The 57,671-nt window shown below is 41.2% G+C and carries 54 protein-coding genes (2 of these 54 cut by a window edge); 18 read left to right on the forward strand and 36 right to left on the reverse strand.

The window, feature by feature from the left end; genetic code table 11:
* The 12 genes from F907_RS00335 to F907_RS00285 all read right to left on the reverse strand — a co-directional run.
* A protein-coding gene (locus F907_RS00335) for a DMT family transporter (RefSeq protein ID WP_005240534.1) crosses the window boundary here: on the reverse strand, positions 1–607 show its 5' portion. It extends 281 nt beyond the left edge of the window; only the first 607 of its 888 coding nucleotides appear in the window; the start codon lies at positions 605–607; its stop codon lies beyond the left edge, outside the window.
* A 140-nt stretch (positions 608–747) separates the two neighbouring features.
* A complete protein-coding gene (locus F907_RS00330; protein ID WP_004656662.1) occupies positions 748–1,452 on the reverse strand; it encodes a DUF1003 domain-containing protein in 705 nt (234 codons plus the stop codon).
* Between the two features lie 119 nt (positions 1,453–1,571).
* On the reverse strand, positions 1,572–1,811 hold the full coding sequence (locus tag F907_RS00325) for a DUF6868 family protein (protein ID WP_016653311.1): 240 nt from the start codon (positions 1,809–1,811) through the stop codon (positions 1,572–1,574).
* Positions 1,812–1,959: 148 nt separating this feature from the next.
* A complete protein-coding gene (locus tag F907_RS00320) occupies positions 1,960–2,661 on the reverse strand; it encodes a hypothetical protein (protein WP_005240538.1) in 702 nt (233 codons plus the stop codon).
* 43 nt (positions 2,662–2,704) lie between these two features.
* A complete protein-coding gene (locus tag F907_RS00315) occupies positions 2,705–3,280 on the reverse strand; it encodes a DUF4126 domain-containing protein (RefSeq protein WP_010589821.1) in 576 nt (191 codons plus the stop codon).
* Between the two features lie 127 nt (positions 3,281–3,407).
* Positions 3,408–3,551, reverse strand: a complete 144-nt coding sequence (locus F907_RS18715; protein ID WP_004637424.1) for a zinc ribbon-containing protein — start codon at positions 3,549–3,551, stop codon at positions 3,408–3,410.
* A 130-nt stretch (positions 3,552–3,681) separates the two neighbouring features.
* Positions 3,682–4,101: a type II toxin-antitoxin system tRNA(fMet)-specific endonuclease VapC gene (gene vapC, locus F907_RS00310; RefSeq protein WP_016653312.1), complete on the reverse strand. Its 420-nt coding sequence runs from the start codon at positions 4,099–4,101 to the stop codon at positions 3,682–3,684.
* Complete coding sequence (locus F907_RS00305) at positions 4,101–4,331, reverse strand: antitoxin (RefSeq protein WP_016653313.1); 231 nt, start codon at positions 4,329–4,331, stop codon at positions 4,101–4,103. The genes vapC and F907_RS00305 overlap by 1 nt, the downstream gene beginning before the upstream one ends.
* 211 nt (positions 4,332–4,542) lie before the next feature.
* The gene (gene acnD / locus F907_RS00300; protein ID WP_016653314.1) at positions 4,543–7,161 is read right to left on the reverse strand and encodes a Fe/S-dependent 2-methylisocitrate dehydratase AcnD; all 2,619 of its coding nucleotides are present in this window, start codon (positions 7,159–7,161) and stop codon (positions 4,543–4,545) included.
* Positions 7,161–8,318: a bifunctional 2-methylcitrate synthase/citrate synthase gene (gene prpC, locus F907_RS00295; protein ID WP_016653315.1), complete on the reverse strand. Its 1,158-nt coding sequence runs from the start codon at positions 8,316–8,318 to the stop codon at positions 7,161–7,163. Before prpC ends, acnD begins: the two co-directional genes overlap by 1 nt.
* Before the next feature lie 136 nt (positions 8,319–8,454).
* The gene (gene prpB / locus F907_RS00290; RefSeq protein ID WP_004801838.1) at positions 8,455–9,339 is read right to left on the reverse strand and encodes a methylisocitrate lyase; all 885 of its coding nucleotides are present in this window, start codon (positions 9,337–9,339) and stop codon (positions 8,455–8,457) included.
* Positions 9,332–10,042 carry a GntR family transcriptional regulator gene (locus F907_RS00285; protein WP_005186499.1) on the reverse strand — a complete coding sequence of 237 codons (711 nt, stop codon included), beginning with the start codon at positions 10,040–10,042 and terminating at the stop codon, positions 9,332–9,334. Before F907_RS00285 ends, prpB begins: the two co-directional genes overlap by 8 nt.
* Before the next feature lie 453 nt (positions 10,043–10,495).
* Here F907_RS00285 and F907_RS00280 point away from each other — a divergent pair, with 453 nt between their 5' ends.
* Together F907_RS00280 and F907_RS00275 are read left to right on the forward strand one after the other, a co-directional pair.
* On the forward strand, positions 10,496–11,710 hold the full coding sequence (locus F907_RS00280) for an amino acid aminotransferase (protein ID WP_005200881.1): 1,215 nt from the start codon (positions 10,496–10,498) through the stop codon (positions 11,708–11,710).
* A 129-nt stretch (positions 11,711–11,839) separates the two neighbouring features.
* Positions 11,840–12,994, forward strand: a complete 1,155-nt coding sequence (locus tag F907_RS00275; RefSeq protein ID WP_005003123.1) for an IS4 family transposase — start codon at positions 11,840–11,842, stop codon at positions 12,992–12,994.
* A gap of 57 nt (positions 12,995–13,051) precedes the next feature.
* Here the strand turns inward: F907_RS00275 and dld are convergent, their stop codons facing one another.
* From dld to lldP, 4 genes are all read right to left on the reverse strand, one after another.
* Positions 13,052–14,758: a D-lactate dehydrogenase gene (gene dld, locus F907_RS00270; protein ID WP_016653317.1), complete on the reverse strand. Its 1,707-nt coding sequence runs from the start codon at positions 14,756–14,758 to the stop codon at positions 13,052–13,054.
* 315 nt (positions 14,759–15,073) lie between these two features.
* Positions 15,074–16,225, reverse strand: a complete 1,152-nt coding sequence (gene lldD / locus F907_RS00265) for an FMN-dependent L-lactate dehydrogenase LldD (RefSeq protein ID WP_016653318.1) — start codon at positions 16,223–16,225, stop codon at positions 15,074–15,076.
* On the reverse strand, positions 16,222–16,974 hold the full coding sequence (gene lldR / locus F907_RS00260) for a transcriptional regulator LldR (RefSeq protein WP_016653319.1): 753 nt from the start codon (positions 16,972–16,974) through the stop codon (positions 16,222–16,224). The genes lldD and lldR overlap by 4 nt, the downstream gene beginning before the upstream one ends.
* A 19-nt stretch (positions 16,975–16,993) precedes the next feature.
* A complete protein-coding gene (lldP, locus tag F907_RS00255) occupies positions 16,994–18,661 on the reverse strand; it encodes an L-lactate permease (protein ID WP_171068397.1) in 1,668 nt (555 codons plus the stop codon).
* A gap of 380 nt (positions 18,662–19,041) precedes the next feature.
* Between lldP and F907_RS00250 the strand changes: the two genes are divergently transcribed.
* Positions 19,042–20,412, forward strand: a complete 1,371-nt coding sequence (locus F907_RS00250) for a phosphohexomutase domain-containing protein (RefSeq protein ID WP_016653321.1) — start codon at positions 19,042–19,044, stop codon at positions 20,410–20,412.
* 51 nt (positions 20,413–20,463) lie between these two features.
* Here F907_RS00250 and galE read toward each other — a convergent pair whose 3' ends face one another.
* The 11 genes from galE to F907_RS00195 form a co-directional block, all read right to left on the reverse strand.
* On the reverse strand, positions 20,464–21,480 hold the full coding sequence (gene galE, locus F907_RS00245) for a UDP-glucose 4-epimerase GalE (RefSeq protein WP_016653322.1): 1,017 nt from the start codon (positions 21,478–21,480) through the stop codon (positions 20,464–20,466).
* Positions 21,473–23,146: a glucose-6-phosphate isomerase gene (pgi, locus tag F907_RS00240; protein WP_162616990.1), complete on the reverse strand. Its 1,674-nt coding sequence runs from the start codon at positions 23,144–23,146 to the stop codon at positions 21,473–21,475. The genes galE and pgi overlap by 8 nt, the downstream gene beginning before the upstream one ends.
* A gap of 2 nt (positions 23,147–23,148) precedes the next feature.
* On the reverse strand, positions 23,149–24,408 hold the full coding sequence (locus F907_RS00235; RefSeq protein ID WP_004798031.1) for a nucleotide sugar dehydrogenase: 1,260 nt from the start codon (positions 24,406–24,408) through the stop codon (positions 23,149–23,151).
* 18 nt (positions 24,409–24,426) lie between these two features.
* Positions 24,427–25,302: a UTP--glucose-1-phosphate uridylyltransferase GalU gene (galU, locus tag F907_RS00230; protein ID WP_016653324.1), complete on the reverse strand. Its 876-nt coding sequence runs from the start codon at positions 25,300–25,302 to the stop codon at positions 24,427–24,429.
* Positions 25,303–25,323: 21 nt separating this feature from the next.
* Positions 25,324–25,944, reverse strand: a complete 621-nt coding sequence (locus F907_RS00225) for a sugar transferase (protein ID WP_004798029.1) — start codon at positions 25,942–25,944, stop codon at positions 25,324–25,326.
* Positions 25,945–26,127: 183 nt separating this feature from the next.
* The gene (locus tag F907_RS00220) at positions 26,128–27,222 is read right to left on the reverse strand and encodes a glycosyltransferase family 4 protein (RefSeq protein WP_004798028.1); all 1,095 of its coding nucleotides are present in this window, start codon (positions 27,220–27,222) and stop codon (positions 26,128–26,130) included.
* Between the two features lie 46 nt (positions 27,223–27,268).
* The gene (locus tag F907_RS00215) at positions 27,269–28,324 is read right to left on the reverse strand and encodes a glycosyltransferase (RefSeq protein WP_004798027.1); all 1,056 of its coding nucleotides are present in this window, start codon (positions 28,322–28,324) and stop codon (positions 27,269–27,271) included.
* Between the two features lie 25 nt (positions 28,325–28,349).
* Positions 28,350–29,354 carry an EpsG family protein gene (locus tag F907_RS00210; RefSeq protein ID WP_016653325.1) on the reverse strand — a complete coding sequence of 335 codons (1,005 nt, stop codon included), beginning with the start codon at positions 29,352–29,354 and terminating at the stop codon, positions 28,350–28,352.
* Position 29,355: 1 nt separating this feature from the next.
* Entirely contained in the window at positions 29,356–30,342 is a 987-nt protein-coding gene (locus F907_RS00205) for a glycosyltransferase family protein (protein WP_228127266.1), read from the reverse strand.
* 13 nt (positions 30,343–30,355) lie between these two features.
* A complete protein-coding gene (gene wecB / locus F907_RS00200; RefSeq protein ID WP_004798020.1) occupies positions 30,356–31,489 on the reverse strand; it encodes a non-hydrolyzing UDP-N-acetylglucosamine 2-epimerase in 1,134 nt (377 codons plus the stop codon).
* Positions 31,486–32,766 (reverse strand): flippase, encoded by a 1,281-nt coding sequence (locus tag F907_RS00195; RefSeq protein WP_228127265.1) that lies wholly within the window; start codon positions 32,764–32,766, stop codon positions 31,486–31,488. The genes wecB and F907_RS00195 overlap by 4 nt, the downstream gene beginning before the upstream one ends.
* Before the next feature lie 518 nt (positions 32,767–33,284).
* Between F907_RS00195 and F907_RS00190 the strand changes: the two genes are divergently transcribed.
* The 5 genes from F907_RS00190 (at position 33,285) to F907_RS00170 (ending at position 38,659) form a co-directional block, all read left to right on the forward strand.
* The gene (locus F907_RS00190) at positions 33,285–34,397 is read left to right on the forward strand and encodes a polysaccharide biosynthesis/export family protein (RefSeq protein WP_016653326.1); all 1,113 of its coding nucleotides are present in this window, start codon (positions 33,285–33,287) and stop codon (positions 34,395–34,397) included.
* 1 nt (position 34,398) lies between these two features.
* The gene (locus tag F907_RS00185) at positions 34,399–34,827 is read left to right on the forward strand and encodes a low molecular weight protein-tyrosine-phosphatase (protein WP_016653327.1); all 429 of its coding nucleotides are present in this window, start codon (positions 34,399–34,401) and stop codon (positions 34,825–34,827) included.
* A gap of 21 nt (positions 34,828–34,848) precedes the next feature.
* The gene (locus F907_RS00180) at positions 34,849–37,041 is read left to right on the forward strand and encodes a polysaccharide biosynthesis tyrosine autokinase (protein ID WP_016653328.1); all 2,193 of its coding nucleotides are present in this window, start codon (positions 34,849–34,851) and stop codon (positions 37,039–37,041) included.
* Between the two features lie 179 nt (positions 37,042–37,220).
* Positions 37,221–37,928 (forward strand): BamJ family beta-barrel-assembly machinery protein, encoded by a 708-nt coding sequence (locus F907_RS00175; protein WP_016653329.1) that lies wholly within the window; start codon positions 37,221–37,223, stop codon positions 37,926–37,928.
* A 47-nt stretch (positions 37,929–37,975) separates the two neighbouring features.
* Positions 37,976–38,659, forward strand: a complete 684-nt coding sequence (locus F907_RS00170; protein ID WP_016653330.1) for a BamJ family beta-barrel-assembly machinery protein — start codon at positions 37,976–37,978, stop codon at positions 38,657–38,659.
* Here F907_RS00170 and F907_RS00165 read toward each other — a convergent pair.
* The 3 genes from F907_RS00165 to ampD all read right to left on the reverse strand — a co-directional run bounded on the left by F907_RS00165 (position 38,656) and on the right by ampD (position 41,825).
* Positions 38,656–39,591 carry an acyltransferase family protein gene (locus F907_RS00165; RefSeq protein ID WP_016653331.1) on the reverse strand — a complete coding sequence of 312 codons (936 nt, stop codon included), beginning with the start codon at positions 39,589–39,591 and terminating at the stop codon, positions 38,656–38,658. The two genes, F907_RS00170 and F907_RS00165, sit on opposite strands and share 4 nt — an antisense overlap.
* A 27-nt stretch (positions 39,592–39,618) precedes the next feature.
* The gene (gene murJ / locus F907_RS00160; RefSeq protein WP_171068398.1) at positions 39,619–41,169 is read right to left on the reverse strand and encodes a murein biosynthesis integral membrane protein MurJ; all 1,551 of its coding nucleotides are present in this window, start codon (positions 41,167–41,169) and stop codon (positions 39,619–39,621) included.
* Positions 41,170–41,231: 62 nt separating this feature from the next.
* The gene (ampD, locus tag F907_RS00155) at positions 41,232–41,825 is read right to left on the reverse strand and encodes a 1,6-anhydro-N-acetylmuramyl-L-alanine amidase AmpD (protein WP_005277805.1); all 594 of its coding nucleotides are present in this window, start codon (positions 41,823–41,825) and stop codon (positions 41,232–41,234) included.
* 145 nt (positions 41,826–41,970) lie between these two features.
* Here ampD and nadC point away from each other — a divergent pair, with 145 nt between their 5' ends.
* The gene (gene nadC / locus F907_RS00150) at positions 41,971–42,816 is read left to right on the forward strand and encodes a carboxylating nicotinate-nucleotide diphosphorylase (protein ID WP_016653333.1); all 846 of its coding nucleotides are present in this window, start codon (positions 41,971–41,973) and stop codon (positions 42,814–42,816) included.
* On the opposite strand, the gene F907_RS00145 is transcribed toward nadC, so the two are convergent.
* From F907_RS00145 to F907_RS00125, 5 genes are all read right to left on the reverse strand, one after another.
* On the reverse strand, positions 42,813–43,004 hold the full coding sequence (locus F907_RS00145; RefSeq protein ID WP_016653334.1) for an ABZJ_00068 family colistin stress protein: 192 nt from the start codon (positions 43,002–43,004) through the stop codon (positions 42,813–42,815). The genes nadC and F907_RS00145 overlap by 4 nt on opposite strands.
* Positions 43,005–43,248: 244 nt before the next feature.
* A complete protein-coding gene (locus tag F907_RS00140) occupies positions 43,249–45,429 on the reverse strand; it encodes a phosphocholine-specific phospholipase C (protein ID WP_016653335.1) in 2,181 nt (726 codons plus the stop codon).
* Between the two features lie 307 nt (positions 45,430–45,736).
* A complete protein-coding gene (gene rph / locus F907_RS00135) occupies positions 45,737–46,453 on the reverse strand; it encodes a ribonuclease PH (RefSeq protein WP_005277792.1) in 717 nt (238 codons plus the stop codon).
* Positions 46,454–46,550: 97 nt separating this feature from the next.
* On the reverse strand, positions 46,551–47,693 hold the full coding sequence (locus F907_RS00130) for a fatty acid desaturase family protein (RefSeq protein WP_171068399.1): 1,143 nt from the start codon (positions 47,691–47,693) through the stop codon (positions 46,551–46,553).
* A 33-nt stretch (positions 47,694–47,726) separates the two neighbouring features.
* Positions 47,727–48,752, reverse strand: coding sequence for a flavin reductase family protein (locus F907_RS00125; RefSeq protein ID WP_016653337.1), 1,026 nt, complete (start codon positions 48,750–48,752; stop codon positions 47,727–47,729).
* 313 nt (positions 48,753–49,065) lie between these two features.
* On the opposite strand from F907_RS00125, the gene F907_RS00120 reads away from it, so the two are divergent.
* Positions 49,066–49,716, forward strand: coding sequence for a TetR family transcriptional regulator (locus tag F907_RS00120; protein ID WP_016653338.1), 651 nt, complete (start codon positions 49,066–49,068; stop codon positions 49,714–49,716).
* 107 nt (positions 49,717–49,823) lie between these two features.
* Complete coding sequence (locus tag F907_RS00115) at positions 49,824–50,459, forward strand: TetR/AcrR family transcriptional regulator (protein ID WP_004801761.1); 636 nt, start codon at positions 49,824–49,826, stop codon at positions 50,457–50,459.
* 51 nt (positions 50,460–50,510) lie between these two features.
* Here F907_RS00115 and F907_RS00110 read toward each other — a convergent pair whose 3' ends face one another.
* A complete protein-coding gene (locus F907_RS00110) occupies positions 50,511–51,131 on the reverse strand; it encodes a thiol:disulfide interchange protein DsbA/DsbL (protein WP_005277783.1) in 621 nt (206 codons plus the stop codon).
* Between the two features lie 178 nt (positions 51,132–51,309).
* Here F907_RS00110 and ubiG point away from each other — a divergent pair, with 178 nt between their 5' ends.
* From ubiG to F907_RS00075, 7 genes are all read left to right on the forward strand, one after another.
* The gene (gene ubiG, locus F907_RS00105; RefSeq protein ID WP_016542486.1) at positions 51,310–52,026 is read left to right on the forward strand and encodes a bifunctional 2-polyprenyl-6-hydroxyphenol methylase/3-demethylubiquinol 3-O-methyltransferase UbiG; all 717 of its coding nucleotides are present in this window, start codon (positions 51,310–51,312) and stop codon (positions 52,024–52,026) included.
* A complete protein-coding gene (locus F907_RS00100; RefSeq protein WP_016653339.1) occupies positions 52,023–52,727 on the forward strand; it encodes an HAD family hydrolase in 705 nt (234 codons plus the stop codon). Before ubiG ends, F907_RS00100 begins: the two co-directional genes overlap by 4 nt.
* 31 nt (positions 52,728–52,758) lie before the next feature.
* Positions 52,759–53,505, forward strand: coding sequence for a YciK family oxidoreductase (locus F907_RS00095; RefSeq protein WP_005277775.1), 747 nt, complete (start codon positions 52,759–52,761; stop codon positions 53,503–53,505).
* 182 nt (positions 53,506–53,687) lie between these two features.
* A complete protein-coding gene (locus tag F907_RS00090) occupies positions 53,688–54,071 on the forward strand; it encodes an RcnB family protein (RefSeq protein ID WP_016653340.1) in 384 nt (127 codons plus the stop codon).
* A gap of 111 nt (positions 54,072–54,182) precedes the next feature.
* Positions 54,183–55,538, forward strand: coding sequence for an amino-acid N-acetyltransferase (gene argA, locus F907_RS00085; RefSeq protein WP_005277772.1), 1,356 nt, complete (start codon positions 54,183–54,185; stop codon positions 55,536–55,538).
* 313 nt (positions 55,539–55,851) lie between these two features.
* On the forward strand, positions 55,852–56,841 hold the full coding sequence (locus F907_RS00080; protein ID WP_016653341.1) for a sulfonate ABC transporter substrate-binding protein: 990 nt from the start codon (positions 55,852–55,854) through the stop codon (positions 56,839–56,841).
* Positions 56,842–56,935: 94 nt separating this feature from the next.
* Positions 56,936–57,671: the 5' portion of a sulfonate ABC transporter substrate-binding protein gene (locus F907_RS00075; protein WP_252151010.1), read on the forward strand. The gene runs 170 nt beyond the window's last position; only the first 736 of its 906 coding nucleotides appear in the window; its start codon is at positions 56,936–56,938; its stop codon lies off the right edge, out of view.

Here is a 57,671-nt window from a genome sequence, read left to right on the forward strand (position 1 = left end):
GTACAATACATTGAAAGCTGATCAAACTGCACAGTACCCAAGCAGCGCGGTGCAAGAATGGCAATACGCTCAGTTCTAGACTGGCTTCACGCACCAATAGAGAAGTAATGGCAAAACACAGCCCACTACCCAGTCCAATCATCAAGGTTTTCAAGGACAGATCAGACTGCTGTTTTCCTTTACTCAGTAAAAATACCGCAAATGCACCCATCACCACGCCGACCCAACCCCACGCACTGAGATGTTCTTGCAAGAACAAAACAGCGACCAAGGCTGCCAAGATCGCTTCACTTTTGGCAAGTCCGACACCGATGGCATAGTTCTTTTGCTGAAACAGTTTCACCATCAAGGCAGTGGCATAGATCTGGCTAATGCCTGCAATCACAATATACAGCCAGAATTTATCGGTAAAATGCACCGATGTTGTGACAGGCTGATGCCAATAGAGAAAGGCCAAATAGCTAAAGGCAAAGATCGGTGAAAAGATAAAGCGCGCCAGTGTGGTGCCATAGACATCCACCGTTGTACTGAGCTGTTTTTGAAAAGCATTGCGCCAAGCCTGCATAAATGCAGCCATGAGCGTGAACAGAATCCAAGTCATCATCATAAGCTTGAGCGCAATATTATAAGTGCCGCTAATTTACGCTGTTCTGCTTATTTTTTCGATGGTCATCTTCAAATCTTAAGTTCTAGTGCATCTTTTTCACAAGCAATGCAACACTAGCCTGTGTTGATTCAATCCATCATCTATTGTTTCTTCTTGCTCATTTCAGTCAGTAGGTCGAGCTGTATTTCCTGAATTTTTGCCAGTCTATCCCATTGATGCATCAGCAGATGATCCATTTTTTCATGTAAATTATGGATTTCCAGCTCTGCTTTGAGATTCACCTTATAGTCATTTTCTGAGCGTAAACGGTCTTTAGCTTCCTGACGGTTTTGGCTCATCATAATAATAGGGGCCTGTACTGCAGCCAAACAGGACAAAATCAGGTTCAACAGAATAAAGGGATAAGGGTCCGCAGGATGTTTCACCATGACCACGGTATTGACCAAGATCCAAATCGCCAGAAAAGCGGCAAAACAAATCAGAAATGTCCAACTCCCACCAAATGATGCGATTTTATCTGCCAGTCGCTCTCCCAAGGTCCAGTCTTGGTCAAATTTAGTTTCTATATTCTTATTAATTAAATCATGATGTTGCATGCTCTGTAATACATCATTTTCTAGATTTGAAACTTCACCTTGTTCTGAGTTTAATAGTGAATGTACATATTGCATTCGATACTTGGTCAAATCTGGCAGGCAAATATAATCCTGTGCCCCACATTCTGGAAAATCTTGTTCAATTTCTTCTGTAATGACCCGACGTAGCGTTCCAAGTGGAATCAAGCTTTTAATAGAAAAGCTTTTTTTACAAACAATACAGTTTTGACACTCTGTTTTCCCATTCATGCTCTATCCTCTCTTTGTGAGATTTATTCATTTATCTGGTTATTGTTATTCAATTTTATCCTGCGGCATCGAGTTGCCCGTGATGCTTTTGTAAGCTTAAACCGAAAAAAGATCGTCTGTTAGAGCAGCTTTAAAGCAAGATAAGGCACGAGACCGAATAATAAAATAGCAATTTTATAGATCGCCATCCCACCATAGTGAATTGCATCAAACTGCTGCTCAGATAAGCTGAACCAGTGTCTATGTAGGCGTTTAATCGAGTCTTTTGCAAAGACAAAGGCCAATAACCAAAGGATTAAAACGATATAATTCAAGATCGTCATGTAAAGAAAAAATTGTGTGAGTTGGAAAGCATTCATGACGGTTTCCCTCCATTGGCTATTGTTGTTATTTTAAGCGGTTTTTATGATCTGAAACTTAAAATACTTAGCGCAAATCAATCTCTTTCTCTTGGCAGTTTGAGCGGTGCCAGTGCATGGCAGCAATCATCAAAATAATCACCCGCTCTTAAAAATTTAAATCATCAAAGTCCTTTACTTTGGACAGATAGATCGGTGCCTGATTGATTTTGCTCCATGTTTCTTTAAAGCTTGGATCTTGTTCTGGGTCTTGGCTTAAATTTTCACGAAAAACTTTTTTGCCTGTTAAAAAATTAATACTGGTTTGGCTTTGAATGAGAGGCCCATGATTGCTTGAATCATCATAGCCAATCAGACGCAGATCATTACCGTCTAACCGAAACAGATAACGCCAATAGCCATAACGTCCATGTGAATAATAAATACTGAGTAGGTTATTTTTAATTTCCATCCATAGCTCAGGTGGAAAATAGACGCCGCCATCTTCATTTTCAGAGCTAAAACAGCTGAGGTTACTGACAATAGGTATGTATTTGCCTTTTTCATTGAGTAAAACAATGACGCCACGGCGGTTACGATCTAACTGTCCATAATATTCATGATCGACAAAGGCTTTGGGATCAGTGGCTTTGACGATCAGCACCACATCCTTTAAGCCGTCTTTATTCAGGTCGCCTTCAATGGCTTTAAAAAGTTGGTATTTTGCAGGGATATAGGCTTTATAGGTGACTTTGTCTTTGCTTAATTGAAGCTCTTCTGCTGTGGGTGGCTCTTGGGCAAAGCTGACTTGCGGCAGTGCAGATAGGCTTGAGAATGCTAATAATGTTGCAAGTATTTGAGTCTTTATCATCTTTTATATCGCTCCATTCAAGTTATTAACGGTGTTCTTGTTTTTATGAGGAATGGCTGAGTTTCTCTTGTTTTTTTGCACGAATCCAGCGTGCAGCAACGATAATAAAAACGATCACCAAGACCGCAATCAGCACAGGCATGATAAAGGCCAGAATCGATAACACAATTGAGCCTATCAACTCACCTGTCGAGATCACAAAATTACCCAACCCACCTGTAGTTGCCGTCGAAACCCCACGTGCCGCAACCGTGCTCATTTGTACTACGCCTGCTGTTCCACCACCAACGATTAGCGCGGCAGCCCAAGTGGCAAACTGGGACATTTCACCACTACTGACTGCCATTGTGGTCAGTGTACCTGCCACCACAGCCGCTGATGTGGCAATGCTATCTAACAGGTTATCCACCCACGGCACATAGTAAGCTGCAATTTCACAAATGGTCGCAAAACCCAATGCCATACAGACCGATGGAAGTGCCAGCCATTCAAAGCCTTGGGTAGGTTGATACCAACCCATTAAGGTGGCAATACTCATGGCCAAGAGCGGCACAAAGACACGAAAACCACAGGCTGCACTTAGGCCCACGCCAATACACAGTCCTAAAATTGTTTCCATCATGGATTTCCTTTCTATGCCTATGACAGGTCTTGTTATTTACATCTTATTTTTAAGGTAACAAAAAGCCCTATCAAGGGATAGGGCTTTTATTCAAACAGTGGGTAACTATTTGGTATTTTGCGGCTTAGGCATTCTTACTGTTGAATTGATTGCCAAGGCATTTGGTACACGGAGGTAAACGATCAGTACCAATTTCTAAATAGGTGCGGTGTCCGCATTGAACACAAAAATAGAAGCCTGTTCCAGGTTTTTCGCCAGCAGTGACCATCTTTGTTCTCCATAGATTTTAGAAATGGTATATATACTATAGCGTGATAGTTTTGATTATTTATTGACCTTTCCGACGAGTGGTGGTGTCGGAAAGGTGAAGAATGCTGGTTATTTAAAATTTAACCGAGTTACAAAGAATCCGATACCCAATTCTCCACACGCAATCCATCAACACGTAAAAACTCTTTTTCATTATTGGTGACCATTACCCAATTATTTGCTCTGGCATGCGCTGCCAACCATAAATCATTAGATCCAATGATCTGACCTCTAGAAGAAAGCGCTTGACGTATTTGTGCATAATGATCCGCAACATCTTCATCTAATTCGGCGACTTGAATCATTGAGGTAAACTCATCAATTACTTTTAACGCTTTTTCTCTGCTTTGACTTTTTTCAGCGCCAAAACGTAGCTCCCCCAAAGTAATCACCGAGATTAAAATATTTCGATTGGGAAGATGTTTTTCAAAATGCTGACGGACATTTTCAGGCTGATGTTTGCTGATATAGATACAAATATTGGTATCCAATAAATATTGTGTCTGCATTAGAATTCTTCTCGTTCTTGTGGTGGTTGATCCACTCTTTCTTCTGCATAAAAATCATCTGGCATTTGTGCCAATACATTGAATAAGTGTTCCGCGGTAATTGGCTTTTCACGTAGGATCACTTCATCACCACGGCGAAATATTTCAACTTCTGTACCTTCAAACCGAAATTCTTTAGGTAAACGAATCGCTTGGCTGCGCCCGGTCATAAAAACTTTTGCGGTAGACATTGTCGCTACTCCAACCGTTTTGATACATACCTTATGATAGATACTATTTGATCATTTTACCAACAAAATTTAATTAAAATAAAAGCACAATACTGACTAACACTATAATCCTTCACTTCAACCCCAAGTATTCTCCTCTTATAAAAAATAAAAGACCCTACACGAAGTAGAGTCTTTTCATCGCAGTATCAATCACTTTCAGATCAAAGTATTAAGCCACTTGCCCTTCTAAAAAGTCTTGTGCAAAACGCTGTAATACCCCACCCGCTTCATATACAGAAACTTCTTCTTCTGTATCTAAACGGCAAGTCACAGGTACTTCAACAATCTCTTCCTTACCATCCGCTGTGGCACGCTCAATCACTAACGTTAACATCGAACGAGGCGCAATATTACCAATCACACTATATAGCTCAGTACCATCCAGCTTTAAGGTCTTACGGTTCACACCAGCTTTAAACTCAAGCGGTAAAACGCCCATACCCACTAAGTTAGTACGGTGAATACGCTCAAAACCTTCGGCAACAATTGCTTCCACACCTGCAAGACGAACACCTTTCGCTGCCCAGTCACGACTTGAACCCTGACCATAATCCGCACCCGCCACAATGATCAACGGTTGCTTACGGTTCATGTAGGTTTCAATCGCTTCCCACATACGCATCACTTCACCTTCTGGCTCGACACGTGCTTTCGAACCTTGCTTAATGGTGCCGTCTGAACGAACCACCATTTCATTAAACAGTTTCGGGTTGGCAAATGTGGCACGTTGTGCTGTTAAATGGTCACCACGATGGGTTGCGTATGAGTTGAAGTCCTCCTCAGGCACACCCATTTTGTGCAGGTATTCACCCGCAGCCGAATCCATCAAGATTGCATTGGATGGTGACAAGTGGTCGGTGGTGATGTTATCACCCAAGATCGCCAATGGACGCATATTGGCTAAAGTACGTGGTGCGGCCAATGCCCCTTCCCAATATGGAGGACGGCGGATGTAAGTACTCTGCGGACGCCAGTCATATAGCGGGCTTTCAGCCTCTACTGTCACACCCAGATCAAACATTGGAATGTAGACTTTACGGAACTGTTCAGGCTTCACGGCTTCTTTCACCAGCGCATCAATTTCAGCATCCGAAGGCCAGATATCTTTCAGGTAAATTGGATTGCCGTCTTTGTCGTTTCCAAGCGAATCTGTTTCGATGTCAAAGCGAATGGTTCCTGCAATCGCATACGCCACCACAAGTGGCGGAGATGCCAAGAACGCTTGTTTTGCGTATGGATGGATACGACCATCGAAGTTACGGTTACCCGAAAGCACGGCCGTCGCATACAAATCACGATCGATGATTTCTTGTTGAATCACGGGATCAAGTGCGCCTGACATGCCATTACAAGTAGTACATGCATAGGCGACAATACCAAAACCAAGTTTCTCAAGATCACCCAACACGCCTGCTTCTTCAAGATACAGCGCAGCTGCTTTTGAACCCGGTGCAAATGATGATTTCACCCAAGGTTTACGTACCAAGCCCAGCTCATTGGCTTTACGTGCCAATAAACCAGCAGCAACCGTGTTACGTGGGTTAGAAGTATTAGTACATGAGGTAATTGCAGCAATAATCACGGCACCATCAGGAATTAAACCTTCTGCTTCTTGTGCCTTGGCAAGCTCTAAATTCCCTGCAATGCCTTTTTCTTTCAAATCAGCCGTAGAAACACGTGCATGCGGGTTTGATGGCCCTGCAATGTTGCGAGTCACCGCTGAAAGATCAAAACGAAGTACACGTGGGTATTGTGCTTGGGTCATATCCGATGCCCAAAGACCAATTTCTTTGGCATATTGCTCAACCAAAGCCACTTGTGCATCTTCACGACCGGTCAGACGTAAATAGTCGATGGTGTTCTGGTCGATATAGAACATTGCCGCAGTTGCGCCATATTCTGGGGTCATATTTGAAATGGTGGCACGGTCGCCCACAGACATGCTATCAGCACCTTCACCGAAGAACTCGAGGTAAGCACCGACGACACGCTCTTTACGTAAGAACTCGGTTAATGCCAACACGATATCGGTTGCAGTAATGCCTGCTTGACGCTGACCGACAAACTCAACCCCAATGATATCTGGCAGACGCATCCAAGACGCGCGACCGAGCATCACGTTTTCAGCTTCCAAACCACCGACACCGACTGAAATTACCCCAAGCGCATCGGTATGTGGGGTATGTGAATCGGTACCGACACAAGTATCCGGGAATGCCAAGCCATCACGGTTTTGAATCACTGGAGACATTTTCTCCAAGTTGATCTGATGCATAATGCCGTTACCCGCAGGGATCACATCGACATTTTTAAAAGCGGTTTTAGTCCACTCAATAAAGTGGAAACGGTCTTCATTACGACGGTCTTCGATTGCACGGTTTTTCTCAAACGCGTCTGGGTCAAAGCCACCGAATTCAACTGCCAAAGAGTGATCCACGATCAACTGAGTTGGCACCACAGGATTCACTTTAGAAGGATCACCGCCTTTATCGGCAATCGCATCACGCAAACCAGCAAGATCAACCAATGCGGTTTGGCCTAAAATGTCGTGACAGACCACACGTGCTGGATACCATGGAAAATCGAGATCCTGACGGCGTTCGATCAACTGGGTTAAATAGGCCTTTAAATTCTCGGCATCAGCTTTACGCACCAGCTGTTCAGCCAACACTTTCGAGGTGTACGGCAAAGTCGCATATGCGCCTGGCTGAATATCTTCAACGGCTTGACGCACGTCATAGTATTCGAGCTGGGTACCCGCCAGCGGTTTACGATATTTTGTGTTCATTAACCACGCTCCGCCAATGGTTTGAATTCAAGATTTTCAGGGCCAGTATAGTTGGCGCTTGGACGAATGATTTTGCCGTCTTGACGTTGTTCAATCACGTGTGCAGACCAGCCCGCAGTACGAGCAATCACAAATAATGGGGTAAACATTGCCGTTGGCACACCCATCAAGTGATAGCTCACTGCACTGAACCAGTCGAGGTTCGGGAACATGTTCTTCACTTCTTTCATCACCGCTTCTAAACGTTCAGCGATCAAATACATCTTGGTATTTTCTTGTGCTTCAGCAAGTTCACGCGCCACTTGCTTGATCACTTCGTTACGTGGATCAGAAACGGTATAAACTGGGTGACCAAAACCGATCACCACTTCTTTTTTCTCAACGCGGCTACGGATATCTGCTTCTGCTTCATCTGCATTGTCGTAACGCTGTTGAATCACGAACGCCACTTCATTGGCGCCACCGTGTTTAGGGCCACGTAATGCACTGATACCACCTGTGATTGCTGAGTACATGTCTGAACCTGTCCCTGCTACCACACGAGAGGTAAAGGTTGAGGCATTGAACTCATGCTCTGCATACAGAATCAATGAGGTGTGCATGGCTTGAATCCACTCTTCCGATGGTGCTTCACCATGCAATAGATGCAAGAAATGCGCAGCAATCGAGTCATCATTGGTTTCAACTTCAATACGACGACCATTGTTGCTGAAGTGGTACCAGTACAACAACATTGAGCCCAAACTTGCCATTAATTTATCAGCAATGTCTTTTGCGCCTGCTTCGTTGTGGTCTTCATGTTCTGGGGTTAAGCAACCGAGCACAGATACACCCGTACGCATCACATCCATTGGGTGTGCAGACGGCGGCAGTTGCTCAAGCGCAGTTTTCAATGCAGCAGGTAAGCCACGCAGTGCTTTTAATTTTGCTTTATAGGCTTTGAGTTCGGCTTTATTTGGTAATTTTCCGTGTACAAGAAGGTGTGCCACTTCTTCAAACTGGCTGCCGACTGCAAGGTCAAGAATGTCATAGCCACGATAGTGTAAGTCATTGCCGCTGCGGCCTACGGTACAGAGTGCGGTGTTGCCTGCCACTTGTCCGCTGAGGGCAACTGATTTTTTTGGTTTGAAGCCTGTTGTTGTTTCATTACTGCTCATAAGATTGTCCTTTTCTGTTCTTTCTATGTGAATTATGAGTTCTAAAATCCCACTTGCGGAGCTACAACCGCTCCTCACCTCCCTTTCCAAAGGGAGGGAAGTCCCCCTTTTTCAAAGGGGGACTTAGGGGGATTTCTTATTTTGCTTTTTCAAACGATGCATCAAGATATTGTTCAAACGCATGGTAGTTAATGCGTTCATACAGTTCTTGACGGGTTTGCATAGTGTCGACCACATTCTTTTGCGTGCCTTCTTTACGCAAGGTCTCATAAACATTTTCTGCGGCCTTGTTCATGGCACGGAATGCAGACAGTGGATAGAGCGCGATGCTGACATCGGCAGAAGCCAATTCTTCCGTAGTAAATAATGGAGTGGAACCAAATTCGGTGATATTGGCTAAAACAGGCACTTTGGTCAGATCAGCAAATTGCTTATACATAGCCAATTCAGTGATCGCTTCTGGGAACAGCATGTCTGCACCCGCTTCGATATACGCCCCTGCACGGTCAATCGCAGCTTGTAAGCCTTCAACTGCAAGCGCATCGGTACGTGCCATGATCACAAAGCTGTCATCGGTACGTGCATCGACCGCTGCCTTGATACGATCGACCATTTCTTGTTGAGTCACGATGGCCTTATTCGGACGGTGACCACAACGCTTGGCACCGACTTGGTCTTCGATATGCATCGCAGCAGCACCAAATTTGATCATCGACTTGGTAGTACGTGCAATATTAAACGCAGAAGCACCGAAACCTGTGTCGACATCGACCAATAATGGTAGATCACAGACATCGGTAATACGGCGTACATCGGTCAATACATCATCAAGGTTACTGATGCCTAAATCAGGTAAACCCAAAGAACCTGCGGCCACACCGCCACCAGACAAATAGATCGCCTTGTAACCTGCGCGTTTTGCCAATAATGCATGGTTGGCATTGATCGCACCCACCACTTGTAATGGTTTTTCATTTGCGACCGCGTCGCGGAATAGCTGACCAGCAGACTGTTTAGCCATGTTGTTGTTCTCCTTGATTTTGCAGCAATGTTTGCTCAACAATTTTGTAGGATGCATTGATGTGACGGTGCATCAGCATTTCGGCAAGCTCACCGTCACCTTCAGCAATCGCATCTAATATGCGGATATGTTCATCCCAAGCTTTGCTCGGGCGATCTGGGGTATTTGAAAACTGGATGCGATACATCCGGATGAGGTGATAGAGCTCATCGCATAACATTTTTTCTAAGGTTTTATTGCCACTGCTTTTGATAATGCAGTAATGGAAATCGTCTTGGCCTTCTTGCAGATAGTAGCCTTTGCCTGCTTTAAAGTTTTCATCCTCGGCATGCATCCGCAATACATCACGTAAGGCCAGAATCTGTTTTTTATCAATATGCTGTGCAGCGAGTTTACAAGCCAAACCTTCTAAAGAAGCACGAATTTGATACAGCTCTTGAAACTGTTGCAGTGAAAGCGAGACTACCCTCGCACCGACATGCGCAGTTCGCTCCACCAGTTTCTGCCCTTCCAGACGGTGAATCGCTTCACGTAAAGGCCCTCGACTGATGCCATATATCCGTGCCAATTCAGGTTCTGAAATCTTGCTGCCCGCAGGAATATGTCCTAATACAATTGCCGACTGAATTTGCTTAAATACGTGTTCCGTCAGGGTCATTCCCTGACTGGTGCTGAGGGCTTGAGGAACAAGGGTATCTTGCATATTGTCGACAATCTCTACAATTTTTATGATTTTATAACCAGATAAAAGAAAAAATGCAATAGGATTGTCGACAATAAGTCTGACTGGTGCTGCCAATTCGACTAGCGAGATATAACCAAATTGCTGATCAAAACACTTGCAAAAACCCAAAATAAAAGCAAATAAAACAAAATGTTAATAGTATTTATACTCATTATTCAACCCTGCGCTTTGATCGACTGGGCGGCCTGATACATTTAATACTACGACCATGGTATGACAGCTTGATTGTAGACAATCTTTATAATCACCGCATGGCGACAAATTTTGTAAGTAAATACTGCACCAAAATGTAAATAACAGCGTGCTTCATGCAGTCTTTATTGATACATTATTGGACATCAAAGGTTCCGCTCCTGAAGCGCCAACCTCTCCAGACATCTATGCACTTTGTTGAAGAAAAGGACATTGTTAATGTTTCAACATATCCCACCTTATGCAGGCGATCCGATCCTTTCATTGATGGAACAGTTCAATGCTGATCCACGTGCTGAAAAGGTCAACCTCAGTATTGGTTTGTACTATAACGAAGACAGTATTGTTCCTCAGCTTGATACCATTATCGAAGCACAAAAACGTATTGCACCTAAAAACACGCAAACCAAGCTTTATTTACCAATGGAAGGTTTCAAACCTTATCGTGATGCGATTCAAGCCTTATTGTTTGGTGCCAACAGCCCTGCAATTCAACAAGGTCGTGTTGCAACAATTCAAACGTTGGGTGGTTCTGGTGCATTAAAAGTCGGTGCAGACTTCTTAAAAACCTACTTCCCAAATTCAGAAGTTTGGGTCAGCCAACCAACTTGGGATAACCACGTTGCGATCTTCAATGGTGCTGGTATCAAGAGCAACTTCTACCCATACTTCGATGCTGAAACACGTGGCGTTGATTTTGATGGGATGTTGTCTACTTTAAAAACATTGCCAGAACAAAGCATTGTGTTATTGCATCCATGCTGCCATAACCCAACAGGCGCAGACTTGAACCCAGCACAATGGGATCAAGTGATTGTGGTATTAAAAGAGCGTAACCTGATTCCATTCCTCGACATCGCGTATCAAGGTTTTGGCGATGGTATGGAACAAGATGCTTATGCCATCCGTGCCCTAGACCAAGCAGGTCTGAACTTTATTGTCAGCAACTCGTTCTCAAAAATCTTCTCACTTTACGGTGAGCGTGTTGGCGGTCTGACTTTCGTATGTGACGATGCTGAAGCAGCAAAATGCACATTCGGTCAGTTGAAAGCAACAGTACGTCGTATCTACTCTAGCCCGCCAACAACAGGTGCATGGTTGGTTGATCAAGTGTTAAATGACGCTGATCTCAATCAACAATGGCAAGGCGAAGTGAAAGAGATGCGTGAACGTATTATCAAAATGCGTAGCATCTTAAAAGATGAGCTAACTAAAGCCCTTCCTGAACGTGACTTTAGCTACCTTGTGAATCAAAAAGGTATGTTCAGTTATACAGGTTTAACCGCTGAGCAAGTGGACATTCTTCGTGAAGAATATGCAATCTACTTGGTACGCAGTGGTCGTATCTGTGTTGCAGGCCTGAACATGAACAACGTATACAAAGTTGCCAAAGCAGTGGCTGAAGTTTTAGCAAAATCTGCTGCAACCGCTTAAGTTGTTACGATTAAAAAAGGCGCTTGAAGCCACTACTGTCCCATAGTTTGCTTTAAATAAAAAAAACCTGAGTCTAAATAGTTAAAATATGAGTGCAAACAAACACTTTAACTATAAAGGAGTCAGGTTTTGTCACATCAGAATACCGTATTTCATCAATTACTCAAACCCATTCTAAGACAAGATTTTGAACGTCTGGCTAAACTACACCACTCTGGGCAAAAATTAAGATCAGCCACCCGCTGGGATCAGTTTGTTGCTATATTGATGTCCCAACTTTCTTGTCGGCAAAGCTTAAGAGACATTCAATCCAATCTCGAATCCCAGCAGGAAAAGCTCTATCATCTTGGCGCGAAGAGAATTGCGCGAAGCACCTTAGCAAGACTCAACGAAGAACAGCCCGCCAGCCTGTATCAGCAATTGTTCACACAGCTGCTTCAGCGCTGTGAAAACTCTAAAACTGCACATAAATTTAGATTCAAAAATCCGCTGTATTCACTAGATGCCAGTCATATTGATCTTTCACTGTCATTGTGCGCATGGGCAAAAGTGCATGAATCCAAAGCCAGTATTAAACTCAGTGTTGGCTTAAATCACAGCAATACCATTCCTGAATTTGTAGCGCTTGGGGATGGTATTGAAAATGATATGGTGCAAGGCAGAGCATTTAAATTTCCTGCTGGCAGCATTATCGTCTTTGATAAAGGATATGTTGATTATCAATGGTTTGCTCAGTTGACACTTCAGAACGTCAGCTTTGTAACCCGGCTACGCCCAAAGACAGTTTATCAAGTTAAATCAAGCCGCAGCGTATTAGAGACTAAAGGGATTATTGCGGATGAATGTATTGAATTGAGCAGTGCGCATGCCAAGAAAAGAGGCGCACCTGAATTATTAAGACGTATAGAGTTTTATGATACAGATAAGAAAAGAACATTCGAATTTCTGAGCAACAACTTTCATCTGGCAGCATCCACCATTGCTGCAATTTATAAAGATCGCTGGAAGATTGAGTTATTCTTTAAAGCCATCAAGCAGAATTTAAAACTGAAGTCATTTCTAGGTCGAAGCCGCAATGCGATACAAACGCAAATATGGATTGCATTAATTGCCTATTTGCTGGTGAACTTCGCTAAACACATGGCACAAGAAGGATGGAGTGTTCAGCGTTTACTGAGAATTATTCAGGTCAATTTATTTGAAAGGAAACTTTTAAGGTCACTCTTTGTGCCTGATAAAAAATGGCGAAAACAAGAAGAACCTCAATTGAGGTTCTTCTTGTGATATTTGTGGGACAGCAGTGGCTTGAAGCGCCTTTTTTATTGCCTGTTTTATTTAAAGTCAGGACTTGGCCTTGCCCCAATACTTCAATTTAGAAGTGTGCCCAATCCCGACATTAAAACAATTATTCGGATCAAGTTTCTGGTAGAAATTGGCCAATGCAGGCTTGGCAATATATAAATGACCGACATTATGCTCGGCTGGATATTCAGCACGGCGTGCATCCAACAAATGCCACATCTGATGTTCCATCGCTAAAGGATCATTGCCTTTTTTAAGAATGTAATCCTGATGAAAGACATGACAGAAAAAGTGCCCATAATAGAGCTTATGTATGATCTGTTGTTCCATTTCCACAGGCAATTGCTCGACCCATTCACGATCATTGCGGCGTAAAGCGATGTCTAGTGCCACAATATCTTCAACCTCATCCCGATGGGTATCACGATAACGAATTGCGGCACCTGCCACGGCAAAACGATGCAAAAAGGCTTTACGCCCTTCATCCGCATCGCAAAGGAAGAAATTACCTGAGGTATGCACTGCAAAATAGTCTTGTAAAAATTGCTCGGTCTGGGCTTTGCAATTATTTTCAACGCGTAACATCAGATGATGTTCATAACGATCACGATATTCGGTCATCCGTTTGGGTAAATGACTCGGTAACAAGGCCGTGACCGCTTGTAAAAGATGATCGGTCAGCCCTTTGATTTTAAATTTTTCTAAAAAGCCATCGACCTTGTCTTTCAGTGCAAAAGCTTTCGGTACATTGGCTGTACCAAATTTCTCAATAAACAAGAAGGTATCTTTGCCATATTTTTCGCCAATATGATAAGCATCGCGGTGAATATATTCCCCTGCAATCGGCAAGCTTGGCAATGAAGTCAGTAAATAACGACGAATCGCGGTTAGATCATCGGCATCATTTGTACCAATATAAAATACACTGCTCTCTACCTTCTCGTAGGTATCCAGACGCACTGCAAATACGCAAACTTTTCCTGCCGAACCTGAGGCTTCAAACAAACGTGATGGATCGGCATTAAAACGTGCAGGGCTATCGGCATCGACTTGGGTGACATCTTGGGCATAACGCTGATCGGATGCCTGTTTTTCTGCATCATCCAAAATATCTGTGGCTTGATATTGCTGCTGCTCTAAACGGGTCAGGATTTCTTCTGGCGTTGCGCCCAAGTTCACACCCAGATGATTCACCAATTCCAGCTGACCTTGGGCATTGACCTGCGCATATAGTGCCAACTCCGTATAAGCAGGCCCACGGCGTACCAAGGCACCACCTGAATTGTTACACACCCCACCCAATACCGAAGCACCAATGCAGGAAGAACCAATCACCGAATGTGGTTCACGATCATAGCCTTTCAGGATTTGTTCCAGATTGTCCAAGGTCGCCCCTGGTAAACAAATTACCTGCTGACCCTCATGAATCACTTGAATGCCTTTTAAACGGCGCGTACTCATCACCAACACAGGGCGGTCATAATCATCACCATAGGGGGTTGAACCACCCGTCAGCCCCGTATTGGCCGCTTGCATAATGACGATACAATCCGCGTCAATTGCCGCTTGCAGCACCTGCCATTGTTCCAGCAAGGTGCCAGGGATCACCACTGCAAACACTTTACCCTCACCAAAACGACGACCTTGCCGATACTGGCGGGTACTTTGATCATCGCTCAGTACATGTTGCCGCCCAACAATCTGCTGTAAACGACCAATCACTGCTTTGGGAGAAAATATTTGCATGATGGCTCCTTTGGATCATCCATTTATAAAACTAGACCAACACGGCAGAATCTTAGTATTTGTCATTCGAGTAGCTCATTCTTCAATATGAATCAGCCCTGTATTTAATATCACGGTTGGCGGCAAGGATGCCGCCTATTCCGATGCGGTAGCAGGGAAGTACTGTCATCTGAATAGAGGATTTTTGGTTACTTTTAATCCTTCAAAAGTGACAAACACCTCTACACAAGAAACAGGCAAGTCAACCAATGATGAGGCCGTGCCTAAAGCGGAGATCATAGCTTTATCTCGCTTGAAATACGTCAGGCCTACCCGCTACACACCCAATTTACTTGCCTGTACCAAACAATCCGCATTAATCTCCTGAATCGACTTAGCCCCTGTTAAGGTCATCGCCACACGCATTTCCTTCTCAATCAAATCCAGCAAATTCGATACCCCTTGCCCACCTGCTGCCGCCAAGGCATAAACAAAGGCACGGCCCAATAACACCGTATCCGCCCCAAGTGCCAACATCCGCACCACATCCAGACCATTACGAATACCTGAATCTGCCAAAATTGCCAGATCACCCTTCACCGCATCAGCTATCGCAGGCAAAGCCCGTGCAGAAGACAGCACCCCATCCAGTTGCCGCCCACCATGATTGGAGACCACGATGCCATCGGCACCAAAACGCACTGCATCTTTGGCATCTTCAGGATCCAGAATGCCCTTAATCACCATCGGGCCATCCCAAAACTCACGAATCCACTCCAGATCTTTCCATGAAATCGACGGATCGAAATTAGAACCCAGCCAGCCGATATAATCTTCAAGCCCAGTCGGTTTACCTAAGTATTTCGAGATATTGCCCAAGTCATGCGGACGACCACACATCCCGACATTCCATGCCCAATGCGGATGAAACATAGACTGCATATAACGACGCATCGCCGCATTTGGACCACTCATACCTGAATGCGCATCGCGATAGCGCGCACCCGGCACTGGCATATCCACGGTAAACACTAGTGTTGAACAACCTGCCGCCTTGGCACGTTCCAAGGCATTACGCATAAAGCCACGATCACGCAACACATAGAGCTGGAACCACATTGGACGCTGAATTGCAGGTGCAACTTCCTCAATCGGACAGACTGAAACCGTCGATAAGGTAAATGGAATCCCTTTTTGATCTGCTGCCACTGCCGCCTGAACTTCACCGCGACGTGCGTACATACCGGTTAAACCCACAGGTGCCAATGCCACAGGCATCGACAAGGTTTCATTAAACAGTTTGGTTTCCAGACTCAATGCCGACATATCATTCAGCACCCGTTGACGCAGGGCGATATCAGAAAGATCCTGCACATTGCGCTTTAAGGTATGTTCTGAATAGGCACCACCGTCGATATAGTGAAATAAAAAGGGCGGTAGCCGACGCTGTGCCGCAGCACGATAATCATTGCCAGAAGAAATAATCATTTTGAGTCCACTCTCGTTAAACGTGTTGCACGTTTCTGGCGCGCTTCATCTTCGCCCAGAGCACGTACATGATTAATCACAAATTCAATATGCCCACACACCGCTTGGCGTGCAGCTTCGGGATCTTGACGATCAATCGCATCCATCACCTGAAAATGCTGCTCGCTGAGCAAGTCACCATTGACAGGGTGGTTATAAACTTTGTTACGCCCAAGCAAGACGTTGTATTGCAGCAAGTCAAACAGACTACGCATCATTTGGATCAGCACAATATTGTGTGAAGCCTCGGCAATCGCCAGATGAAATTCTGCATCCGCCACCGCCGCTCGAGCTGAATCGCCTGCATTTTGATAACGGCTGATCTCATCAAAACAATGATGAATTTTGGCACGGTCTTCAGCAGTTGAACGCAATGCGGCGTACCATGCCGTGCCGCCTTCAAGCAACAAACGCGCTTCCTGTACATCAAAGCGGTACAGTGGATCTTCTTCAATCAAATGACTGATCGGATTGACGATGAGCTGTTGCGGCCACTGCTCGGGTAATTGTTGGATATAGGTCCCATCACCACGGCGGCTACTGAGCACGCCCTGACTATTCAACTGTTGGATCGCTTCACGCAAGGATGGACGAGATACGCCCAAGCTGGTCGCCAGTTGACGCTCGGCAGGTAAGCGATCACCTTGTTTCATCTGGCGTTGCTCAATGAGTGCCTGTAATTTCATGACCACTTGATCGGAGATTCTCATCACATTTCCTTGATTAGCGTTATGGAATCATCCACGGCACCAGATAAGCCTGAACCGTGACGATGATGCCGACAAAGACAGTAAATATGATGCTATGTTTTACCGTGAAACGAAACAAGTCCGATTCTTTTCCAACCAAACCCACCGCGGCACAGGCGATCGCAATCGATTGCGGTGAAATCATCTTGCCGGTTACGCCTCCACTGGTATTGGCAGCCACCAGTAACACTTCTGGAATACCAATTTGCTGCGCTGTGGTGGCTTGCAATGCAGAGAACAAGGCATTGGATGAGGTATCGGAACCGGTCAGGAAGACACCCAGCCAACCCAAAAATGGTGAGAAAAAAGTAAAGGCATGCCCTGTATGCGATAACGCTAAAGCCAAGGTCGCAGACAGGCCTGAGTAATTGGCAATAAAGGCAAAGGCCAATACCATGCCAATCGAATAAATCGGGGTTTTTAGCTCATTTAAAGTTTCCGCAAAAGTACTGACCGCCTCACGGGTTTTCATTTTCAGAAAAATGATGGTGATAATGGCCGCAATAAAAATAGCTGTACCTGTCGCTGAGAACCAATCAAATTTATAGATCGCTTCATAAGCGGTGGTTTCGGGCACAATCGGCGCCATTTTTTCCACCAGTTTATGCAGGTACGGGACTTCGATTTTAAACATCCAGTCCGCCAAGGCACCGTTTTTGGCAAACAGCGCTTTAAATGGTTTCACACTCCAAATGGTCACCATCACGGTCAAAATCATAAACGGCGACCATGCTTTGGCAATCTGGGCAATGCTATAGCGCTGTTGTGATGAGGCCGCATGACTGGCGGCTTGTTCATCGGTCATATCAAAACGGAAAATATGTTTCGGTTTCCAAACACGGAATAGCAAGGTCAGGCTGGCCAATGAAGCAATCGCAGCGGTAATATCAGGCAGTTCGGGTCCCAGAAAATTCGAGGTCAGATATTGCGCAATGGCAAAAGCACTACCACCGACCAGTACAGCTGGCCACGTTTCTTTCACACCACGCCAACCGTCCATGATCGCCATAATCCAGAACAGCACAATGATGGTTAAAAAAGGCAATTGGCGACCGACCATCTGGCTGATTTCCATGGTATCAACACCCGAAACCTGCCCTGCCACAATAATTGGAATCCCCATCGCACCAAAGGCCACAGGTGCCGTATTCACAATCAGACAAAGACCCGCAGCATATAGCGGTTTAAAACCTAAACCGACCAACAGGGCTGCGGTAATCGCCACAGGTGCACCAAAACCTGCCGCACCTTCTAAAAAAGTACCAAAAGCAAAACCGACCAAGAGCATCTGTAGGCGCTGATCTTCGGTAATCGATAAAATACTGGAGCGAATCACATCAAACTGCCCAGTTTTGACTGAAATTTTATACAGAAATACCGCCCCGATAATGATCCACGAAATCGGCCACAAACCGTAAAAAAAACCGTAAACAACAGAAGCAAATGCCATTTCAGCTGGCATTTGATAAAAAAACAATGCAATCAGCAAGGCAATGATCACGGTACAGGTTCCCGCGACACTGCCTTTCATACGAAAGACCGCCAAAGCCAAAAAGAAGAAAATAATCGGGATCAGCGCAACGGCACTGGATAACCAAATATTATTCAAAGGATCATAAAGTTGTTGCCACACATTAAGCATTCTCATCTCCTTGAAATGCTGGGCGCTATTTTGTTTTCACTTCGAGACAAAACATCATCACGAATATTGGTATGACCAATATAAATTTTATTGGCAAAATTTATCCATTTCCACAAGTTGCTTATCTTAATTACATGAATTATCAGGCGCAACCACCAATCACTCATCAATATTGGTAAGACCAATAATAATTAAAATCAAATCAATCCTTTTCTGATGCTGTGGGCTTTCAGCATTCGACTAAAGTCTGATAAAAAATATCCCGAGCAGTATTCCATTGGTGTACTTCGGGTTACCAATCGCGAAAGACAAAACTATAAATATGACTTTTAGACGATATCTGTATAATCTGTTCACAACTCAAAACAGCAATTGAATTGAACAATATGACGCAACTGACTTGCTTTAAAGCCTACGATATTCGTGGCAAACTCGGCACAGAACTGAATGAAGAGATTGCCTATAACATTGGTCGTGCCTATGGACAAATCTATCAACCAAAAACCGTGGTGATCGGTTGTGATATCCGCTTAAGCAGTGAAGGCCTAAAACAGTCAACCATTCAGGGTCTAAATGATGCAGGGGTGAATGTACTTGATCTCGGTATGACAGGGACGGAGGAAGTCTATTTCGCTGCCTTCCATTTGGATGTACAAGGTGGTATTGAAGTGACTGCCAGCCATAATCCGATGGATTATAATGGGATGAAGTTGGTGCGTGAGAATGCACGTCCAATCAGTGCAGAGACGGGTTTAAAAGAGATTCAAGCACTGGCGGAATCTGGACAATTCGCAGAAGTTGCCGAAAAAGGTACAACGCAAAACTATAATATTTTACCTGAATTCATTGAGCACCTTCTGACCTATATTGATCCACAGAAAATCAAACCGCTTAAACTGGTCGTGAATGCGGGCAACGGTGCAGCAGGTCATGTCATTGATGCCATCGAACAAAAATTCCAACAACTGAACATTCCCGTTGAGTTCATTAAAATTCACCATGAAGCCGATGGCACTTTCCCGAATGGTATTCCGAACCCAATCCTCATTGAAAACCGAGATAGTACCCGTGATGCCGTACTTCAGCATCAAGCCGATATGGGCATTGCCTGGGATGGCGACTTTGACCGTTGCTTCCTGTTTGATGAAAAAGGGCAATTTATCGAAGGTTATTACATCGTTGGTTTATTGGCACAGGCCTTCCTGATCAAACAGGCTGGTGAAAAAATTGTGCATGACCCACGTTTGGTCTGGAATACCTTTGACATCGTCGATCAATACCAAGGCATCGCAGTACAATCTAAATCAGGACATGCGTTTATTAAGGATGTCATGCGTGAACACAATGCCGTGTATGGCGGGGAAATGAGTGCCCATCACTATTTCCGTGATTTTGCTTACTGTGATAGTGGCATGATTCCTTGGTTGCTCGCCATCGCTTTGCTCTCAGAAACGGGACAATCACTTTCAACATTGGTTGAAAACATGATTGCCAAATTCCCATGCAGCGGTGAAATCAACTTTAAAGTGGCAGACGCGCAAAAGACTGTACAAAAAATCTTTGACCATTATGCCGACCAAAATCCGCAGGTCGATCGTACTGATGGCGTCAGCCTTGATTTTGGCGCATGGCGTTTAAATGTTCGTGCTTCGAATACTGAGCCATTATTGCGCTTAAATATTGAGAGCCGCGCCGATCAAAATCCGCAACCGATGCAGCATTATGTTGATGAATTAACTGGGTTAATTCAGGGTTAATTCAGCCCAATAAAAAAGGAGTATATTGCTCCTTTTTTATTGTTTTGCTATTCAGTTAAAGCCGTTGGGATTCTGCTTCTGCCAATTCCAACTATCCGCCAGCATATCTTCCAAGGTATATTGAGGCTGCCAACCCAACTCTGCTATTGCACGTGCATTATCGGCAAATGACGTTGCCACATCGCCTGCACGACGGGGTGCAAATTCAAATGCAACAGGCACACCATTGATTTGCTCAAAGGTGTTTTTGACTTGTAATACAGATGAGCCATTGCCCGTCCCAATGTTCCAAGCACGACAGCCTTGTGTCGATAAGCGATTATTCAAAGCACACAGATGAGCATTCGCCAGATCCACCACATGGATATAATCACGAACACCAGTCCCATCTACCGTGTCATAATCATTGCCATAAATTGCCAGCTTTTCACGACGACCGACTGCGACTTGTGTTACATAAGGCATTAAGTTATTTGGGATTCCTTGCGGATCTTCACCAATTTGACCGCTTTTATGCGCACCGACAGGGTTAAAATAACGAAGTAAAGCAATCGACCAACGCGAGTCTGCCTGTGCCAGTTTTTGCAGCATTTGCTCGACAATCAGTTTGGTATAACCATAATTGTTATTTGGCATACCTGTTGGCATCTCTTCATTTAACGGAGAACTATTGGCTTCATCATATACCGTTGCAGATGAACTAAATACCAAGTTAAATACGCCAGCACGTTCCATCGCCTTGACCAATTGAGCACTGCCAGCAATGTTATTATCAAAATAAGTCAATGGAACCTGTTGACTTTCACCGACAGCTTTGAGACCTGCAAAATGAATGACCGCATCAATAGAATAGTCCTGAAAGACCTGATCTAAAGCATCCTGATTACGAATATCACCCTTCACAAAAACCAGTGTTTTATTCGCTAACTGTTGTACACGAATTAGTGACTCTTCACAGCTATTCGAGAGATTGTCAAAAACAATAACCTCATGACCTGCATGAAGTAATTCTAAGCAGGTATGTGAACCGATATAACCTGCTCCACCAGTCACTAAGATCTTAGCCATTTGTCTTTCCCAATAATATTTTAAGTAGACCTTGTGTCGATGTATCAAAACTAGATACATCATCCTGCTCACGATTTAAAATCGGCAAAAGTTGATTGGCAATCTCTTTACCTTTTTCAACCCCCCATTGGTCAAAGGGATTAATATTCCAGAGTACCGATTGCACGAATACTTTATGTTCATACATCGCAATCAGCATGCCTAAACTATAAGGATTTAGTTCTTTGAGTAAAATGGTTGAACTCGGTTGATTACCTTCATATTGCTTATAAGCTGGTAAATCTTTTAGCTCATCTGCTGCAAGCGCTTGATTACCAAAAGCCAATAAGCGCGACTGCGCCAAACAATTTGATAAGGCCAAATGATGCTGCTCAATCAAGGCCTCTGCGCTTTCGGCATAGGTAAATTGGTTCGCATTATAACGTTTTACAGGGGCAATAAAGTCACAACTGACCGAATGGGTACCTTGATGAAGCAACTGATAAAAGGCATGTTGTGCATTTGGCCCTACCTCACCCCAAACAATTGGACAAGTCGCTGTATTGACCTTTTCCCCATTACGTTGAATGGATTTACCATTCGATTCCATTTCCAGCTGCTGCAAATAAGCCGCGAAATATTTAAGCCGGCCATCATAGGGCAATACAGCGTGGGTCTGAATATCAAGAAAATTATTATTCCACGCGCCTAATAGCCCCATCAGGACAGGAATATTCTGCTGAAATGGTGCGGTCTGGAAATGCTGATCAATAGCATGCGCTCCTGCAAGTAGTTGCTTAAAGCCCTCAACACCGATGGTCAGTGCGATTGGTAAACCAATACATGACCATAGTGAATAACGACCACCAACCCAATCCCATAGCAATAGCTGCTTATCAGCAGCAATGCCCCATTCCGTCATTTTTTCAGGTTTGGTCGAGACCCCGATAAAATGGTTTTGCAGGATCTTGTCATTATGGCCCAATGCCTTTTCTAGCCATTGACGTACTGTTTGTGCATTAGACAGAGTATCAATGGTACCAAAGGACTTTGACGAGATAATAAATAAGGTAGTTTCAGGTCGAAGCTGGTGTAGCAATTCAGATAGCTGACTACCGTCCATGGTTGAAACGAAATGTACATCTAGAGGTTTTGTAGTCGCGACCTTAAAGTCGGAGAGTGCATGCGTCACCATTAACGGGCCGAGATCAGAGCCACCCACACCAATATTCACCACATCTTGAATCACCTCACCCGTCGCACCACGATACTGCCCTGCATGGATTTTATCCACCAAGGCATACATAAGTTCTAACTGCTGCTGTACCGGATGATTCACTTCAGTAAAATCTGGACTCGATTGGGGTAAGCGTAAAGCCCAATGCATTGCTGCGCGGTGTTCAGTATAATTAATCGGTTCAGATGAAAAGAGCTTTTTGATCCATTGTTTTAAGTCTTGGGCCTGTGCCAAGTCAACCAAACCATTTAAAATAGTTTGATCAATCCGATGCTTACTAAAGTCTAAGACAATTTGATCACATTCAACTGAAAAACGTTTAAAACGTGCAGGATCTTCCGCGAATAATCCTTTTAGATGAGTGCCTTTAAATTGCTGTTGCAAAGATGATAAATGCTCCATCACAGAGGCACGCTCTTTTACTGCAAAGGGTTGAATCTGCTTAATCATCATTAACGTCCCACCCCCATATACGCAAAGCCTTGCGCTTTAACATAATCTGGATCATAAATATTGCGACCATCCAGAATTAATGGATGTGCCATCAACTGTTCAAGCTGCTTAAACTCTGGGCTCCAGTACTGTTTCCATGCAGTCAGCACGCAAAGACCATGCACATTCTTGACCGCATCATATTGATCTTCACAAAGAATCAGATTATCGCGTTGCCCATACATCTGTTTTATTTCATCTAAAGCTTGCGGATCATGAAGATGAACCGTTACCCCTTGTGCCCAAAGCGCTGCAAGCATTTGATGAATTGGGGACTGCTGAATACTTGAGGTATTTTCCTTAAAAGAAGCACCCCAAATTGCAACAGATTTCCCTTGCAAATCACCATGGTAATAATTCCATAGTTTACGAAACAGGATTTCTTTCTGTTGCTCATTAATTTCCCAGACTTGACCCAGCAACTGGCTTTTTACCCCAGTATTTGCCACCGTATTGGAAAGCGTCAAAATATCATGAGAAAAGTTTTCACCACCAAAACCAGCACCTGGCGCTAAATAAGCTGAACCAATACGGCTATCAGCGGCCATACCCTGACGCACTGAAGCAATATCAATACCGAGTTTCTCAGCAACAACAGCCAGATCATTAATATAGCTAATGCGTGTTGCCAACATTCCTGAAATACTGAGTTTAGTAAATTCCGCATCTAAAATCGGCATAAACAGATATTGTTGTTCCAAAGGAAAGAAAGGTCTAAGCAATTCTTTTACTTTAACCTGAACGTCCGTCTGGATACATCCGACAATGAGTTGTTTAGCTTGAGTTAAACTATGTAGAGCATTTCCTTCTTGAATCGTATCTGGCAAATAGACCCAATCATCCTCAGATAGAATCTGCTTAAAACGCTCTGTGCCATGCAAACCAAAGGTTGAAGCATTAATCATGAGTTTGGGATGAATAATCGGTCGTTGTTTTAACGCCTGTAAGAGTTGAAAAACTTGTTGTTCTTGTGTCTGATTAAAACTAAAGAGATAAGCATCAATATCGAGAGGGATACCATCCAAAGCGCGATAACTCAAAAAACCAGTACTTAATTGCTTCTCTAATAGCTGGCTGACATGCTCATCATGAAATGAATATTGTTGCCCTTCTACAGCTTTATCTAGTTGTGAACACCAATAAACAAAGTGCCCAGATTCAGACAATAATGCAGACATGACGCCTGCATATAAAGTATTACCAAAAATTGCAACTTTCATTAACATTTGCTCCCCAATCTAGAGAACCAATTCGTGGATTAAGCTCTTAAAATCTTCGCCTAGTTTTGGATGTTCAATACCATAGTGTAATACAGCTTTTAGATAGCCCAGCTTACTACCACAGTCAAAGGTCTGTCCCTTCATCCGATACGCTTCAACCACTTCCGATTGCTGCAATGCTGCAATCGCATCAGTGAGCTGAATTTCATTTCCCGCTCCACGTGGGGTTTGTTCTAGAAGTTCCATAATCTGGGCAGGCAGAATATAACGACCGACAACAGACAAATTTGAAGGTGCTGTCCCTACAGCAGGTTTTTCTACAATACCCTGCATGACGATACTTTCACCTTCATTTGGAGAAACAGCCACATCTACAATGCCATACTGGTCAACCAAATGGTCTGGCACGGCCTCAACCATAATCTGTGCAGCCTGAGATTGATCAAACCGTTGAATCATCAAGGATAAATCATTTTTATGGCTTTTATTTTTTACGAGTACATCTGGTAATAACACAGCAAAGGCTTCATCACCGACAATATCTTTAGCACAAAGTACCGCATGTCCAAGCCCTAAAGGTTGTGGTTGACGTACACTCACGACACTGACATGTTTTGGCAAGATATCAGTAATTTCTTTAAGTAGATCAAATTTCTTTTTTTGTTCTAAAGTTGTTTCCAACTCAAAATTACGATCGAAATAATTCTCAATAGATGCTTTAGATGAGTGTGTTACGAGAATAATTTGTTCAATGCCTGCTTCCACTGCTTCACGTACAACATATTCAATCGCTGGGCGGTCAACAACAGTGACCATTTCCTTAGGAATAGATTTACTCGCAGGTAAAAAACGAGTTCCAAGCCCTGCAACAGGCAAAATAGCTTTTTTGATCATTACAATTTCTTTCAAACTAAGTTATTGGTGTGTAGATTTACGACCTGATTGTTCAGAACCGGAGAACCGGCTTGCTCCGATCGCTTGGTCTGGTGAGTCTATACCTTCTTTTTTCAACATGACTTCAACAGTTTTAAACATAATTTTAAAGTCAAAAAAAACCGAATGGCTTTCAACATATTCAACATCCAGATCAAATTTTTCTTCCCAAGACAAATTGTTTCGACCACTCACTTGCGCAAGTCCAGTCATCCCTGGTTTGACTTCATGCCGACGCATCTGATGGGGGGTGTAATGTTCTACAAACTCAGGGAGTTGTGGGCGAGGACCAACAATACTCATATCCCCTTTAATCACATTTAGTAGCTGTGGCATTTCATCTAGACTTGTTGATCTAAGTTTTTTACCAAATGGTGTAATCCTAAGTTCATCAGCTAAAGGTTTGCCTTCTTTATCAACAGCATGCCTCATAGATCTGAACTTAATCATTTTAAAAAGCTTTCCATCTTTCCCTGGTCGATCCTGATAAAAAAAGATAGGAGAACCTAAATGTTTACGGACTTTAAAAGCAACCAAAAGAAATACTGGAGACAGTAATACAAGTGCTATTGATGCAATGACTATATCGATAAGTCTTTTCATTTGTATCTTCTAAGCCTTTTCACTAGGATGCGAGCCAATTTTATACTTTAAACAATCTGATTAGCTGTTAATCATTATAGTATAGCAATTCTTGTATTCTTAATCACTATTAAACTAATATGTTATGCATAGTTGATAGGACTATCATTGATATTTATAAATATCTCTCAAAAATTAAAAGCGTCATTTCTGAAAGTAAATCGTTCTATAGTCGCTAACCATCCGATCAACTGTAAACTCCCTTGTTACATATGAATATGCTTTTTCACCATATTCATATACTAAATCTCTATTATTAATACAAAAAAGCATTTTTTCTTTAAGTTCTATCGCATTTCCACTATACAATAAGCCTGATTCATTATCTAGCACAACCTCAGGAATTCCTTCAACATTCTTAGCAATCGATGGAATCTTGAAAAAAGCTGCCTCGCAGAAAACCAAACCAAAAGCCTCCCATAAAGATGGCTGACATAGGATATCAACTGTGTTTAGAAAACTACTTTTATCACAAACCCATCCATACATTATGACATTACTCTCTAATTTATATTTTTTTAACAAATCTTCACAATCTTTCCTTAACTCACCATCTCCAGCGATAGTAAATTGAAATCGGCTAATATCAACTTCTTTAGATAATAAATATATAGCCTCAATGAATTCTAAAGGATTCTTTTGAATGTCCAATCTACCAAAAAAAGCAAAATGTATTTTCTCATTGATTTTTTTGGTAATTAAGGGTTTTAATTTCGAAAAATCACAACCATTATAAATAGTAATTGTTTCTACAAGTGGATAAAATTTTCTATAGTGCTTATTAACTGATAAATTATAATCTCCAAATAGTGTTGCAAAATTCTCAAACAAATAATATGCCAATCTTATAAAAGGATTTACATTATTATGGAAAGCTATCCCATGCACAGTATGAATTATTTTTTTTGTTCCAGCTAACTTTGCTGCAATTCTTGCAAAAATTCCTGGTTTTGTTGAATTGGTATGAATCACATCGAAATTATACTTCTTAAAAATTTTATACAAATCAGAAATGACTATAAAATCATGAAAACCAAGCTCACGTTTAAGTGATGAAACAGTGATAATAGAAACACCTAACTCATTAAATTTATTAATAAAATCATCACTTTCACCAGTAAAGTCAGCACAAATCACATACAAATCATGTCCTTCTAAAGCTAATGAAGACAATATTTCATAGGAAATTTGTTGAGCCCCAGACATAATTGGCTTTACTTGCACATGAGCAATTTTCATAAAAATTCGATTTCCATAATATTAACAAATAAAAAATATAAAAAAATCAACTATCGTGAAATAGTTCTATCCACAATTTAGCTATTTTTTCAGGATGATAATTCTTTATTAACGCCAAATTTTCATCAGAATGCATTTTACGTAGATCAACATTAGAACATATTGTTTTTAGGTGACTTGCATAAGAATCAATATTGTATTCAGAAACAATTTGAGTGTTTTCTGGTCCAAGAATTTCTTTTGCGCCCGTTGGAAAGTCGCTGACTAACACCGGTAAACCATAGTTCATTCCTTCTAATAGTACCATTGGGAATGCTTCAAACCTACTAGTCATACATAATAAAGAAGAGTTCCTATAGTATTTTTCAATATCTTTTGAAAATTTATAAATTTTAACATAACTATCTAAACCATGTAATTTTATTGTTTCATTAATTAATCGATGTTCAGAACCCTCACCTATTATCTCTAGAGTCCACCCATTTTCGTAGACTCTTGAAAGCTTAAAAGCATCAACTAAAAACTTTAAATTTTTTTGATATTCAAGCCTTCCCACAGCAATAATTTTGTTAGTATTTTCTTTATATTCACTTTCAACTGGATAAATAAAATTAGGTATAACAACAGTATCTATACCATCATTTTTAAATTTTCTTTCATCAGTTTTTGTTAGGCAAACTAATTTTACACCTGCTTGTTTATAAAAAAATTTCCTAAAAATATTTCTTATGCCTTTATGATAACCATACTCTATATGCTCACAAACAATTGATTTACATTGATACTTCCTTGAAAGAATAATATTTAAAATATTTAAATCATAAGAAAATGTTACCACAAAGTCTTTTGAAGTCAGCTTAATATTTTTCATTAATGCTTGTAAGTACCTCATTCTATGAGATAACTTATTAAATTTACCAGACGTTGGAAAGTCTGAAATATTTAAAGATTTAATATTTAAATTATCATATCCATTAAAAGCCACCAACGTTGTTCCTGGAACAATAATAACTACGTCTTTTAATATCGTAGCTAATTGTAAAATCACTCTCTCAGTACCACCCATTCGATGAATACCATTGGTTACAAAATATATAGTCATAGAGGTCTACTTTCAAAAATAAACATTAATTCAAATATCCCAAAAAGGCGTTTACACTAGAATATATTTTGTAAGAAAAAAATACACCTAATGGCAAAGTTGAGAAATATAATACCTTCTTAAACTTTAAAGTTAAAAACAAATATGGCAATAGAAGGTATTGAAAAGGTATACCCAATCTCACCAAAATTTCCAGTTCAGGTATAATAAAATATGGAATAAATCCTAATGCACCATAAATTCTCAAGTCATTTAATTTTTCTGAATTTAACTTTGGTGAAAGAATTAAAAAAACATAACAAATAAAGGATATATATCTTGCAATATTAGATACCTCATCATAATTATCATTATTTAAATAAATCCCAATCCTACTCATTAAAAATTCAGGAAGAAAACTAAATATAGACCCAAACTTAAACATAACTAAAATAACAATAAAAACAATATGAATAATTTTCCCATTACTAATATTATTAATAGACTTTCTAAGCCAAATAAACAACAAAGAAAAAACTGAAAATATACTAGAATAATGTGAGAAAATTGCTAAAAAACTTATAGGAACAAGTTTAAAAATTATGTTTCTCACACCTGCTGGGTTTAAATAATATACACTATATAAATAAACAAAAATACTACTTGCCAAACCAAATCTAATTTGAATCAGTCCATGCATTAATCCATATGTCATCAACCAAAAAATTAGTAAAAAAATTGATTTTCCAATTGAATTCTTAAAAAAATTTAAAAAAGAGTGTGCTAAGAAAAATTGAATAAGAAAGATATAGATTGAATAAAAAATCACCAACGGATCAATAAAGAACAGCCCACTGAAATACTTTGCAATTTTAGAGAACAAATAGACAGTTGGCTCTATACTTAAAGAAAACTCAGTACTTGAGTTCATTATAATTAAATAATTATATTGATCCGGGTTTTTAATAACAAATAAAGAGATATAAACCAATATATAAGTTAAAAAAAACAGTATCAAAGGTAGGAAAAAAGATTTTTGATTTAATCTCATATTATATCACTTCAAATTTCTTAAATTTTTTTAAGATTTCCTTTATATACTTTTCATCAGAATAATATTTTTCAAAAAGCAACGAATATTCAGACTTAACCTCATCAGAACAAATTTTATTCTCTTCAAATTTTATGACCTTATCAATCATATCCAAATGACTTTTAGAACTTATCAAAAAATCACCTTTTAAATTTAACTTAAAATCAAAAATAAAATCTGAGTAAATTGGAATAACTCCATTAGCTAAATAGCCATTCATCTTTGTTGGAGTTGATACATTATTCACAACCATATCTTTTCTTATCAAGAAACCATATTTTATATTTTTCAACACATCATTCAGCTGTGAATATTCAACATAATCTACTACAATGTTCTTAATCTGATTTTTTTCAATTAAAAAAAATGCCTTTTCTTTCTCCGCAGTATATAAAAACATTTTTGCTGCAGGGATTTTATATTGAATCTCTTTAAAAACTTGCAGTGTTTCATTAATGCACTGCCAGTCAGATAAAGAGCCAGCATAAACAAAAGTTGGTTCTTTATATTTCTCGTCATAAAATGCATTCATATTTAATTTCTGATTGTAACAAGGCATAACCATAAAATTATTTTTTTTATATTTATATTTATATTTATAATGGTCTAACATTGCTCCAGACACAAAAAAATTAAACTTAGAAAAAAGCAATACAAACCTTTCAAAGAGAGATAGGTACATCCAACGTATGTTTCTTTGAAACCTTTTATTAGAAAAAAGCATCCTTGCCTCTTCAGGAGTAACCCCCTGAAACCAGTGAAAAATGAATTGCTTTGGGTTTCGCAACCATGTATAAAAGAAAGCTTTTAACGATATAGTTAAAACTTTATCATTTTTTTCAATATTTTTTAAATCATCAATAATCAATACAGCTTGGCCACTAGCCTCCAATGATTTCTTTATAAGCTGCACATAATAGTCTGTAGCATCATTGCGCTCATTCATCAAGAAAACTATTTTATACATTTCTTAAAATCTCAATAATCTTTTCACTTGCAGTTCCATCGCCATAGGGATTATGGGCTGTACTCATTTTCTTAAATTCGTCATAATTATCTATTAATAATTGTGATTCATTTACTATATTTTCTTTTATTGCTCCAACTAGTTTCACAGTTCCTGCTGTTACAGCTTCTGGGCGTTCAGTTGTGTTACGCATCACCAATACGGGCTTCCCTAATGAGGGAGCTTCTTCTTGAATACCACCACTGTCTGTAATAATAAAAAAAGATTTGCTCATCAAATAGATAAAATCCTCATATTGTAATGGTTCTATCAAATGAATATTATCAATCCCTTTTAATGTATCATTTACAATCTGACGGACATTGGGGTTAAAGTGCACAGGATATACAATGTCAAGTTCTGGATTTTTTAATGCTATCTCTTTCAAAGCTTCACAAATATTTAGAAAACCATTACCAAAATTTTCACGTCTATGCCCCGTAACTAAAATAAATTTTTTATTATTGAAATTAGTATATTTACTTTTTATGCCCTGACTTATTCTTGTTAATAAGCTTTGATCATTTTCAATCTTATCAACAGTATATAATAATGCATCTATCACGGTGTTACCTGTAACAAAAACTCTTTCCTCTTTCTTTTTTTCGTTCAGTAAATTTATTTTGCTTATTTCAGTAGGGGCAAAATGTACATCTGCTAAAACGCCTGTTAATTGGCGATTTGCTTCCTCTGGCCATGGAGAGGATATATCATAAGTTCTGAGTCCGGCCTCTACATGCCCTACCTTAATTTTGGTATAAAACGCGGCTAAACTTGCTGAAAAACTAGTTGTAGTATCACCATGAACCAAAATAATTTCAGGTTCAAAATCCATCAAGACTTGTTTCAACCCCAACAGAACATTTGCAGTGATATCGAATAAATCCTGCCCTGCTTTCATGATATTAAGGTCATAATCAGGTTTTATTTCAAAAATATTAAGGACTTGGTCTAACATTTCCCTGTGCTGAGCTGTCACACATACTTTTGTTATAAATTCTTCAGGATGACTACATAGTGCTTTTACAAGTGGTGCCATTTTAATAGCTTCAGGTCTTGTTCCAAATACCAATAAGATTTTTTTCATAACTTCTTACCCTTAATCATCACTATCATTGCCACTGTTAAGATAATTTCACCAATTATCATCGCGTAAAGTATACCATCTATCAACATCTCAGGTATAAGTATGAGATTCATGAGAGTTGTAATTGAACCACTTACAATAAAGGCTAACATATAGAATTTGTCTAATTTTTTTGCCGAAAGATATTGAATACCCAGAACATTATTCATTACGCTAAAAAACAACCAGATCATCATCACTTGTAGAACATAAGAGTAGATAACCATTTTTTCACCATAAAACATCTCAACAATAAATGGTGCAAATAACGCAACGCTACTAGAAATGACTAAAGCAATTAAAGCCATTACACTGATCAATTTTTTCAAATATTGTTTTTGAGAGTCGTTATCTTCTTGGAATTGCTTACAACTTATTGGATATAATGCCTGAGTAATAGGCGCAAACAAACCTACAATTGCTTTGAATAGTTTTTCTATGGCAGCATACAACCCCACTACAGTATTAGAAGCGTAAAATCCTAATATCAATAGTCCCGATGATGTTAAAGCTGTACTTAACATAGTTGTTAGAAATAAATTCGACCCTCCTTTCACATGTTTAAGTAATTCTTGGCGCGTTTGTAACTCAAAATAGATACCAAAATCTTTTCTAATCAAGTACAAACTATAAATTCCACCTACAATAGAGCCTAAAGCTACAAGCACAGGAACTATAAAATAATCTTCAGGACTTTTGACAAATATGAAAATACTGAGTGTAGATAGGACTTTTGATATTACATTTATTACAGTAATAAACTGCATTTTTTCTACTCCCTGGAAAAACCATACAGGAAATAGTACTTGCCCTATCACAGACCCAAATGTAAGCCAATATACCAAAGCATATTCATTAAACTTATGAACAAAATGGATCAATAACGCCAATATACCTACTGACAATATTGTTAAAAACAACTTAATAGTCATTACGCTATTAACAATTTTTACCAACTCTTTTTTATTTGACTTATTTAATGATATTTCTCTGGTCGCTGTATAGTTAAAACCGTAGTCTGTTACAACAATAAAAAAAGCTATAACAACTGTTGCTAATGAAAGTACGCCGAACTTATCAACACCAACAACTCGCACTAGATAGGGTAACGTCAATAAAGGCAATAAATAATTCAAACCTTGCACAGTTGCAAGAGAAATGAGGTTTTTTAAAAATACAGACTTATTTTTTAAAAATTTGCTTAAACTCATACAACTTATTATTGATGAGTCACTCACTCATCAATACCTTTTCAAAATTTTACACTTAGAAGCTTTGTCAACCAATCACTTGAAACTTATCTACTCTACATCTAGACATATAGAACTTTGCAATTTTTCCAATATGAATTATTACAGCTATTTTATTAACTTGAAAATAGGACATGCCCTATAAATTAATGAAATTATTCATTCTACATCTTATCAAACAGTTTAGAGTACACACTTTTAAAAAGCTATTTTTAAAATGAATTCAGCCAAACCATAAGAAATAAAATATTATTTAATTAAATTACAGCAACTTAGCCAAAATTAAATTAAACATAGTCATATCTAAAAACGCAATATTTTCCATTTCTCCTCCGAAAAACTATTAACAAAAAACACTAACGTCTCTATAAAAATTTCGCTTCTAATACAATTGCGCTTAAACAAGCTCAAACAATTAGATACCCAACCTAACTTTTTTAGCTTACAATCCATTTTTAAGATTAGACTCTAAGCAACAATCGCAGTATAAAATAAGGGTTTTGAATGTGAAGCATCCGTACACATCACTGTTTACAATTTTAGCCATTTCGATTTCATTTTCTGGTTGTGCTATCACTTCAGGACTTCAAACTTATGATCTACCAAGTGAGGGAAACTATCAGACTGATCAAGGTGCCAATATTGCAGTTGTTCAGTTGACTCAAGAAAACCTACTCAATCAAATTAATGAGAATAATACGCCAAAAAAGGATCTTCGCCCTCTATTTAACACACAGCATTATCAATATCGCTTAAGTGCTGGTGATGTACTTTCTATTCAATTATGGGCTTATCCTGAAATCACACCGCCAGTCAACAATATTAATAATACTGAATCGGCTCAAGCAAGCGGATATCCTATTGATACGAGTGGAAATGTACAACTTCCTCTAGTCGGTCAAGTGCATGTTGCAGGTAAAACACTCCCTGAAATCAATCGCTTTTTACATAGTCAATTCGCAAAATATTTAAAAGCACCAGACATTGTTGTTCGCGTTCTATCCTATGAGGGCAATCGCTATTTTGTAAATGGTCAGGTTATGCGTAGCGGGCAATATACCTTAAAAGACCAACCGATTAGTTTATATACCGCATTAAGTATGGCTGGTGGTATCAAAACTGAAACTGGGGATAGCACAGCAATTCAACTGATTCGTAATGGCCTTACCTATGATCTAGATCTCATTTCGCTTGAAAAAAATGGCTACTCTTTACACAAGCTATTAATTCAACCCAACGATACCATTTTTGTGAATACCAAGCAAAATCAAAAACTTTATGTCATGGGTGAGTCTAGTCGTAGCCAAGCAATCAGTCTGCGTGATCAAGGTATGACTTTAAGTGATGTCCTTGGTGAAAGTGAAGGTATCAATCCTTATTCAGCAAGCGCAGCACGAATTTTTGTGATGCGTACAAATCTCAATACCCAAAAATCTACTGTCTACCATTTAAATCTTAGTAACTTTGGTAATTTAGCATTAGCCAATCAATTTCAAATGCAGAAAAATGATATTGTTTATATTGATGCTACAGGGTTAACACGCTGGCAGCGTATCATGAATCAGGTCATTCCATTCTCTAGTGCTTTATATACTTTTGATCGATTGGGTAAAAACTAGCATGCAATTACAAAATATCCTAGTTGTCTGTGTCGGTAATATCTGCCGAAGCCCTATGGCAGAGTATTATTTAAAAGTCCAGCATCCAACTTTAAACATTTCATCAGCTGGTATTGCCGCGCTTGTTGGAAATTCTGCTGATGCCAAAGCGATTCATTGTATGGACCAAGTGAAAATCGATATGCGGGCACACGTCGCTCGCCAATTGAATGCTGAATTGATCAAGCAAAATGATCTGATTCTCGTCATGAGTAATAATCAACAAAAACATATCGAACAAACTTGGCCATTTGCAAAAGGAAAAGTTTTTCGGTTAGGACATTGGCAAGGACAAAACATACCAGACCCTTACCAACATGACCAAGCATTTTTTGATCAAACTTGTCATAATATTCAAAGCTATGTGCAAGATTGGCGTAACCGATTATAATTCCGTATTAGTTGTAAACTTATGAACCAAAATTCTAAAATTAGTGAAGATACGATTGATTTAAAAGAGTTATTCTTTTCTTTAATCGCACAATGGAAAATTATTGCACTTTGTGTAATTTTAAGTTTGATCTGTGCAATTCTTTATCTGCGCATTACATCAGATATCTACTCTGTAGATGCAATGGTCCAAGTTGAAGAGAGTAAAGGGGCCGCCTCTGCCGCACTGCTTGGTGATCTCTCAAAGGTTACAGGTGGTCTAGCCCAGAAATCCCCTGCTGATGCAGAAATTGAAATTTTACGCTCTAGAATGGTTCTAGGCCAAGTAATCCGTAATCTTAATCTAGACATTACAATCAAAGATAATACATCTGGATTAATGAACAAACTTGCCTCAAAGAATGATGATAAGCTTAAATATCAACATGATGCAGTCACCTTTACTAACCAGCAGAATACTTTAATCATTAAACAACTAGCTGTACCTGAACGTTATCTAGATAAACCACTAAAATTAGAATTCAAAGAATCTAATCACTTCAATTTTACCTATAAAGACCAAATTGTGTTTAATGGTAAACTTAACCAAAAAGGCACATCAGAAACAAATAAAGGTTCATGGGTTGTCGAGATTAATGCTCAGGGTGATCTATCCAAGCAAAGCTATACTTTAACTAAATTTGCGCTACCTACAGCGGTTAAAAATTTTAATGAAATATACTCTGTTGCAGAAAAAGGGAAAATGACTGGTGTCATTGGCCTAAGCTATCTAGGTCAAGACCCAGAACAAATCACCCAAATCCTCAATAATGTCTTAAATGTATATCATCAACAAAATATTGAGCGTAAATCGTTAGAAGCTAAACAAACTTTAGTTTTCTTGGAAAAACAGCTCCCAGAACTTAGAAAACAACTGGAAGATTCTGAAATCAAATTTAACCAGTTCCGTGAAAAATATAAAACGGTTGACGTGAATGCTGAATCAGAACTGTTACTAAAACAAAATATTGATCTAGAAAAGTTAAAAATCGAATTGCAACAGAAACAAGCTGAGCTTTCAGCCAAGTATACCAATGATCATCCATTAATTCGTCAGATTGATGCGCAGGTTACTGAACTGAATAAAAAAATTGCTGATCTAAACAACCGTCTTACCCAGCTTCCTGAAACACAACGCCTCTATTTACAACTCTACCGTGATGTCAAAGTAAATACAGAGCTGTATACTTCATTACTCAATTCGTATCAACAATTGAAAATTGCCAATGCAGGTGAGATTGGCAATGTCCGCATTATTGATACGGCAGTAGAGCCGGTTAAGCCAATTAAGCCACAAAAGTTGATAGTTTTAATTTTATCAATTTTTGTAGGTGGATTTATTGGCGTTTTAATTGCCCTGATTCGAAACATGTTTCAAACAGGTGTTAAAGATTCGGCGCAAATCGAAAATGAATTTGACCTACCCGTTTATGCTACTGTACCCCGTTCACCTATTCAGGAAACTCGTATGAGTATCTTGAAAAAGAAAAAATCGATTCCTATTTTGGCGGTCAAACATAGCGATGATATTGCCATTGAAAGCTTGAGAAGCATTCGAACCGCAATCCATTTTGCTTTGAGCAGTGCAAAAAATAATATCATCATGATTTCTGGTCCAGCACCAGAAGTTGGTAAATCCTTTGTCTCAACCAACCTCGCAACGATATTTGCACAAAGTAATAAGCGTGTATTACTGATTGATGCCGATATGCGTCGTGGCTATATGCATAAATACTTTAATCTAGAGGTAACCCCAGGTCTATCGGAGCTATTAAGTCAACAAGTTAATCTGGAGCAAGTTCTACATCAAACTCATGTTGAAAATTTAGATGTGATTAGCCGCGGTAAAAGCCCAACCAATCCATCTGAGATGCTAAGCTCTTCATTCTTTAAAGAACTTTTAGAAAAACTCAGCCCGCTCTATGATCATATTATCATTGATACACCGCCTGTTTTAGCGGTTACCGATGGGATTATTATTTCTCAATATGTCGGTGTCAATTTGATGATCGCCCGCTTCGCGAAATCGCAAATGAAAGAGCTGGAACTGAGTGTTAACCGCTTTGAACAAGCCGGGGTTAAAGTCAATGGCTTTATCCTCAATGATATTCAGCGTAGTAGTGCAAGTGGTGGATATAATTATGCATACGCATATGCCGCACAAAAAGATAATTAATATCATCTAACTGAATGATGCAAAGCCAGATCTCCGGATCTGGCTTTTTATTTGATATCTGCAAACATAAATCTTATAAAAAACACACGCATTTTTGCGGTTAATTATTCAATGCCCTAGCCTATACATGCTAAGATCAATGCCATATTTTTTATCAAAATCTCACTTTGGGACATCTCATGAGTAAAGCTTTACCTTTCGTTGTCGCGGTCGTTTTAGGCGGTGCAGCGCTCGTTCCTGTATATTATGCGACTAAACATCCGGCAACTGAACTTGGGGCCGAAGCTGATAAAAATGCTGCACCTGTTGCAAAAATCAGTTATGCATTGGGCTATGAAGTTGCCAAGCAAACCCCACCTGAATTAGAAACCAGTGCCTTCATTACCGGTTTCCGTGATGGACATGGGCAAAAACCTGCTGCCTATACAGAAGAGGAATTACAAGCCGCTTATGTTGAGTTCCAGAAAGAAATGCAACAAAAACAGCTCAATGACAGTAAAAAAGTTGAAGCAACTAACAGTAGCTTCCTAGCAGAAAATGCGAAAAAAGAAGGCGTGAAAACTACGGCTTCAGGTCTACAATATAAAATCACCAAAGAAGGTACAGGTAAACAACCGACTGCCAGTTCTGTGGTAAAAGTTCATTACAAAGGCCAACTCACCGATGGTAAAGTCTTTGACAGCTCTTATGATCGTGGTGAACCAATTGAGTTCCCACTGAACCAAGTGATTCCAGGTTGGACTGAAGGCTTACAACTGATGAAAGAAGGCGGTAAGGCAACGCTTTATATTCCTGCGAACTTAGGTTACGGTGAGCAAGGTGTTCCTGGTTCAATCCCACCAAATAGCACATTAATTTTTGATGTAGAATTAATCGCGGTAAAATAAACTGATATAAGGAGAGCTTGTGCTCTCCTTTATTTTTGGAAGAAATAATGAAAAAACTAAGTTTAATTTTAATTGCCTCAACCATCGGAACGGTTCAAGCGGCACCTATTACACAAAAAAGCCCACAAAAAGATCAACTTGGCTATAGCTATGGTTATCTGATGGGTCGAGGTAATGCTGAAACTTTAAAAGATTTGAATATGGATGCCTTTGTACAGGGCTTACAAGAAGCCATTCAAGGGAAAAATGCCTCCTTAACGGATGAGGAAATGGCCAATGTTCTCAGCCAATATAAAAAGCGCTTGGAAGCAAAGCAACTGGTTGAATTTCAAGAACAAGCACAAAAAAATGATCAGGCAGGTAAAGCCTTTTTAGCTGAAAATGCGAAGAAAGCTGATATCGTCACAACCAGATCAGGCCTGCAATATCAGGTTTTACAGCAAGGCAAAGGCAAAACACCAAAGGCAACATCTACAGTGAAAGTAAACTATGAAGGACGTCTATTGGATGGTACAGTCTTCGATAGTTCTATTGCACGCAATCATCCGCTTGAGTTTAAGCTTAGCCAAGTGATTTCAGGCTGGACCGAAGGTGTGCAAACCATGAAAGAAGGGGGCAAAAGCCGTTTCTTTATTCCTGCCAATTTAGCATACGGTGATGTTGGCTCTGGTGATGCAATTGGTCCCAACAGTACCCTGATTTTCGATATTGAGTTACTTGAAGTCCACTAAAGTAAATACTTCAGTTTTTTATTTAAAAGAGTCAATACGTATCCCAATATTATTGATGCAGACAATATATATATGGTAAAAACTATTGTATTATTTGCATCAAATTTCTTTGCAAATTCGAACATAATTATTGGATGAATGAGATAAATTGCAGTTGAAAGTGCAGCAATGTTTTTGCTATGACTTTGAACATTCAGTTTAAGAGTAAAGATGAAGATTGCTGGCGCAATCAATAGCAACATGACAAGGAGATCAAGTGATTCCTTATAACTAATAAAGTAATAATGAATAAATGATTCAAATATCAACAATAAGAGCAAGCTGAATATCAGATATATACTAATATTGATTTTACGATCAATTCTATATTTATTAACCCAAAGCCCAACCATCATAAATGGAAAGCACATCATAAGGAAGTTTCGATAACTTCTAAAATCATTCAGGAAGTTGTCTGCTTCCCTAGAAAATAAATGTAAATTTCCTACTGTCTGCATGACATAGCCGCTAAAAAAGCATAGGAGTACTGCGCTTAATTGGAAAGCGAAAGAAAGGCTTTTCAACCAATATACGAGTAGCCCTGCAAAGAATGTCCCTATTAAATACCAAAGTATAAAATAGCCAAAAAAAAGGCTTTTGATATTTTCTATTAAAGATGAGTCAGAAAACCAAAATAATAAATAAAACAACATCCAAATCGAATAAAGGATAAGAAGCCGTCTTCCCCAATTAACTAGTTTATTAAAATCATCAACATAAAAAAAATAATACCCTGTGATCACAAGAAAAATAGGAACAGCTATTCGACATATGCCGTTTACAGTCGTAAAATACAAAGGTCCATTGATATCTCGAAACAAATTACAGTGTAGCATTACAACAAAAAAAGATAGACAGAGCTTTAAAATGTCTAATGCTACATTTCTCACCATTTTTATAATTCAACTCTTTCCCGTTTTCTAAGCTTTTAAATGTCGAGGACGGAAACCCGTCACCAACAATCCAATCACATAAGCCATTACGCCGACCACACACAAACCGACCACCTCTGCGATGCGTAACCATTGCGAGATATCACCTTGGTACCACGTTAAACCATACCAAAGTGCAGCGATCATGGTGATATTGGCCACGGCATATTGGAATGCCAATTTCTTCCAGTGCCCACCAAAACGATAAATATTACGTTTATGTAAATAGAAATACAGCATCCCTGCATTCACCAGAGCAGAACCTGAAGAAGCAAGCGCTAAGGCCATATGCTCTGCATGCCAATCAATCAACTTAAAGAAGCCAATAAAGATCACGTTTAAAATAGCATTGGCTGCGACCGCCATTAAACCGACACGAACGGGTGTTTTGGTATCTTGTTGTGCATAAAAACCAGGTGCAAAGACTTTGATTAACATAAACGAGATCACCCCCGCACTCATACATTGCAAGGCCAATGCTGTCATTCGGGTATCTTCTAAAGTGAACTCACCTCGTTGGAACAAGGCTTGAATAATTGGTGTCGAGAGCATAAACAGCGCAATACTCGATGGAATACCCACCAACAGAATAATCTTGGCAGCCCAATCGATCATATTTCTAAATTTAGCTTGATCTTGTTCCGCATGACGCGCAGACAGTGAAGGTAAAATCACGGTGCCAATTGCTACGCCAATCAAACCGAGTGGCAGTTCAGTCATACGTTCTGCACTGTATAACCAAGACACCGAGCCATCCTGCATGAATGAAGCCCAAATGGTGTTCAGTAATAAATTAATCTGTGTGACCGAAACACCAAACAAAGCAGGAAGCATTAATTTTAAAATGCGATCGACGCCTTCATGCTTGAAGTCCACTTTAGGCGGAATCAGTAAATTCTTCTTCCATAATTCAGGAATCTGGATCGCCAATTGTAAAACGCCTGCAACCACGACAGCCCAACCTAAGGCCATAATCGGTTCCGCCATGTACGGCGTCAGCCACCACGCCCCTGCAATCATCGCGACATTCAGCAACACTGGTGAAAATGCAGGTGATGCAAATGAGCCATAACTGTTTAAGATACTGCTGGCAAAAGCCGTCAATGACATAAACATTAAGTAGGGAATGGTCAGGCGAAACATATCGACCGCGAGCTCAAATTTCTCTGGATCGTTATGGAAACCTGGCGCATATAAATAAATAATCGCTGGGGCAGCCACCATCGCCACAAAGGTCAATAAAGACATGGCCGTGAGCAAACAGCCAAACACCCGACTAATTAAAATCTGGACTTCGGCGTGCGCTCGACTGGTTTTGTATTCCGTTAAAACAGGAATGAAAGCCTGAGAGAAAGCCCCCTCGGCAAATAAGCGCCTGAAAAAGTTGGGAATACGAAAGGCAACGACAAAAGTATCGAAGTCCTTACCAGCACCAAATACATTGAGCAGCACCACATCACGTACTAAACCCAACACTCGAGATAACATCGTCATTGCACTGACAATTACAGTCGATCGCCACAATGCCATCGCATTCACCTACGGCTTATCTTTTAAAAAGCGTTATTGTAATGAAAGTCCAAATAGATTTTGTTATCAAATCATAAATCCGACGAGATTTTTTTAGATAACTTTTGTTTAGCCAACAAATTTCGGAATAATTGCCAATCAAAATGTTCGCCTGGATCGGTTTTACGATTTGGCGCAATGTCAGAATGGCCTGCAAGATGCTGTTGAATCTTTGGATAAGCCTGTTGCAACGTGCTGACCACTTCAACTAAAGCTTGATATTGTTCAGGCTCAAAAGGTAAATCATCACTGCCTTCTAGCTCAATCCCGATGGAATAATCATTACATTCTTTCTGAGCTAAATAACTAGAACGCCCTGCATGCCAAGAACGATCATTAAAATTCACAAACTGAATCACCTCACCGGTCCGCAAAATCAGCAGATGAGTAGACACTTTCATTCCTTCAATCGTTTGGAAATAAGGATGCACAGACCAATCCAGTTGATTTTGAAAGAATTGCTGAATATAACCACCACCGAACTGTGAGGGTGGCAAACTGATATTGTGAATGACAATCAGTTGAATCTCGGTATCGGCAGGACGTGCATTAAAATTGGGCGACGCAATCTGTGTTGCGCCGACCAATACACCGTCTTGTACTTGAGTAAATCTAGCGTGTTGCATGAGGACTCGAATCAGCAATTTAATCTTTACAGCAGCCATTCTGCCATGCTTTATCTAGAATAATCGAGATGAAATGCTTATTTTTTACGATGGGAATGCTAATATAACGCACACGTTTTTTAGTCAAACATACACTGGAACTGGTATGAGTATCGCTCAATCTTTGCTTGAACACTCTATTCAAATCAATATTCAACAAGCATTACAAGAAGATATTGGGGATGGCGATATCACGGCCCTACTCACACCAGCCGATGAACAAGCCACAGCCACCATTATTAGCCGTGAAGAGATGATTCTAGCAGGCCAACCTTGGGTGAATGCTTTAATTCAGGCTTATGACAGCTCAGTTCAAGTCACCTGGTTAAAACAGGAAGGCGATATTGTTGCCACCAATGAAGTCTTTTTAAAATTGGCTGGCTCGGCGCGCAGTTTGCTCACCGTAGAACGCCCAGCATTAAATTTCATTCAAACCTTGTCCGCGGTTGCCACCAAGACTGCTAGCTATCTCAAACAACTCGAGGGTTTACATACCAAACTACTGGATACACGTAAAACCTTACCAGGCCTGCGCATTGCACAGAAGTATGCTGTTGCCGTGGGGGGTGGACAAAATCATCGTTTAGGTTTGTTTGATGCTTTCTTAATTAAAGAAAATCACATCATGGCCGCAGGCGGTATTGCGCAAGCGATTCGTCAAGCGCAAGACATTGCACCGGGCAAGCCAGTCGAAGTAGAAGTAGAAACTTGGGATGAACTGAATCAAGCGCTTGAAGCAGGTGCTGATATTGTCATGCTAGATAATTTCAGCCAGCAGCAGATGATTGATGCGGTCAAGCATGTAGCAGGTCGTTGTAAACTCGAAGCCTCAGGCAATATCACCATCGACAATTTACGTGAAGTTGCGACCACCGGGGTCGATTACATCTCTATGGGCGTGTTGACCAAAGACGTACGCGCAGTTGATTTATCAATGCGCTTTAACGCTTAAGCCTGATCAAGGTCTTTTTCTTGCTTTACAGGCTGTTGCTGAGCAACAGTCTCTGTCTGAATCAATTGGGTTGTTGCAACTCGCTCACTCCACGCTGATTTGGCTTCGGTCGAATCAGTCGGTCGTGGATCCGCAGCCATTAAGACAAAAGTGACTGCAGTAAGTAAAACCAGAAAAATTTGTAGCATCGTTATTATCCCTTCATGATCTTCGTTTCAATTTTTGCCTAATCTATCAAAGTAAAATGAGCCAAATCTGAGGACTGTGTTACAGCATGCAAACGCACCGTGATCTCTTGTTGAAGATGATAGGGTTTTGTCGGCATTCGTTAAACGTATGTAAAGCCACATCAAGAAACAGGTCTATTCATTCAACACAAAAGCAGCCCAAACCTTCTTAGGCTGCTTTTTGTTCAACTGGATTGAAATGCTTTTATGAATCCGTAAATCCCATATACGGATCAGAAATTGAGTCTTCATGGGTCTCCATACGACCCGCAAAACGGCGACTATAACTTGGATCATTTTCAATCGTGACGGTAAAATCATACCAGCCACCGAATTCAGACATATCCCAACTCAGTTCTTTTTCCGTCGTTGCCGTTGCAATGGTCCAGATCTTCTTCGGTAAGTAAGCATTGGCTTTAATGACCAGTTTAGCGGTTTGGGCCGCATCATTACGGACTTTTAAGAACAGCTTCGGATCACACGCTTCCATACAGACACGAATTTCTGGCAGCGCCTGAATCTGTGCCGCCTGCGTCAGGTTACCCGCAAAACTGCGATGGAAACCATTTGGCCCCAATACCCACAAATCATACTGATTGTCTTTGCTCTGCCAAACATCATCCAGTTGCTTGCCTGCCTCCACCATATAGCGGCGTGGTACAGCATCTAGATTCAACTTATCATAGACATGGAAAACTGCAGCATGCGTGCCTGTATTCGAGAACATCAGTTTGACGGTTTTCGCTGTGGCATCTACTTTGGCACTGGTGTGTAAGACATAAGGCAATGCACGCGATGGGCGAATCCCCATCTCTTGTACAGGATAAGTCTGACTTAAAGGACGGCTGACCTGTGCTAAACGCTCCTGCGCTTTACGAATCGCATCTGCTTCAGCCTGACTCTTTTTACCAGATAAGTCTGGTACAGGCAGTAAATTAGGTGTTTTGAAATTAAATGCCGAGGTTAAATCTCCGCATACAGCACGGCGGTATGGGCTAATATTCGGCTCTTGTACCCCAAAACATTGCTCGAGGAAACGAATCACCGAGGAATGATCAAAGACTTGTGAATTCACCCAGCCACCGCGGCTCCACGGTGAAATGATATACATCGGCACACGAATCCCTGGTCCATAGACCCCGACACCATTACTGACTTTAGGGTCAGTAAAGTTTGGTTGTCCAGTAGAGGCTTTGGCATGTGTTGCATATTCATAGGACATTTGTTCTTTGCTCAGCGTCGACTTGCCATAGACCGTTCCAGCCGTATCCATTGACGGTGCACTTGGTGAAGGCACATGGTCAAAGAAACCATCATTTTCATCAAAGTTGATTAATAAAACCGTTTGGCTCCAAAGTTCTGGGCGTGCAGTGAGGGCATTCAGGACTTCTTGGATATACCATGCCCCTTGTACAGGGCTTGATGGACCAGGATGTTCACTATAGGTCGCAGGTGCCACCAACCAGCTCACTTGTGGTAATTGGTCCTTGGCAATATCTTCTTTAAATGTTCCGAGAAAACCGCCATCGGGCATGGTATTGGCAATGCCTTTATACAACGGTTGGCTAGCATCAATCGCTGGGTCATAGGCTGGGCAAATGGTGCTGTTATTCACGGGCTTGCCAGATAACTCATTGGCACGACGATATTGTTTAAACCCTGCCAATGGATTATCGGTAAAGTTGTCAGGCATGTTCTGATAAACTTTCCAGCTCACGCCAGCTTGCTGCAAACGTTCTGGATAAGTGGTCCAGTCATAGCCTGTTATTGATGGACCAATCGCATCGAGATCATTCACCACACTGGCAACGTTGGCCCCTGTTGGACCATTGGTTCCTGTCCAGATAAACATCCGGTTAGAGTTGGTACCGGTATGCATGGCACAGTGATAAGCATCACATAGGGTAAAAGCATTGGCTAAGGCAAACTGGAATTCAACTTCCTGTTGTTTGTAATAACCCATCGATTGGGGTTGCTTGTATTGCACCCAATTACCCATGCGCCCATGATCCCAGGCATATTGCCCATCAGTCCATGAATGCGGTGTACCGCTCACCCGTTGCGCGTTGCCACGGCTACTGTCCAAGTGATAGGGATAAACTTTATTCTGCTTGACATCGTATTGTTCCCACACTTTTCGGCCTTGGCTCAACGGAATGGTGAATCGATCACCGAAACCGCGTACTCCCTTCAAAGTACCAAAATAATTATCAAAAGAGCGGTTTTCCTGAGTCAAGATCACCACATGTTTGACATCTTTAATGGTGCCAGTCTCCACCTTGGCATCAATCGCAAGCGCTTTTTGAATACTCATCGGGAAACTGGTCAGCGCGGCTGTACCAAATAAGGCTTTGGTTGAATTTAATAAAAAGTCACGACGATTCATGTATAGATTTCCTTATTTTTATTGTTAGGGTGCACAGTGGATTTTGCAGCTAGGCTGTGATGGCTGCGGGTTTGACGTTGAATTATTATTGTCGTCACTATCGTTACAGGCACTCAGTAACAAGCAGCTCCCAGCAAGTAACGCTAAAAAGAAATTTCGCATTTGACTATCCGTTAAATATCAGTGCAGATAGTCAATACAATCTAAATGACAGTTCGATGATGATTTGATCGCAATTCGATGACAAAAAACAGATAAAAAAAAGGCGGTCTAAAAAAACCAGACCGCCCGCACTATCAACTGGAACTTACCAACCGAGTGCCTGCTGTTGCTTTTGAATCAATTCTGCGATTCCTTTTTCGGCAAGCTCTAACATGGCATTGCACTGCTGGCGCGTAAACGGTTTATCTTCTGCCGTTCCTTGAATTTCAATAAATTCACCCGCCTGTGTCATCACCACGTTTAAATCAGTTTGGCAATTTGAATCTTCTTCGTAGCATAAATCGAGTAGCACTTCGTCTTGATACATCCCGACAGAGATTGCTGCGACTAAGCTTTTTAATGGATCTTGTTTAATTTTCTTATTGCTGAGCAATACATTCATGGCATCAACCAAAGCTACGGCTGCACCGGTAATCGCAGCAGTACGAGTACCACCATCGGCTTGGATGACATCACAGTCGATGGTAATCGTGTTCTCACCCAATTTCTTCAAATCCACCATGGCACGTAAGCTACGACCAATCAGGCGTTGAATCTCCTGAGTACGACCCGTTTGCTTACCACGCGCCGCTTCACGATCACTACGGGTATGGGTAGAACGCGGTAACATACCGTATTCCGCAGTGACCCAACCTTGACCCTGACCTTTCAAGAAACGAGGGACTGAGTTCTCAATGCTTGCGGTACACAACACTTTGGTATGACCAAACTCAACCAAAACTGAGCCTTCTGCGTAACGAGTATAGTTACGGGTAATTTTGACCTCACGTAATTGGTCTAATGTTCTTTGGTCAATACGCATAACGTTTCCTTAAAACTATGGCTCAAATATCATTGCGCCATAGTATAGCTCAATTACACGTGCTTTCAGTTTTACTTATTGGTTACAATTCACCGAATTAAGCAAACTTGAACTTGGCCTTGAGATTGCTCCAACCATGTGCCAACTGTGCTAACAGATCATTTGGCAATGAACATTTGGCTAAGCGTACCCACACTGTCCAGAACTGTTTCATAAAGTTCGCTTCGTTATAGTTCACCCCATATTCAGCACATAAGGCTCTGATTTGTGGTGCAACTTGCTCATAACGATTGGCTGGCATATCGGGGAATAAATGATGTTCAATCTGATGGCTCAAGTTTCCACTCATAAAGTGCATCCATTTGCCACCCGTGAAGTTACTTGAACCCCGAATCTGGCGAAGGTACCACTGCGCCTTGGTTTCGTTCTCGGTATTATCCGCTTCAAAGGTTTCAGCATCTTCAGTAAAGTGACCATTAAAAATCACCGCAGATGACCACACGTTGCGCATGATATTCGCCACTGCATTGCCTGCTAATACCGGAATAAAGTTGATGGTCGCAATCGCTGGGAAGAACACATAATCTTTCAACACTTGGCGTCTGGCTTTTTTACGGAACTCGGCCGCATCTGCCCAGACCTGTTTCCAGGTTTTGGTTTTATACACCAACGCATCTTCTAGATGCAGATTTTGCACACCGACATACCACTGGAAAAAGAACATCAACTGTAAGGCCAATGGAATATTGGCCAAATGACGAACTTCCCACTTCTGATCTTCAGTCACGCGTAAAATGCCATAGCCGACGTCATGATCTTTACCGACAATATTGGTATAGGTATGGTGCATGTAGTTATGCGTGTAGCGCCAGTCATTACCAGAACAGGTATTGTCCCAATCGTAGTCTTCGCCACGCAAACTTGGGTCATTCAGCCAGTCAAACTGACCGTGCATCACATTATGGCCCAACTCCATGTTCTCGACGATTTTAGAGACACCGAGCATCGCGGTTCCCAATAACCATATCGGTGGAATCCAGCCACCGAACATCAACATGCCACGTGACGCGATTTCGGTATAACGCACAAAATTGCGGACTTTATAGATATATTTTGAATCCTGCTCGCCGAGATTCTGCATCACTTCTAAGCGAATTTCCTCAACACGGCGACCGAACGCCTCGACTTGTTCAGGGGTTAAATGCGCTGACTTTGATACTGTTTTAAATTCTAATGCCATATTCATGGTGTTCATCCTCAAATATCTTTGTTTTTATAGATCAATGGTGACTGGGCTTAAGGCCTGGCTGACACATAACTTGATCGGACGATTCGGTTGATCATCAATTTCACCCGTGATGACGTTCTGGGTAACGCCACTGACTTTGGTACAGCTACAGCGGTTACATACGCCCATGCGGCAACCATGTTGTGGGCGTAAACCTGCTTGTTCTGCACTACTCAGCAGATTGGTCGTGGCAATAAAATTCTGTTGCGCACGACGGAAACTAATCGGTTGAGCCTCACTGGAATGCTCGATTTGTACAGGTTGGAAAAATTCTTGATGGAAGTTTTCCGCGGCACCCTGCTGTGTATAAATGTCTTGTGCTTGGCGCATCATGCTGTGATGACCACACGCATACGCTTTTACATCTTTAAAATTCGGAACTAACTTTTCTAACAATGCAGCATCTAAATGTTGTTTCTGTGCAGATGTATTAAAGAAGTGATAATGCAACTGTGGATATTGTTCAGCTAAAGCTAAAATCTCTTGATGAAACACTTCAGCGCGATTGAAGTACAACACATGAATGTCTTCGAGTTGCTGTTGTAATGCTTGTTGCAATAAAGAATAGATCGCGGTAATGCCTGAACCTGATGCAATCAGCACGGCGGGTTGCTGCCCCTGATGCAAGACAAAGTCGCCCTGTGCCTGTGAAATCTCAAAGTGATCGCCAACACGAAGTTGCTGAGCAGCTTTAGACACCACACCCTGGACTTTGATGCCCAAACGAATTTCGCCTTGAGACGTCACATCAATAATTGAATAACTACGTTGCTGATACACCCCATGAATCATCAGGGTAATCAACACGCTTTGCCCCGCTTGGACTTGGCGAACATCAAAATTATGATTGGGCTTTAAGGTCAATAACACCATATCTGCACTGAGTGGCTGTACCGCAGTGACTTCTGCAAGCGTACGCTTCCAAGCAAAGCTTGGTTTGATTTTTTGCAAAATAAAATCAACAAAATCTTCACGAATCCAATGGGGTTGATAACTTAACTCTGCGTTCATACGTTCCTCGTTTTGTATCTGGCTATTTATATTGAGTGAACAAATGTTCATATAGTGAACATGTGTACACTATATTTATTTGTGTTCACTGAGTCAACACTTGTTCACTAATTTTTTGGATATTTTTTATACTTTTTGATAAGCCGTTTAAAATAAGGGAAAAATTAAAAAAAATACGCATGCCATGAGCTCATATCTAACAGGCTCTGATCATGGAAAGATCAAAAACATTGGTCTTTAGCAATGGACAAGGACTAAAAAGTTTCTGTTTTTTTTGCTAGACTCTGCTGTACGGTTTCAATGAGTCTTATTCATGTCGATTAGAGATGAACGAAAACAACAGAGTCGGCAGGCTTTACTCGATGCAGCACTTCATCTCAGCACTGCTGGGCGCTCATTCAGTAGTATTAGTTTGCGCGAAGTTGCTCGCGAAGTGGGCTTGGTGCCTACGGCGTTTTATCGTCATTTTCAAGATATGGACGCACTTGGGCAAGAGCTGGTTGATCAAGTCTCTTTGCATTTAAAAAGTTTGATTCATCAATTGGGACAAAGCTATTTACTCCATAGCGGTTCAGCCAAAACCCGAACCAGCATTGAAATGTTTGTACAAGCCGTCAATCACAGCCCACAACAATGGCAGTTTATGATTGCAGAACGTTGGGGCGGTTCAGAGACGGTGCGTATCGCGATTGCCCGTGAAATTGAATTTTTGATCGAAGACCTTGCGATCGATCTGTGCAAACTGGAAACCTTCAAACATATCAAAGAAGCCAAGGACTTACAGGTACTCTCGACCATTTTGATTAATATGTCGTTTACGTGGGCCATGACCTGGATCAATCTACCCAAACAATTCACCATTGATCATTTGCTTGAACAACAAAACCTGTTTATTGACAATGCCGCGACTCAAGTCCGCTTATTATTCAGTGGGATCTCGAATTGGGAACCCCAAAACGCCTGACCCGATACAAACCAAAGTTTGATATATAAAAGCATTGCTTAGCGTTATGATGAATTAGACACAAATGCAAATGCAGTGTAGAACACTATGAGGAGCTTATAAGCATCATGAATCCTGATCGTCATACTCAGTTCTTAATTCGTAAAGAAAAAATTTTGCAGGTTGCGGAAAAGCTGTTATTAGAAAACAACCAAGAAATGACCCTAGATGAACTGGTTGCTGAACTGGATATTGCCAAGGGCACCTTATACAAACATTTCCGCAGCAAGAATGAATTGCTGTTGGAGCTCATTATTCAAAATGAAAAAGAAATTTTAAAGATTTCAGACAAATACAATACTGATGTTAAAGAGTACGCGCCACGCTATATGCTTTATCATTTAACCTCACCAAGTCGTACCATTCTGCTGCATCAGTTAGAAGAACACCTCACCATGACCGAGTCGAAGTTAAAGCATCTATTTGATGAACTTTACGCCATTCGTCAGCAACGCATTGTGTCATTAAAAGACATGACCGAAAAATATTTAAAATCACAAAATTACGATATGTCGATTCGGGACTACCTGTCTTATATCTGGTCACTGACCTATGGTGCTGCCTTATTACTGAACTCAAGCTATTACCAGCGTTCAATCGGCTCACGCGAGAAGTTAATCAACCTCTATGTCAATCAGGCCTTGTCACTACCGACACAAAAAGTTCAGATTGATTTAAAAGACTTACAGATCGATCAAAACTAAATCAAAAAAGGACTGCAATCGCAGTCCTTTTTTGTTGGAGACAGCTCTAAGTTATTTCGCTTGACGCTCTTTTTCCAATAAATAATCAACCACCTGGGTTACTTTGCCATCTTCACCCTGCACCACATATTTACCATTCACGACCACGGCTGGCACGCCCGTCAACTGGTATTGCTGTGCCAACTTATTTGATTCGGCAATTTTTGCCGTGATCGGGAATGAGTTAAACATGCTGTTAAATTTCTGCTCTGGCACACCATAACGCGCAAAGAATTTTGCTTGCGATGCTTGGTCAAAAATCTGCTGATTGCCGTCATGAATCGCATGGAACAATGGAATATGGGTTTTCTTGCGTACACCCAGTGCCTCAGACACATAGTAACCGCGTGCCCCTTGTTCCCAGACTTTATTCATCGCCGCAGGCGTACGTAAGAAATAAACGTCTTTTGGAATTTGCTTTAACCATGTTTGCATATGTGGCTCAAGCTTGAAGCAGTGCGGGCAGCCATACCAGAAGAACTCACGTACTTCGAGTTGTCCAGCAGGTGCTGAGGTTTTGCCTGGATTGGCAATCACGGTATAGTCTTTACCAGCCACAAAATCTGCTGCCATTGCATTCATTGAGAATGCCAACGCAACTGCACTTAAACCACCTAATACTAACTTTTTCATTGGCTTTGCTTTTCCTCTAAGCATTTTTCGTAAGTTTATATGCTAAATATAAAACAAACACGAGCAATTCGTTTTGCTTCTGTGAAGTTTTTTATTGGATTTATCGCTTTTTTTGCCAGAATCGCTACACTACCAACAGATTAAACCGAAATAATCATCCTAATATAGAGGTGACACCATGTCGCAATTGAATGTTGACCCGCAAGAAATCGCAAAATTTGAAGCATTGGCTGCCAAATGGTGGGATCAACATTCAGAATTCCGCCCACTTCATCAAATCAATCCCTTACGTCTCAATTGGGTCGATGAACGTGTTGGTGGCTTGGCGGGCAAGAAAGTGCTCGATGTCGGCTGCGGTGGCGGTATTTTGGCTGAAAGCATGGCGCGTCGTGGTGCCGATGTCCTCGGTATCGATATGGGTGAAGCCCCTCTTGCTGTTGGTCGCTTGCATGCACAACAAGACAATGTGCAAAACATTGAATATCGTCAAATTCCAGTTGAACAACTGGCGCAAGAGCAAGCAGGTCAATACGATGTGGTGACCTGTATGGAAATGATGGAACACGTGCCTGATCCGGCCTCAATCGTGAAAGCGTGCCAAACGCTGGTCAAACCAGGCGGCCATGTGTTCTTTTCGACCATTAACCGTAACCCTAAATCGTATTTATTTGCGATTATTGGCGCGGAATATGTGCTGCGTTTATTGCCTAAAGGCACGCATGACTATCATAAATTCATTCGCCCTTCAGAAATGGCGCATGATATTCGTAATGCAGGGCTTAGCCTGAAAGAAATGACCGGCTTACACTACAACCCGATTACCAAACACTACTGGTTAGCGCCGAATGTGGATGTGAATTACATGGTGCATACCACCAATGCAGGTGCCGAATGAAAGCTGTTTTATTTGACCTCGATGGCACCCTGATCGACACCGCTGCGGACTTTATTCGTATCATCCAGCAAATGTGCCGAGATGAACAACGCCCCGTGGTCGATGCCGATACCATTCGTACTCAAGTGTCTGAAGGCGCGCGTGCCATGGTAAAACTGGTCTATCCAGAATTAGAGGTCACAGACCCTGTATTTTTAGCGCATCGACAACGCTTTCTAGATGTGTATGGTGACAATATTGTGGTCGATACCGACCTGTTTTCAGGGATGTATCCGTTGCTTGAGGAACTTGAAGCGCATCAGATTCCGTGGGGCATTGTAACCAACAAACCACGTGGTTTAAGTGAGTCGTTATTGGCCAAACTGGATCTGACTGAACGCTGTGCGGTCTTGGTCTGCCCAGAAGATGTCCGCAAGACCAAACCCGATCCTGAACCCATGTATTTGGCTGCCAAACAGCTCGAGATCGATGCTCAAGAGATTATCTATGTCGGTGATCATCCACGCGATATTGATGCAGGTCGCCATGCCGATATGTATACCATCTTGGCAGCCTACGGCTATTTACCGGTAGAATCACGTGATGATCTTGCTGCTTGGCAGGCTGATGCCATCATTCATAGCACTGCTGAACTGCACCAACTGCTTAAACAGAAAATCACGGTGTTGTCAGAAAATCAGGGTATGATGGGCTCAATTTAAATTTTTGCAGATAAGAACAGGAGGCATAACAATGAACTATTCAGAATATCAACCTCGTCCAGATTTACTGAAAGATCGTATTATTCTCATTACAGGTGCGGGTGATGGGATTGGCCGGGCTGCAGCGATGAGCTATGCCTTGCACGGCGCAACGGTGGTCTTGCATGGCCGTACGTTAAATAAACTTGAAGTGATCTATGATGAAATTGAAGGCTTAGGTGCACCGCAGCCTGCAATTTTACCCTTACAGCTTTCAACTGCATCAACCCATGATTATGAGCTGTTGGTGAGCACGCTAGAGCAACAATTCGGTCGTCTGGATGGTATCTTGCATAATGCAGGCATGTTGGGTGATCGGGTTGAACTGGCGCACTATCCTGTCGATGTTTGGGATGATGTACTGGCTGTGAATTTACGTGCTCCTTTTGCCCTGACTCAGGCCTTGTTGCCTTTACTGGAAAAATCTGAGCACGCTTCTGTGGTTTTTACCAGTTCAAGTGTCGGTCGTGAGGCACGCGCTTTATGGGGCGCTTATTCGGTGTCTAAAGTGGCCACTGAAGCCATGAGCAAAATTTTTGCCGCAGAAAATACCTATCCGAATATTCGTTTTAACTGCATCAACCCAGGCGGTACCCGTACTGCAATGCGGGCCAAAGCCTACCCAGAAGAAGATCCAAAGGTTCTTCCAACGCCAGATAGCATTATGCCAGCCTATCTGTACCTCATGGGCGATGATAGTTTAGAGATGAATGGGCAAAGTATTGATGCTCAAGCTTAAATTTAATCATTAAAATAATTCTAAATAACATTGGACACTGTGCCTAAAACTGCTTTTTTAAGAGAAATATGTGGAGAATCTTCATTGTTTTAATGGAATAATGAATCGATCTTCACAGTTTCTCTGCATTTTTAACGTACAGTAGTTCACATGAGAGACATCCGAAGTCCATAAGGTGCATCATGAAAAAAATTTTCATTATCTTGGTTTTAGGTTCGACAACCCTGTTCAGTAGTCTGGGGACTTTCGCAGGTCCACATGATCGCGATGATGATTCGCGTGGCGGCTGGCAAGGTGGTGGTCGTAACTTTGATCGCCCGGATGGTGAAAATCGTCAACGTGAACGTCGCATGCGTGAAGAACGTGGTGTTGAGCGCTTAAAACAACATCGTTGGCAAGAAGGCTATGTCATGCCCCAACATTACCGTGGCAATGGCTATAAAGTCGATTATAAAGACAACAATCTGCCTCGCCCAAGTCGCAACGAGCAGTGGTACAAAATCAACAACGACTATATTTTAGTCAACTCGGATGACAACAGTATTATCCGGATCATGGGTTTTTAGACTGTTTTCGATGCCGTCACGAAAGAAAGTTGAATGCTGACTTTACGAAGAGATTTATCTTTTCTTTTTTTTCGTTAGAATCAAAGCAATTGATGTAAATCTGAGAACAACATGGCGAACCAAATGATTGAAACTTCACATAGTACAACCAAAGATTATGTGCATTGGTTTCGCCACTCCGCCCCGTATATCAATGCGCATCGCGATAAAACCTTTGTACTGATGTTTGCAGGTGAAGCAGTTCAGCACGAAAATTTTCAACACATTATCCATGATATTGCCCTGCTGCACTCTTTGGGCATCCGACTGATCTTGGTCTATGGCGCACGTCCGCAAATCAATCAGAATCTACGTGATCGTAATATCGAAGCTCCATTTCATCACAATCGTCGTGTGACCACACGTGAATCCCTGCGTGGTGTCATGAATGCAGTCGGTTCGATCCGCCTAGAGATTGAAGCATTGTTATCGATGGGTTTGGCCAACTCTCCGATGTACGGTGCGCGCATTGATGTAGTCTCTGGTAATTTTGTCACGGCGAAACCGTACGGGATTCGGGATGGCATTGATTTCCAGCTCACTGGGGAAGTCCGTTCTATTGATACCGATGCCATTCAGCGCCATTTAGATAATCATAATATTGTCTTGTTGGGGCCAACAGGTTATTCAACCACAGGAGAAGTCTTTAATTTACTGGCAGAAGAGGTTGCGACCAAAACCGCAATCTCCTTAAAGGCGGATAAGTTAATTTTTCTGGGTGAAAAACAAGGGCTGATGAATGCTCAACAGCAATTGCTGCGTGAATTAAGCCCACGCCAGCTTGAACCCTATATTCAGCAAAATCAGCAACAATACCCCGAGTTTGCTTTACATCTCAAACAAGCGCAACAAGCGTCTTTATCTGGTGTGCATCGCGTGCATTTAATCTCTTATGCCTATGATGGTGCTTTGATTGAAGAGCTGTTTACCCGCGATGGTATTGGGACATTAATTACCGATGCACACTATGAAGAAGTGCGTATTGCCAATATTCACGATGTCGGTGGCTTGATTAATCTACTTCGACCACTGGAACAAGAAGGCATTCTGGTTTATCGCTCACGCGAACGTCTTGAAAGTGAAATTGAACAGTTTGCTGTCATTGAACGAGATGGCATGATCTTGGCTTGTGCAGCGCTTTATCCAATCCCAGCAGAGACCAGTGAAATTCGTTCAGCTGAAATCGCCTGTGTTGCCGTCGATTCAAGTTACCGAAAATCCAACCGCGGTAGCCAAATTCTGCAATTTTTGGAAAGCAAGGCCAAACAACAAGGGATTCAACAGCTGTTTGTCCTCACCACGCGAACCGCACACTGGTTTTTAGAACAAGGCTTTATCCCTGCCAGTGTGGATGATTTACCCAATGCACGTCAGGCCTTGTATAACTATCAACGTAATTCCTTAGTCTTTAAAAAGAGACTGCGCTAAATCTCCAACACGATGAAGAGATATGTTTATTTTTGATAAAGATCTCTCTTCATCATCATTATCTTTGCTTAAGTCTGTATAAAGAATAAATTCATTAAGCAAAAATCTCATAAAATATAAATAAAAAACAAACATTTATAATTCTTTATTTTTTAACACTTATTCCATTTATCGATAAGATTATGCAATCTTCTATTTTGCACTTTTCATCATAAGCAAAGCCTGATTACTTATTTTTTATGCAATAAAAAAAGCTTTAGCTTAGTTGCTCATCTTATTTAAATCTTTTGATTTGTCGGGGAGCACAACCAACATGGCTATTTCAATCCATCGTTCATGGACAACATCGACCCTCATTGCAGCAAGCCTTGCCAGTGTGATTGGTGTTGCAGGTTGTGCAAAAAAACCAGAGCAGCAAGCCACAACAAAACAAGAAACCACAACATTAAATATCGGCTTTCAAAAGTATGGCATCTTGCCGATTCTCAAAGCAAAAGGTGAATTAGAAAAAAATCTTGCTGCTCAAGGCGTGACCGTGAAATGGGTGGAATTTCCTGCTGGACCACAACTGTTAGAAGGATTAAATGTCGGTAGTGTGGTCTTTGGTGAAGCGGGTGAAGCCCCGCCCATCTTTGCCCAAGCAGCCAACCCGAACTTGGTTTATGTCGCCAACCAGCCTGCAGCAGCAACTGCTGAGGCTTTAATTGTTCCGAAGGACTCTCCGATTCAATCAATTCAGGATCTGAAAGGTAAACGGGTTGCGTTGAATAAAGGTTCTAATGTTCATTACTTGTTACTCAAATTACTCGAAGCCAATAATCTGACGTTAAAGGATATTCAGCCTGTTTATCTACCACCCGCAGATGCACGTGCTGCTTTTGAAAAAGGTGCGGTTGATGCTTGGGTGATTTGGGATCCATTCCTTGCTGCAGCAGAGCAGCAAATTCATGCACGTCAGATTGCCAATGGTGAACACTTGGTCAGTAACCATCAATTCTATTTATCTGATCGTCAATTTGCAGAAAGTCATCCAGCAGTTCTCAACACCTTGGTAACGACACTCAACCAAACTACAGATTGGGTCAAAACCCATCCTGATGCTGCTGCACAGTTATTAGAAAAACCAACTGCACTTGAGCTTGATATTTTAAAAACATCCATTTCCCGCATGGGTTTTGGCGTCCTGCCGATTTCTGAAAAAGTTGCAAAAGAACAGCAATATGTTGCTGACGTCTTTTTCGCTCAACAACTCATTCCAAAGCAGCTCGTCATTCAAGATGCCTTATTGACCACAAAAAAATAACCGACCTTTCATCAGTAGATACGAGTTCAAGGAGATTGCAATGCAACAACAAGCCCACCGATTCAAATGCCTCATCGCCTTGGCGAGCCTGAGTATGTTGATTTCTACTCCGGTTTGGGCGGTTGATCCAACGGTCAAGCAACTGCGCATTGGTTTTCAAAAAAGCTCGATTAACTTTGCAATCGCCAAACAACAAAAACTATTCGAACAAGAATTCCCAAATGCCAAGGTCAGCTGGAATGAATTTCCCGCAGGTCCACAGATTTTAGAGGCACTCGCAGTCGGTTCAATTGATGTCGGTGTGACTGGAGATGCACCTCCAGTTTATGCGCAGGCGGCAGGAAAACCGCTTTACTATATCGCTTATGAAACGGCAAAACCTTTGGCTTCCGCTATTTTAATTCCAAAGAACTCAAACTTGAAGCAACTGAGTGAGCTTAAAGGTAAACGTATCGCTCTACAAAAAGGTTCCAGTGCACATTTCTTATTGGTACAAGCCGTACGCAAAGCAGGATTGAAGTGGAGTGATATTCAGCCGATCTGGTTAACCCCGGCCGATGCACGTGCCGCTTTTCAAAAAGGGGCTGTCGATGCTTGGGCCATTTGGGATCCTTATTATGCATCGACCCAGTTAGAAGATCAGGCCAAAGTTTTGGCAACAGGACAAAATCTCAGTCCAAATTATACGTTTTATCTGGCTGCACCAAATTTTGTGCAGCAATCGCCTCAAGCAGTTGCAGGTCTCTTAAAACAAATTAACCAAGCAGATCGTTGGGTACAACAACATCAAAGCGAAACAGCTGACCTGATTGGGAAAAGTACTGGCCTGA

It is taken from the genome of Acinetobacter colistiniresistens (genome assembly GCF_000413935.1).
In the GTDB taxonomy this organism is placed as follows: Bacteria; Pseudomonadota; Gammaproteobacteria; order Pseudomonadales; family Moraxellaceae; genus Acinetobacter; species Acinetobacter colistiniresistens.

Coding starts and splice junctions, on each gene's coding strand:
- F907_RS00100 (WP_016653339.1), top strand. CDS start 52,023: ATGAAAGCTGTTTTATTTGACCTCGATGGCACCCTGATCGACACCGCT.
- ampD (WP_005277805.1), bottom strand. CDS start 41,825: ATGCAACACGCTAGATTTACTCAAGTACAAGACGGTGTATTGGTCGGC.
- vapC (WP_016653312.1), bottom strand. CDS start 4,101: ATGCAGACACAATATTTATTGGATACCAATATTTGTATCTATATCAGC.
- F907_RS00180 (WP_016653328.1), top strand. CDS start 34,849: ATGAACCAAAATTCTAAAATTAGTGAAGATACGATTGATTTAAAAGAG.
- galU (WP_016653324.1), bottom strand. CDS start 25,302: ATGATCAAAAAAGCTATTTTGCCTGTTGCAGGGCTTGGAACTCGTTTT.
- F907_RS00205 (WP_228127266.1), bottom strand. CDS start 30,342: ATGAATGAGCGCAATGATGCTACAGACTATTATGTGCAGCTTATAAAG.
- galE (WP_016653322.1), bottom strand. CDS start 21,480: ATGGCTAAGATCTTAGTGACTGGTGGAGCAGGTTATATCGGTTCACAT.
- nadC (WP_016653333.1), top strand. CDS start 41,971: ATGAGTATCGCTCAATCTTTGCTTGAACACTCTATTCAAATCAATATT.
- lldR (WP_016653319.1), bottom strand. CDS start 16,974: ATGAGAATCTCCGATCAAGTGGTCATGAAATTACAGGCACTCATTGAG.
- F907_RS00110 (WP_005277783.1), bottom strand. CDS start 51,131: ATGAAAAAGTTAGTATTAGGTGGTTTAAGTGCAGTTGCGTTGGCATTC.
- F907_RS00285 (WP_005186499.1), bottom strand. CDS start 10,042: ATGCAAGATACCCTTGTTCCTCAAGCCCTCAGCACCAGTCAGGGAATG.
- prpB (WP_004801838.1), bottom strand. CDS start 9,339: ATGGCTAAACAGTCTGCTGGTCAGCTATTCCGCGACGCGGTCGCAAAT.
- argA (WP_005277772.1), top strand. CDS start 54,183: ATGGCGAACCAAATGATTGAAACTTCACATAGTACAACCAAAGATTAT.
- F907_RS00280 (WP_005200881.1), top strand. CDS start 10,496: ATGTTTCAACATATCCCACCTTATGCAGGCGATCCGATCCTTTCATTG.
- F907_RS00225 (WP_004798029.1), bottom strand. CDS start 25,944: ATGAAAAGACTTATCGATATAGTCATTGCATCAATAGCACTTGTATTA.
- F907_RS18715 (WP_004637424.1), bottom strand. CDS start 3,551: ATGGTCACTGCTGGCGAAAAACCTGGAACAGGCTTCTATTTTTGTGTT.
- lldD (WP_016653318.1), bottom strand. CDS start 16,225: ATGATTATTTCTTCTGGCAATGATTATCGTGCTGCGGCACAGCGTCGG.
- acnD (WP_016653314.1), bottom strand. CDS start 7,161: ATGAACACAAAATATCGTAAACCGCTGGCGGGTACCCAGCTCGAATAC.
- F907_RS00170 (WP_016653330.1), top strand. CDS start 37,976: ATGAAAAAACTAAGTTTAATTTTAATTGCCTCAACCATCGGAACGGTT.
- ubiG (WP_016542486.1), top strand. CDS start 51,310: ATGTCGCAATTGAATGTTGACCCGCAAGAAATCGCAAAATTTGAAGCA.
- F907_RS00315 (WP_010589821.1), bottom strand. CDS start 3,280: ATGGAAACAATTTTAGGACTGTGTATTGGCGTGGGCCTAAGTGCAGCC.
- pgi (WP_162616990.1), bottom strand. CDS start 23,146: ATGATTAAGCAGATTCAACCCTTTGCAGTAAAAGAGCGTGCCTCTGTG.
- F907_RS00320 (WP_005240538.1), bottom strand. CDS start 2,661: ATGATAAAGACTCAAATACTTGCAACATTATTAGCATTCTCAAGCCTA.
- F907_RS00165 (WP_016653331.1), bottom strand. CDS start 39,591: ATGGTGAGAAATGTAGCATTAGACATTTTAAAGCTCTGTCTATCTTTT.
- F907_RS00145 (WP_016653334.1), bottom strand. CDS start 43,004: ATGCTACAAATTTTTCTGGTTTTACTTACTGCAGTCACTTTTGTCTTA.
- F907_RS00210 (WP_016653325.1), bottom strand. CDS start 29,354: ATGAGATTAAATCAAAAATCTTTTTTCCTACCTTTGATACTGTTTTTT.
- F907_RS00080 (WP_016653341.1), top strand. CDS start 55,852: ATGGCTATTTCAATCCATCGTTCATGGACAACATCGACCCTCATTGCA.
- F907_RS00220 (WP_004798028.1), bottom strand. CDS start 27,222: ATGAAAATTGCTCATGTGCAAGTAAAGCCAATTATGTCTGGGGCTCAA.
- F907_RS00090 (WP_016653340.1), top strand. CDS start 53,688: ATGAAAAAAATTTTCATTATCTTGGTTTTAGGTTCGACAACCCTGTTC.
- F907_RS00175 (WP_016653329.1), top strand. CDS start 37,221: ATGAGTAAAGCTTTACCTTTCGTTGTCGCGGTCGTTTTAGGCGGTGCA.
- F907_RS00130 (WP_171068399.1), bottom strand. CDS start 47,693: ATGGCATTAGAATTTAAAACAGTATCAAAGTCAGCGCATTTAACCCCT.
- F907_RS00235 (WP_004798031.1), bottom strand. CDS start 24,408: ATGAAAGTTGCAATTTTTGGTAATACTTTATATGCAGGCGTCATGTCT.
- F907_RS00185 (WP_016653327.1), top strand. CDS start 34,399: ATGCAATTACAAAATATCCTAGTTGTCTGTGTCGGTAATATCTGCCGA.
- F907_RS00115 (WP_004801761.1), top strand. CDS start 49,824: ATGAATCCTGATCGTCATACTCAGTTCTTAATTCGTAAAGAAAAAATT.
- F907_RS00095 (WP_005277775.1), top strand. CDS start 52,759: ATGAACTATTCAGAATATCAACCTCGTCCAGATTTACTGAAAGATCGT.
- F907_RS00325 (WP_016653311.1), bottom strand. CDS start 1,811: ATGAATGCTTTCCAACTCACACAATTTTTTCTTTACATGACGATCTTG.
- prpC (WP_016653315.1), bottom strand. CDS start 8,318: ATGAGCAGTAATGAAACAACAACAGGCTTCAAACCAAAAAAATCAGTT.
- rph (WP_005277792.1), bottom strand. CDS start 46,453: ATGCGTATTGACCAAAGAACATTAGACCAATTACGTGAGGTCAAAATT.
- wecB (WP_004798020.1), bottom strand. CDS start 31,489: ATGAAAAAAATCTTATTGGTATTTGGAACAAGACCTGAAGCTATTAAA.
- F907_RS00125 (WP_016653337.1), bottom strand. CDS start 48,752: ATGAACGCAGAGTTAAGTTATCAACCCCATTGGATTCGTGAAGATTTT.
- dld (WP_016653317.1), bottom strand. CDS start 14,758: ATGCAAATATTTTCTCCCAAAGCAGTGATTGGTCGTTTACAGCAGATT.
- lldP (WP_171068397.1), bottom strand. CDS start 18,661: ATGAGAATGCTTAATGTGTGGCAACAACTTTATGATCCTTTGAATAAT.
- F907_RS00250 (WP_016653321.1), top strand. CDS start 19,042: ATGACGCAACTGACTTGCTTTAAAGCCTACGATATTCGTGGCAAACTC.
- F907_RS00120 (WP_016653338.1), top strand. CDS start 49,066: ATGTCGATTAGAGATGAACGAAAACAACAGAGTCGGCAGGCTTTACTC.
- F907_RS00215 (WP_004798027.1), bottom strand. CDS start 28,324: ATGACTATATATTTTGTAACCAATGGTATTCATCGAATGGGTGGTACT.
- F907_RS00330 (WP_004656662.1), bottom strand. CDS start 1,452: ATGAATGGGAAAACAGAGTGTCAAAACTGTATTGTTTGTAAAAAAAGC.
- F907_RS00305 (WP_016653313.1), bottom strand. CDS start 4,331: ATGTCTACCGCAAAAGTTTTTATGACCGGGCGCAGCCAAGCGATTCGT.
- F907_RS00140 (WP_016653335.1), bottom strand. CDS start 45,429: ATGAATCGTCGTGACTTTTTATTAAATTCAACCAAAGCCTTATTTGGT.